The organism is Pseudomonas sp. Sample_20 (assembly GCF_004307585.1).
Lineage (GTDB): Bacteria > Pseudomonadota > Gammaproteobacteria > Pseudomonadales > Pseudomonadaceae > Aquipseudomonas > Aquipseudomonas atacamensis.
The window spans coordinates 1-57,671 of the sequence record NZ_RCOA01000042.1; the positions used below are offsets into that span (position 1 = coordinate 1).

Genomic DNA, 57,671 nt, shown 5'->3' on the forward strand with positions numbered 1-57,671 from the left:
TTTCTGTACGATCAAAGCCATTTCAAAGCCGCCTCTGCCCATGAAGGGCGCCCAATAATCTTTCGAACAGTCGCCGGGCCCGCCACTAGACAGCGGGGCCGGCGAGCCGTCTTATAAAGCCTGCTCGACGAATGGAACGGTCAGCGCCAGCGCGCCATCCAGCGCAGCGGCATCGACACCGCCGCCCTGCGCCATGTCCGGACGACCACCGCCCTTCCCGCCCACTGCCGCAGCAGCCTGTTTCATCAAATCACCGGCTTTGAGTTGGCCAGTCAGGTCCTTGGTTACGCCTGCAACCAGTACGACCTTTTCCTCATGGACACCGCCGAGCAGGATCACTGCGCGGCCGAGTTTGTTTTTCAGCTGATCGACCAGCGCCAGCAGCGCTTTGCCATCCTGACCGTCCAGACGGGCGGCCAACACCTTCACATCCTTGACGTCCACCGCCGAGGCCGACAGATCGTCGCCCGCCGCGCTGGCTGCCTTGGCCTGCAACTGCTCGAGTTGTTTCTCCAGCAGACGGTTGCGCTCCAGTACCGCCGAGAGCTTGTCGATCAGGTTGTCGCGGCTGCCCTTGACCAGGCTGGCCGCTTCCTTGAGTTGTTCTTCCGCCGCGTTCAAGTAGGCCAGCGCCGCAGCACCGGTGACTGCCTCGATACGACGCACGCCCGATGCCACACCGCCTTCGCTGATGATTTTCAGCAGGCCGATGTCGCCGGTACGGTTGGCGTGGATACCGCCGCACAGTTCAACCGAGAAGTCGCCCATGCTCAGCACGCGCACGCTGTCGCCGTACTTCTCGCCGAACAGCGCCATGGCGCCTTTGTTCTTCGCGGTTTCGATGTCGGTTTCTTCGGTTTCAACGGCGGAGTTCTTGCGAATCTCGGCGTTGACGATGTCTTCCAGCTGCTTGATCTGTTCTGGCTTGATCGCTTCGAAGTGGCTGAAGTCGAAACGCAGGCGCTGACTGTCGACCAGCGAACCTTTCTGCTGCACATGCTCACCGAGCACCTGACGCAGCGCGGCGTGCAGCAAGTGAGTGGCCGAGTGGTTCAGCGCGGTGGCGTGACGCACTTCGGCGTCGACGTGGGTTTCCACCGGCGCGCCAATGGTCAGGCTGCCCGAGGCCAGCACGCCGTGGTGCAGGAATGCGCCGCCGGTCTTGGTGGTGTCGCGCACGTCGAAGCGGCTGCTGCCGGCCTGAATGAAACCGCAGTCGCCGATCTGGCCACCGGATTCGGCGTAGAACGGCGTCTGGTTGAGCACGATTACGCCTTCCTGACCTTCGCTCAGCACGTCGACCGACTGGCCATCCTTATAGATGGCAACGATTTTCGCCGAGCCGCTGGTGGCGACGTAACCGGTGAACTCGGTGGCCACGTCGACCTTGACCAGGGTGTTGTAGTCCAGACCGAACGAGCTGGCCGAACGCGCGCGAACACGCTGCGCTTCCATTTCGCGCTCGAAGCCGGCTTCGTCGACGGTCAGGCCGCGTTCGCGGGCGATGTCGGCGGTCAGGTCCATCGGGAAACCGTAGGTGTCGTAGAGTTTGAACACCACGTCGCCTGGCACCACGGTGCCTTTGAGCTCGGCCAGATCCTGCTCGAGGATTTTCAGGCCGTGCTCCAGGGTCTTGGAGAACTGCTCTTCTTCAGCCTTGAGCACGCGCTCGATGTTGCTTTGCTGCTTCTGCAGTTCCGGGAACGCTTCGCCCATTTCGGCGACCAGCGCCGCGACGATCTTGTAGAAGAAGCTGCCGCTGGCGCCGAGCTTGTTGCCGTGACGGCAGGCGCGACGGATGATCCGGCGCAGTACGTAACCGCGACCTTCGTTGGACGGCAGCACGCCATCGGCAATCAGGAAACCGCAGGAACGGATGTGGTCGGAGACGACTTTGAGCGACGACTGATCGCCGTTTTCGCAGCCGATCGCTTCAGCCGAAGCCTTGAGCAGGTTCTTGAACAGGTCGATGTCGTAGTTGGAGTTGACGTGCTGCATCACCGCACTGATCCGCTCCAGGCCCATGCCGGTGTCCACCGACGGCGCAGGCAACGGATGCAACACGCCATCGGCGGTGCGGTTGAACTGCATGAACACGTTGTTCCAGATTTCGATGTAGCGGTCGCCATCTTCTTCCGGCGAGCCCGGCGGGCCGCCCCAGATGTGCTCGCCGTGGTCGTAGAAAATCTCGGTGCACGGGCCGCACGGGCCGGTATCGCCCATGGTCCAAAAGTTGTCGGAGGCGTACGGCGCACCCTTGTTGTCGCCGATGCGGATCATGCGCTCGGCCGGCACGCCGATTTTCTGTGTCCAGATGTCATACGCTTCGTCGTCGGTGGCGTAGACAGTGACCCAGAGCTTTTCCTTCGGCAGCTTCAGCACGCCAGTCAGGAAGGTCCAGGCAAAGGTGATCGCGTCGTGCTTGAAGTAGTCGCCGAAGCTGAAGTTACCGAGCATTTCGAAGAACGTGTGGTGACGCGCGGTATAACCGACGTTTTCCAGGTCACTGTTCTTGCCGCCGGCGCGCACGCATTTCTGGCTGCTGGTGGCACGGGTGTACGCACGTTTTTCCTGGCCCAGGAAGCAGTCCTTGAACTGGTTCATCCCCGCGTTGGTGAACAGCAGGGTTGGGTCGTTGCCCGGAATCAAAGAGCTGGAGGCTACACGGGTGTGGCCTTGCTCTTCGAAGAAGCGAAGGAAGGCTTCACGGATTTCTGCGCTTTTCATTAGGTTCTTCCACGGAGGCTGCGGCCAAAGGCCTGTTCGAAACGTCATGAGACGAAGCGACGGCAAAGGGCCGCATTATATCGGCCCTGCGCGCGGGGTACAGCGTGTTTATACGATAGAAACGGTCAATTGGACGGCTGACGCTGTCACTTGCGTGAAAACTCGACGAATGTCGCGATCACTTGCTCGATTTGCGCGCGGCTGACGTCCATGTGCGTGACCATGCGCAAGCGCGCAGCGGCGCTGAGCCTGATCCCGCGTTCGCCGGCAAAGTCCTTGAGTGCTGCGGCCCTGTCGCCCATTTGCACATAAACCATGTTGGTTTGCACGGGTTCGACGACGAAACCGGCCTCACGCAGACCCTCGGCGAGCAACTGCGCGTTGGCATGGTCATCCGCCAGCCGTTCGACGTGATGATCCAGCGCGTACAGGCCAGCCGCCGCGAGCAACCCGGCCTGACGCATGCCGCCACCGACCATTTTGCGCAAACGCCGCGCTTTGCCGATCAGTTGCTCGGAACCGCACAGCACCGAGCCGACCGGCGCGCCGAGGCCTTTGGACAGGCACACCGACACCGAATCGAAGTGCTGGGTGATCTCCCGGGCATCGACGCCAAGCTTGACCGCCGCGTTGTACAAACGCGCCCCGTCCAGGTGCAATTGCAGGCCATGCTCCTGCGTAAAGCGTCGCGCGCGCGCCAGATATTCCAGCGGCAGCACTTTGCCCTGCATGGTGTTTTCCAGCGCCAGCAAACGCGTGCGTGCGAAATGGAAATCGTCCGGTTTGATCGCGGCGGCGACCTGATCCAGATCCAGCGAACCGTCGGCCTGCACCTCCAGCGGCTGCGGCTGAATCGAGCCGAGCACCGCCGCCCCGCCACCTTCGTACTTATAGGTGTGCGCCTGTTGACCGACGATGTACTCATCGCCACGCTCGCAGTGCGCCATCAGGCCGAGCAGGTTGCTCATGGTCCCGGTCGGCACGAATAGCGCGGCGGCAAAGCCCAGGCGTTTGGCCAGTTCGGCCTCGAGGTGATTGACCGTCGGATCTTCGCCATACACATCGTCACCGGTATCGGCTGCGGTCATCGCATCGAGCATGGCGGGAGTCGGTTGGGTGACGGTGTCGCTGCGAAGATCGATAACGCTCATGAACCTGGCCTCTGGTCAGATGGGGAAAGCCCTTTGTGAAGTGGGATTACTGCGGTCATGGCGCGGATTAATCAAGCCTTGAAGAAGGAAAAATTACCGTCCTCAGGAAAAAGCACAATCCATGTGGGAGCGAGCCTGCTCGCGAAAGAGCAGTAACAGGCAGCATATTCGTTGAATGTGAAGCCGCTTTCGCGAGCAAGCTCGCTCCCACAGGTTCTGTGCAGGACCGAAAAATATGTGTTACAAACTGCGCGCTGCCCGAGATTGGGCGGCACAAACGTTCTCAGGGCGGGGTGCAATTCCCCACCGGCGGTAATTGCGCGCAATGCGCATAGCCCGCGAGCGCTTGGCGTTGCACACGGCTTGAGTCGGGTGCGTCGGCAAGGTCAGCAGACCCGGTGTGATCCCGGGGCCGACGGTCATAGTCCGGATGAAGAGAGAACGGGATCGACGCCAAAGGGCCGTCCGCGTGCATCCGTGCCTGCGTTCGCACCCTTGCATCCCTTTCGATTCATAACGCCCTGTTTTTCACACAAACAGGAGTCAGAACATGCAACCCACCGCTATCGACAGCAAAAGCAAACACCCACAGGGCGAGCGCGTCGCGTTCATCCAGGCCTGCTGGCACAAGGAAATCGTCGACCAGAGCCGTAAAGGCTTCGTCGCTGAAATGCTGGTGCAGGGTTATCAGGAGTCGGACATCGATTTCTTCGAAGTCGGCGGCGCCTTTGAAATGCCGCTGCACGCCAAGCTGTTGGCCAAGTCCGGCCGTTACGCCGGCATCGTCGCCGCCGCCCTGGTGGTGGACGGCGGCATTTACCGTCACGAGTTCGTTGCGCAATCAGTGGTCAGCGGCCTGATGCAGGTGCAGCTGGAAACCGAAGTGCCGGTGTTCTCGGTGTCGCTCACCCCGCACCACTTCCACTCGGGCGAAGAGCATCAGAAGTTCTTCTTCGAACACTTTGTGCACAAGGGTCAGGAAGCAGCGCGGACTTGCGCCGATACGTTGCAGAAGATTCGCGCGTTGCGTCGCACCGAGCCGCGCGCTGTAGCGGTCTGATCCTTACATGATCGTTCCCACGCTCTGCGTGGGAATGCCTCAATGGACGCTCTGCGTCCGCTGTTGGGACGCGGAGCGTCCCGGGCTGCATTCCTTTGCTGCGCGTGGGAACGATCACACGGGATGTGGTGAACTCAGGCGAGGTTTTCGTCAGTGGCCGGGACGATCAGAATGCCGGCGCGCAAGCCATTCTTGACCTTGGGATTGGGGAAAATGATCCGCGCGCCCTGCTCTTCGATCACCCAGCGGGTATTGGCCAGGTCTTCGGCCAGCACATAACCCGGTTCCAGCTCGGAAAAGTTCTCGATGTCCGCCGGCAGGTTCAAGCGGAACGCATCGCTGTGCTTGATGATTTCCCGCGCCACGCTGAACAACTGCAAGCCGTCCAGCCCTGCTTCTGTCTCCGGCTCAGTGCCTTCGATGATCTGCTTCAGACGGGTTTCCAGCAGTGAGACGTTGACGCCATCGTTCTGCCCGAACGGCCGCGCCTTGCCCAGTTCCAGGGTGAAAGCCTCGGCGTCGAGTTTGTCGTAGGTGTACGAACTGAAGACGATGGATGGCTTGTTCTGCAACAGCACTGCTTCCATGCCGGCGGCGCGCAGGCGCGCCAGTTCGCGACGGGAATGCTGGCGCCCTTTCTTCCACGGGTACAAGGCGAACTGTTCGATCTTCGAACCGCGAATCGCGGTGTGCAGGTCGTAGTGCAGACGCTGGCGCTCGGGCTTGCTGAAGAAACTCGCCGCCAGCCGTTCCAGCTCACAGGCGCGCAACGCTTCCGAGCCGCTGCTTTGTTCGTGGCGACCGTTGAACAGTCGATTGACATCCTGCTCGACGAAACGCTCGCCCTTGCGAATCGCTTCCGGGTTGCCGAACAGGAACAGAATGCGTGCGCGCGGCTTGAGATCGCCGCGTGCGATGTCGTGCAGCAGCCGATCAAGCAACTCGATCGGTGCCGTTTCGTTGCCATGGATGCCGGCCGACAGCAGCAGGTCCAGGCCATTGTCGCGCGCTTCCGGGGGCCGGACTTCCAGCGCCCCTTCGCTCAACCAGCGCATGCGCACGCCTTCGACAGTCAGTTGAGTCTTCTCCGCCGGTTCGCGGCCGGCGAGGGTCAGTTCAAGCAGTTTGCCGAGGGCGAGCATAGAGCGGTTTCCTTAGTGGTCGTGGTTGCAATCCGGGCCGTGTACGTGATCCTCGTCAGCGCCGAGGTCAGCCGGTTCCATTTCCAGTTGCAGACTTACCAGATTAGTCGCCAATGGGCGCAGCAGCAGGTTGGCGTACTCTTCGTCACCTTCCTCGACGTCCACGCCGATCAGCAGCTGGCCACGGCCGTCCTGCTGGATCCACAGCTCTTTGCCTTGCCACATGACCGCAACGCGGGTGCACGAGGTTTGCAATTGCGTGCCGTCGGTGTCTTCAAGGATCAGCTGCAGGGAATCGCTCATGTTTTTACTCTCTTGGGGTGACACGCCGCGCGCCGCGTTCAGGCAGCGCGCCGGCGATCAATTGATCTGGAAGGGATAAACCGCGCCCAGTTTAAGGATTTGCGTCAGTTCATCCAGTGCCGTCCGGCATTCAAGCAGCAACTGCGGGTCCGCCAGATCGGTTTCGCTCAGGCGGTCGCGGTAGTGCTTTTCAACCCATGCGGTCAACGAACCGTATAACGGGGCCGTCATGATAACGCCTGGGTTGACTGCCGCCAGTTCGGTTTCATTCAGCGCCACGCGCAGACGCAGACACGCCGGGCCACCGCCGTTCTGCATGCTTTGCTTGAGATCAAAGACCTTCACTTCGCGGATCAGCCCGCCGGAACTGGTCAGGCTTTGCAGATAAGCCCAGACGCGTTCGTTGGCCTGGCATTCCTGCGGCACGATCAGCAGCATCGAGCCATCGGCACGCGAGAGCAACTGGCTGTTGAACAGGTAGGAACGCACCGCGTCATCCACGGTGACCGCCGAACGCGGCACGCAAACGGACTGGAAGTTACCGCCGACCTTGGCCAGTTTGCCTTGCAGCTCGGCAAGCATCTTGTCGGTCTCGAGGAACGCGTCCTCGTGATAGAACAGCACTTCACCGTTGCCCACGGCGATCACGTCGTTGTGGAACACGCCCTGATCGATAACGTTGGGGTTCTGCTGCGCGTAGACCACGCCTTCGTCACGCAGACCGTGCAGACGCGCGACGGCTTGCGAGGCTTCGAGGGTCTGGCGTGCAGGGTATTTCTGCGGCGCCGGGAAACGGTTGTCGAACGCACTGCGGCCGAACACGAAAAACTCGACGCCCGCTTCGCCGTACTCACGGCAGAAACGCGTGTGGTTGGCCGCGCCTTCGTCGCCGAACTGCGCCACTGCCGGCAAAGCGGCGTGATGGGCGAAGTGCTGTTGATTGGCGAACATCGCGCCGAGCACGCGGCTGGTGGTCGGGTGTTCGATGCTGCGGTGGTATTTGCAATTGAGGTTGGCGGCGGTGAAGTGCACACGGCCGTCAGCGGTGTCGGCACTCGGGCTGACCGTGGCGGCGTTGGCCACCCACATGCTCGACGCCGAGCAACTGGCGACCAGCAGCGGCATCGCTTCCTTGGCGGCGCGCTCGATCACCTGCGCGTCAGTGCCGCTGAAGCCCAGACGACGCAGCGCCGCCACATCAGGACGTTCCTGCGGGGCCAGCACGCCTTGCTGAAAGCCCATGTCCATCAGCGCTTTCATTTTTGCCAGACCTTGCAGCGCCGCTTCCTTCGGATTCGAGGATTGCTGACTGTTGCTCTGCGAGGCGACGTTGCCGTAGGACAGACCACCGTAGTTATGGGTCGGCCCCACTAGACCGTCAAAATTGACTTCATAGGATTTCATCAGCGAGGCTCCACGAGAATCTGTTGTTATAGGCTTCAGTAACTATTCTTTAAGACCGCAGTGCGGCCTTCGCGAGCAGGCTCGCTCCCACACTGGAATGCATTTCCCTGTGGGAGCGAGCCTGCTCGCGAATGGGCGCTACGCCATTTTCACGCCGGGTGTCAGCGAGGCAGGCAACACCAGGCTCGGGGTTTCCAGCGACGCCACCGGGTACGCGCAGTAGTCCGCTGCGTAATAGGCGCTGGCGCGGTGGTTGCCCGAGGCGCCGACGCCGCCGAACGGCGCGCTGCTCGCGGCGCCGGTCAGCTGTTTGTTCCAGTTGACGATGCCGGCGCGGCTTTCCAGCCAGAACTGCTGATAACGCGCTTCAGAATCGGAGAGCAAACCGGCGGCCAGTCCATAAGCGGTGTTGTTGGCTTCAGTGATCGCGGCGCCGAAATCGGCATAGCGGATCACTTGCAGCAACGGCCCGAACAGTTCTTCGTCCGGACGCTCGGCCACGGCCGTCACATCGACGATGCCCGGGGTCAGCAAGGCCGACTGCGCTTGTGGCTGAGTCATTTCCAGCAGCGCCACCGCGCCGTTGGCCAGCAGTTGTTCCTGCGCATTCATCAGCGCTTTGGCCGCGCCGAGGGAAATCACCGAGCCCATGAACGGTGCCGGTTGCTGATCGAAGGCACCGACTTCAATGGTCGAACTGACTTCAACCAGTCGCTTGAGCAGGCTGTCGCCCCACGCACCTTGCGGCACCAGCAGACGCCGGGCGCAGGTGCAGCGCTGGCCGGCGGAAATGAACGCCGACTGAATGATGGTGTACACCGCCGCGTCCAGATCAGCGACCTGATCGACCAACAGCGGGTTGTTGCCGCCCATCTCCAGCGCCAGAATCTTGTCCGGACGCCCGGCGAATTGCTGGTGCAGGTGATTGCCGGTGCGGCTCGAACCGGTGAAGAACAGACCGTCGATACCCGGGTTCGCCGCCAGCGCGATACCGGTTTCCCGCGCGCCTTGCAGCAGGTTCAACACGCCTGCCGGCAGACCGGCTTCGATCCAGCACTTGACCGTCAGCTCGGCGACTTTCGGCGTCAGTTCGCTGGGCTTGAACAGCACGCTGTTACCGGCCAGCAGCGCGGGGACGATATGACCGTTAGGCAGGTGACCGGGGAAGTTGTAAGGACCAAACACCGCAACCACGCCGTGGGGCTTGTGGCGCAATACGGCGGTGGCGTCGCCCAGCGGGCCGCTCTTCTCGCCGGTGCGCTCGCGGTAGCTCTGCACCGAAATCGCAATCTTGTTGACCATGCTGGTCACTTCAGTCGCAGCTTCCCACAGCGGTTTGCCGGTTTCTTCGCCGATGGTGCGAGCCAGTTCGTCAGCGTGGTTTTTCAACGCAGCAGCAAAAGCTTCGAGGACGCTGATGCGCTCCTCGAGGGTGCGACGTGCCCACTGAGGAAATGCCTGGCGAGCAGCCTGAACCGCCGATTCGACCTGCGCGGCAGTGGCGCCCTCGCCCGCCCACAGCACTTGTTGGGTCACCGGGTTCAGCGATTGAAAGGCCTCGCCCTGACCGGCCAGCCACTCACCTGCGATGTATAGCGAATTCATTATTTCGACTCCCGTGCAGCGGACAGCGCCACGGCGCGAACCTGATCGCCGGCGCTGAGTTGAAGACGTTTCGCGGTCTGCGGATCGACCACCAGGGTGCCCGCAGCCAGTCGCGCTGGCGCAGCCGTGATGCGGCAATCCTCGCGCTTGCGGTTGTGGATGATGAACGGCGTGGCGTCATCGCCCGGCGTGCCGACGGCCAGCACCAGCGCTTCGCTGTCACGCACCGCTCGGATCTTGCTGGTTTCGCATTCGATGGCCGGGCCGGCGTCGAAGATGTCGACGTAACCCTGATAGCTGAAACCTTCGCTCTTGAGCATGGCCAGTGCCGGCTCGGTATCCGGGTGCACCTGGCCGATGACGTTGCGCGCGTCCGGCGAAAGGAAGCAGGTGTACAGCGGGAATTTCGGCATCAGTTCGGCGATGAACGCCTTGTTGCCGACGCCGGTCAGGTAATCGGCCTGGCTGAATTCCATCTTGAAGAAATGGCGGCCGAGGCTTTCCCAGAACGGCGAGCGCCCGGCGTCATCGGACACACCGCGCATTTCGGCGATGATCTTGTTGCCGAACAGCTCCGGGAACTCAGCGATGAACAGCATGCGCGCCTTGGACAGCATCCGGCCGTTGAGGCCGTTGCGGTAATCGGCGTGCAGGAACAGCGAGCACAGCTCGGAATTACCGGTCAGGTCGTTGGCCAGAAACAGCGTCGGGATTTCGCGGTAGATGTTCAGCTCTTGCGAAGCGCTGACCGTCAGACCGACGCGGAAGTTGTACCAGGGCTCACGCAGGCCGACCGCACCGGCGATGGCGGAAATCCCCACCACGCGGCCGTCATCGTCTTCGAGCACGAACAGATAGTCGGCATCGCCACGCCCGGCTTCGCCGCGAAAGGTCTTCTCGGCCCAGCCGACCCGGTGGGTCAGGCGCTCTTCGTTGGCCGGCAAGGTAGTCAGGCCGGTGCCGGTGCTGCGGGCCAGGTCGATCAGCGCGTATAAATCGCTGCTGCGTACGGGACGAACAATCATGCTATCTCCTCAAACGGGCCGCTCGCGCCACCCGTGAAACTCGCTAAGGCGTTAAACCGCCACCAGGCGCACGCTGGCACCTTCACCGACGCCCAGGGCTTCGGCTGCTTCCATATCCAGCGTCACCGGTTTGCCCGGCGCGTAATCCAGCTCCAGCAACACCGCGCGGTAATCCTGCAACTGCGCGTTGGCTACCAGGTACTGGCGTCCAGCGCCTTTGACCGGTTCGCCGATTTTCACCGGCACCACGCGGCTCTGGGCGATCGAACGGATCCCGGAAACCCGCGCATGCAGTGTCGGGCCGCCGTCGAAGATGTCGATGTAGTGATCAGTCTCGAAACCTTCGCGCATCAGGATGTCGAAAGTGATCTGCGCACGCGGGTGCACCTGGCCCATCGCCTCTTGGGCGGAATCCGGCAGCAGCGGCACGTAGATCGGGTAATGCGGCATCAGCTCGGCGAGGAAGGTGCGGCTTTTCAGCCCGCACAGGCGCTCGGCCTCGGCGTAGTTGAGGTCAAAGAAGTTACGCCCGATCGCATCCCAGAACGGCGAGTCGCCATTCTCGTCGCTGTAACCGACGATCTCGGTCACCACCGAATCGGCAAAACGCTCCGGGTGGCTGGCGACGAACAGCAGACGGCCACGGGAATTGAGCTCGGCCCACGGCGATCCGACCAGCTCGCGCTGCACGTAGAAACTGGTCAGCAAGCTGTTGCCGGTCAGGTCGTGGCACTGCGAAAGCACGTGGATCTTGTTGTGGATCTTCAGCTCGCGGGAGGCGTGGACGAAAGTCTCGTTGCGGAAGCTGTAGAACGGCTCCGAATAACCGGCCGAAGCGACGATGGCCGAGCAGCCGACCAGTTTGCCGGTGCTTGAGTCTTCGAGGACAAAGAAGTAACTCTCTTCACCGTTGAAGCTCACTTCGGCGGCAAACGAAGCTTCGCTCGCGGCGATCTTGTCGCTCAGACGTTCCACGTCATCCGGCAAGGAAGTGACACCAATCGGGCTGTCCGCAGCCAGACGCTGTACCTCGCCCAGGTCAGCCATTTGCGCGGGGCGCATCACCAGCATGGTGTCACTCCTTTCTCTTCAATATTCACAGAAAAAACCGGGCCCACATAAAGATCGATGCAGGAATGGGACTTGTGGCGAGGGGATTTATCCCCGCTGGGGGGCGAAGCACCCCCAAAAATCTGGGGCCGCTGCGCAGCCCATCGGGGATAAATCCCCTCACCACAGGTTCAATCCAACAGGTGAATGTGCCCGGTATCAAAAATTGGTTCGGCGCCGGAAAAACTCCAGGCGCCGAAAAGTCCATCAGGCTTGCGTCAACTTCGCTGCGGCACGTTCGAAGCGGTCGAGACCGGCGTCGATATCGGCGTCTTCCACCACCAGGCTCGGGGCGAAACGGATCACGTCCGGACCTGCCTGGAGAATCATCAGGCCTTCCTGTTCGGCGGCGTTGAAGATGTCCTTGGCCTTGCCTTTCCAGGCGTCGCTCAGCACGCAACCGATCAGCAAACCGAGACCACGCACCTGAGTGAACAGGCCGTATTTCTCGCCGATCTGTTGCAGGCGAGTCTTGAACTTGTCGTGCTTGGCGTTCACGCCGTTCAACACTTCAGGAGTGTTGACAACGTCGATCACCGCTTCGGCGACGGCGCAGGCCAGCGGGTTGCCGCCGTAGGTGGTGCCGTGGGTGCCGACGACCAGATGTTTGGCCAGCGCTTCGGTGGTCATCATTGCCGCGATCGGGAAACCGCCGCCCAGGCTTTTGGCGCTGGTGAGGATGTCGGGGGTCACGCCGTAATGCTGGTAGGCGAACAGCTTGCCGCTGCGGCCCATGCCGGTCTGCACTTCGTCGAACACCAGCAGGGCGTTGTTCGCGTCGCACAGTTCGCGGGCACCTTGCAGGTAAGCCAGCTCGGCCGGCAGTACGCCGCCCTCGCCCTGGATCGGCTCGAGCACGACCGCGCAGGTCTTCTCGGACACCGCGGCTTTCAGTGCGGCCAGATCGTTGTAGGGAACGTGGGTGATGCCAGTGATTTTCGGGCCGAAACCGTCGGAGTACTTCGACTGGCCACCGACGTTGACGGTGAACAGGGTACGGCCGTGGAAGCTGTTCAGCGCGGCGATGATTTCGTATTTCTCGGTGCCGAAACGGTCGAATGCGACGCGACGGGCCAGCTTGAATGCGGCCTCGTTGGCTTCGGCGCCGGAGTTGCAGAAGAACACGCGCTCGGCAAACGTGGCGTCGATCAGCTTGTGCGCCAGACGCAGGGCCGGTTCGTTGGTGAACACGTTGGACACGTGCCACAGCTTGTTCGCCTGTTCGGTCAACGCACCGACCAGCGCCGGATGCGCGTGACCCAGGACGTTGACGGCAATCCCGCCGGCGAAGTCGATCAGCTCGCGGCCGGCCTGATCCCAGACCCGGGAACCGGCGCCACGCACCGGAATGAAAGCGGCAGGCGCGTAGTTGGGAACCATTACCTGGTCGAAATCGGCGCGTTGTACCGCAGCGTGCTCAACGGACATCGGAGTCTCCTGAAGAGGAACACCCGCCTGGAACTGGCGAGCGATGAGGGGATTGTAAGGACAGTTGGGTGCCCGGCCTTGTCGCCAAGCGACAACTTCTTATAGCGCAAACCCCGGATTTTCCCGGGTTTACGGCAATGCGACATATAGCGTCGCAAAGGCGCAGTTTACCGGGCGCGGCCGATTTGCGGCAGGCCGCGCAGGATACCAAGTCAGCCCCCACGGCAGAGACATAAATATCTACCGCACGGTGGTCGCTTGCTGCTGATTTGCTGAGGGTTCTTCCCAACGCCAAGGAATGGCCATGCATTTGTCTGAAGCACCCCCATCAGCAAGCCCGGATGCCGCACATGACGCGCAACATGCGGACGAACATTACCAACCACTGAAAAACGCGATTCCCGCCTGGCTGGGCGACACCTCAGCCACTCGGCGAGAAGCACTGAAAAGCAGCCTCCCGCAACAGCCGGCCGCGCTCAAGAACGCGCCAGCCGAACAGCACGCGCTGATGAAAAGCCTTGGGGCGGCGCATATCAGCGCCCAGAGCCGGGTCGATAAAAGCCTGGAGCACTTGCAGGACGCTGCGGCCTTCGCCGAGCCCCTGCTCAAGGCCGAGCTGAAAAGCTGCTTCGATCTGGAACTGGATGTCAGAAACACCTACGTGCGCCTGTACATTCCCGCCACCACCCCGTGGTTTCCGATCCGCACCGGCGCCCGAGCCTGGTCCGCGTCACTGCTTGAGGCTGCGCTGCATAACTTCGAAGACAGGGAAACCGAAGACAACGCCTTCGAAGCCGAGTCGACATTCACCAGCGCCCCCTCGGCCACAGGACAGTTTGAAACCCTGCCCGAGATCAAGGCGAAACTGAGCATTTCCGCTTTCACAAAACTGTGCCGTCGACTGGATATCGGCGCGAAATACAAAGCCAGTCTGGAAGACAATCTGGGCTATTCCGATCCGATGGTCGCGTCGGTCTTGCGCGGCAAAATCGACGCCAGCCAGAAGGCCGCGATGAAGTCTGCCCTGCAATGGGCGCGGATGAACCGCGATGTCTCGGAAAACGCGTTACGCACGATCGAGGCCATGCTCGACGGCGTGAAAGGCCTGCATGTGCATGGCGCGCCGCTGCTGTGTCATGACATGACGATGCTTTGCGCACCGCTGACCGGCATCGTGGTATTCGCCCCGGACCTGTACATGACGCGCAATGCCGCGCGCGTCGTCGCCTACGTCCCGGATGACCCCGAACATCCGTTCAAGGAGTACGCCTCGCCGTTGGAAATGGTTGTGGAACTGACGCGCCAGTTGCGCTCCAGGGACTATCAGCAATTCTTCAGCCGCTTCGTCAACCACGACCAGCGCGGTTTCTTCTTCAGCACCCTCAACAGCCGGCTGAGTGAAATCCGCTGGCATCCGCACGAACCCGGCGACCCGCTGCCGGCGTGGCGCGAAGCCCCGGTGGAGCGGCCCGATCTGCAGACTGCGCTGACGCCGTTTTACGACGATGTCTGGCAACACCTGTACCAGGCAAAGCTGAACAAGATTTTCAATGACGCCCGAACCATTGCCGTACCGACTGCCCTGGTTGATCAAAGGGCGCGCTGGGCATTCTGGGATTCGCTGGTCAACATCCTCTCTTCCATCGCCCAGACCGCCGCGATGATCGTCGCGCCCTTCGTGCCGGTGCTCGGTGAAGCGATGATGGCGTACATGGCCTATCAGATGCTCGATGAAGTATTCGAAGGCATTGTCGAGTGGGCGCAGGGGCGCACGACCGAAGCGGTCGAACACCTGATGGGGACCGTGGAATCGATGATCCAGTTGGGCATGTTCGCCGTCGGCGGTGCGATTGGCGCGGCCGAGTTTCGCAAGGTATTGCCCAAGGAAATCGTAGCGTTCATCGACCGCTTCAAACCGGTACAACTGGCCAATGGTGACACCCGCTATTGGCAACCGGATCTCGAACGCTACAAACATCCGCAGCGCCCGACTGCCGATTCGCAACCCGATGCGCTGGGTCTGCATACCCATGAAGACAAGCGCCTGCTGCCCCTGGAGGACGCGCACTTTGCAGTCACGGAAAGTCAGGTGCCAGGGCAGTACCGCATCGAACATCCGAGTCGCCCCGACGCATACCAGCCGGTGCTGCGCCACAACGGCGAAGGTGCCTGGCACACTGAACTCGAGCAACCGCTGGAGTGGGATGGCGCAACCGCGCTGCGCCGTATCGGCCCTGCGGTCGAGAGCTTGTCCGCGAGCGAGCGCGAAACCGTCCTGCAGATCAGCGGAACCAGCGAAGACGCGCTGCGCAAAATGCATGTCGAGCAGGAAAAGGTCCCGCCGCTGCTGGCCGACAGTATCCAGCGCTTCAAGCTTGATCAGCAGTTGCAACGCTTCATCGACCAGCTCGACAGCGATGACGCCGAAGTTTTTTTGCGCGCCGACCCGGCCATGCAACTGCAGGTGCTCAGCGAATACGGTCGCTGGCCAGGCGACAAATGCCTGCGTCTGCTTGATCGCCAAGGCCAGCAACTGTGGCAATCGTCTGCCGACACAACCCTGCCCGTGACCGAACTGCGCCAGGGCGAACTGATCGGTGGCGACGTGCTCAAAACCCTGCTCCAAACCCTCGACGAGACGCAGATCAAAGCCTTGCTGGACGAGCCCTTCGCAGGACCGACGCCGTCCATCGAGGTCCGCAGCCAGAACCTGCGCAAGCAAGTGGCTGACCTCGCCAGACGCAACACAAGCGCGCTGTTCGAGTCGCGCTATCAAACCCTTCAGCACCTCGACGACCCGCTGGCGGCACGACTCAAGACTCACCCTCCACAATTGCCGGCCAGCATTACCCGCGAACTGCTCGATACCGCGACCGGCAGCGAACTGCTGCAGATCAGCGAAGGACAATTGCCCGCGCGCCAACAGGCGCTCATGCAGATGGCCAGTGACGAGGTGCGCGTCACCCGCGCGTATGAAGGCCTTGAGCTGGCCTCGGTGAGCAACCCCGACTCTGACTCTCTGGCGCTGCACAGCCTCAAACTGCTGCCGGGCTGGAGTGGCGATGTGCGCATCGAGATCCGTGACGGGCGCTACGAGGGCGCATTACTGGACACCATCGGCCGTGACGATGCGCCTGCACACAAGGTGCTGGTTCGCCGCGACGATGGCCAATATCAACCTTATGACGATCGTGGGCAGCAGCTGCACTCACTCACTGATTTCTATTCCAGCCTGTTGTACGCATTGCCCGACAGCGAGCGCCAGAGCCTGGACCTGCGCATTGGTCAGAATCAGGCGCTGAAGGCGGCCATTCGCGAACGTACGCTCGCGCGCCACGAGTGGCGTGAAATGATTGTCGATACGCCGTCACGAGCGCCGACTGTCGACACCCTGCGCCTGCTCGGTACCGACGGTTACGCCCATGCTCCGCGTCCGCCGCGTCCCGCTTACCAGCCGCACACCCTCGAAGAAGACATCCGCGTGCTCTATCCACGCATGTCCAATCATGAGATGCGCTTTCTCGCCGAAAGCATGCGCAGGAGTCCAGCAGGCCCGCGCGCAGAGATGCTTCGCTTGCAAAATGACTACTTGCAATTGCAGAACGAGCTGCATGTCTGGGCCAACAATCCGCCCGCCTTGCATCCCGAAACCGGCACGGCGCTGACGCCGCTGGAGAAGCGCGCCGAACTCCAGAATCGCAGGCTGCTCAGGGAGCAATTGCTCAAAGCCTGGAGGCGGGAGCACGTCACGGGTATCAGTCAACAGGGCTTCGCCTCCGGATACGCCTTGCGCCTTACACCGGCGGTGATGGGCGACTTGCCGGTGTTGTCAGCGGACTTCAGCCATATCACCTCGCTCGCCATTGATGGCAGCCCGATGACCACATCTGTCGACAGCTTTCTGCAGTCCTTCAGTCAATTGCAGAATATTGATGCGCGCAACCTCAATCTGCCCAGCCTGCCGCAAGCACTGACTTCAATGCCCTCGCTGCGCGAACTGCGTTTACGCGATTGCCGAGTGAGCCTGACAACGGTCACAGAGTCGGTGCTGGCTTCCTTGCCACAACTTACCCTGCTCGATCTGCAAGGCAACGCGCTGGGCTTGCCGCCGGACCTGCACGCGATGCCTTCGTTGCGCTACGTCAATCTGTCGGACACCGGCATTCATACGGTGCCCGACGATCTGCTGGATCATCCGCGATTGATCTCGGCGCAATTCGATCGCAACCGCATCACGCGGATACCGGAAAAGTTCTTCAACCTGGCCAGCTCCCTCAGCGACGGTTACACCTTTGCAGACAACCCGTTGACCGCGGCCTCTCGGGAACGGGTCAAAGTGTTTTACGAGCACACCGGCAAGCACTTCGGGGTCCGGCCTGTGCAGGAGGATCTGCAGCGCACCATCGCCTTGTTCCCTTCCCTTGACACCGAAGGCGCGACACGGGTTTTGTACCGATTGCCCGGGCCATTGGCCGAGTGCGGTGCACAGTTGTCACGCTGGGAAAATGAGCTCGGCGTTCTGAATCTCGAACTCAGCCAATGGATCAACCAGGCCGCCGTGACTGCCTCCGAATCGGGAGAACGTCTGCCGCTCGAGACGCAGACCCGCGAACTGGATGCCAGGCGAGACTTTGCGCAACAGATCGAACAATTCTGGCGCAGCCCGCCCACGTACCCGCGCCTTGAAGAACTCAGGGCAACGGCGGCCTTCAGTGGCGATATGCCGATACTCAGCACCGGTCTGGAGCGCGTTACCCGGTTGAACCTCGTTGGCAACGCCAATGTCACCGCCGCCCTGCGCTTCGTGGAGTGCTTGCCCAACCTTGCCAAGCTGAAAATGAGCGGCTTCGAACTGGAACCGCTGGCGCTTGGCGAAGCAAAACTGCCTCGGCTGACCGATCTGGAGCTGAAGAATTGTGGCGTGGTCATGACCCCGGAAAACCAGGCTGCGCTGCTGTCACTCACCGCCCTGGACACGCTGGACCTGAGCAACAATCCGCTGGGAACGTTCCCCGACCTGAACCTGTTGCCGGAGTTGTTCCATCTCGACCTGTCCAACTGCGGGTTGACCGACGTTCCCGAAGGACTGAGCAGCCATCCGGGGTTACGAATCGCAGCCCTCTCGGGCAACCGCATCACGCAATTGCCGGAGGCGCTGTTCGACCTCCCCGCCGAGCGCAGTGACGGCATTGACCTTGCCGACAATCCGCTATCGGCAGCAACGCGCGATCAGATCAAAAACTACTTCCGCATCCATCGAAACGACTTTGACGTCCTGGCGCCCGAGCAGGATGTCAGCCTCGCCCGGCAGCTGTTTCCCGGTTTGAACAAGCAGGAGGCCAGCGAGATGATCTACGACTTGCCCGGCAATCTGGGCGACAGCCGCAAACAGCTCCTTGGCTGGAAAGCGGAGCAGCAACAGATGCGCGATGACCTGACCCGCTGGGCCTCGGCAATTCCGTCCGCGCACCCGGTCACAGGCCAGGCCTTGAGCGTAAGCGAGCATCTGGCGCAACGATCCGCACGCTCGGACTTCAAGCAATTGCTGGAGGATTTCTGGAGCGAAAGATCGATGGGAAGCGGCAAGCGCAGCGCATTGTTTGCGGCAGACCTGAAGTTCCTCGGCGAAATGCCGCGCCTGAGTGTCAACTTCGATCACGTGACCAGCCTCAAGCTCACCGGCAACGTGACAACCGCCGGACTGGAGCCGTTCGCTGCCTTGTTCCCGAATCTTCAGACGCTGAAATTGAAAGCCTTCACCCTCTATGACATACCCTCATTCGTCGGCCGCCTGCAGTATCTCAAAGAGCTCAAACTGAATGACTGCGCGCTGACACTGACACCTGCCGGACAGCAAGTACTCGGCACTCTGTCCGAGTTGCGGCTGCTCGATCTGAGCCACAACCCACTGTCAAACGCGCCCGATCTGACAACCCTGCCCAAGGTAACCAACTTTTTACTTGGCCATACCGACCTGACGAGCGTGCCGAAGGGCATCGCCGAGCATCCGCTGCTGCGAGAGCTCTCGCTTGCCAATAACCAGATTACCGAGCTGCCGGACGCTATCTTCAGCCTGAAGCCCGATAAGGCCGACGGCATCTATCTGAACGACAACCCTCTGTCGATAAATGCCCGCGAGCGCGTCAAGTTCTACTACGCGGCACACGGGCGCAACTTCCGCATCAAGCCGCCATCGGCTGACATTGCCATGGCGCAGAGACTGTTCCCACGCCTTGGGGAAAACGCTGCGATCAACATGATTTATCGCCTGCCCGGGACATTACAGACCGGCACGGCGCAACTGATCAGGTGGGAGGGCGAAATCGCCCGCATGATTGGTGATCTCAACGCATGGAGTGAGCGTCTGCCAGTCAACAATCCATCGACAGAACGGCCATGGACTGCGCAGGAAAAAGCCGCAGAACTCGCCGAGAGACAAAAATTCAGCGAAAGCCTCGAACAACTGTGGCGCGGCAGGCGCACCGACAATTCAGCACTACGGTTCAACACCTTCAATGCCAATGCGGCATTTACCGGTGAGTTACCGCAATTGGCCACCGACTTCAGTCACATCACCCATCTCAATCTGCAGGGCAATCCGGCACTGAAGGTTTCCGACGGTTTTCTCACAAGCTTCAGCGGATTGCAGGGCCTGGAACTGCAGGATTTTTCCCTGGGCCGGATGCCGCAAGCGCTGCAAAGCCTGCCGTCGCTGGAAACGCTGATGCTGAGCAAGTGCCAGATCACACTGGATCCTGAAGGACAAGCGGTCTTGTCCACGCTGACCCGCTTGAAATCTCTGGACTTGTATAGCAATCCGCTGCAGGTCACGCCCGATGTGTCGGCACTGCAGAACCTGACGTTCATCGATCTGACCAGCACCGGAATCGATAGCGTTCCTGCCGGCCTGGAACAGCTGCCGCAGCTGGAAGTTGCGTTGCTGAGCGACAACAACATCATCGAAGTGCCGACGGAGCTGACGCGTTATTCCGGTCGCGGCATTGAACTGGGCGCCAACCCGTTGTCGGTTGCTTCCAGAGAACGTGTCAAAGCCGCTTTCCAGGCCAAAGCCGACAATTTCGGTGTCTGGGTCCAACAGGACGACATCGATCTGGCGCAAAGCCTTTACCCATCGCTGTCCGGCTTCGATGCCAACGATCTGGTCTACAAGCTGGCGGGTACGCTGGCCGATGGACGCCTTGAGCTGATGCGCCGCAAAACCGGCCTCACGAGCCTGCTCGAACGCCTGGATAGCTGGGCAAACGAGATCCCCAACGATCCTGGCACGCAGATGCCGCTGGCGAACGACGTGGCAGCCAGGGAGAAACTCAATCGCCAACATTTCAGGCGAGATCTGGAAACCGACCTGCGCCGGGCGCCCACGTACATCATGGACCCAAGAGTTACCTGCGACATTTCGTTCACCGGCGAGCTGCCGGCGCTGGCCGCAAGCTTCGACCATATCGAAGAGTTGCGACTGACAAGCGGAGCGTCCGCCCCGCCCAGGGTCGATCAATTGTTGGCGCTTTTTCCCAAACTCAAAAGCATCACCATCCGCAAATATCCGTTGCGCGAGGTTCCCCCCAGAATCTTCGGAATGGACAGATTGCACAGCCTGTATCTGCCTGGCTGTGAAATCACGCTGACTGCGCAGACCGCAGAAGCCTTCAGAACGCTGAGAAACCTGAGATCCGTGGACCTGAGCGACAATCCGCTCAACATTACTCCGGATCTGAGTCATTTCCCGCAGATGACCGATGTGCGTCTGGGCAATTGCGCCTTGAGCAAGGTGCCCGACGGTCTGTTCGAACTGCCTCGATTGAGGTACGCGGACTTGTCCGGGAACGCGATCACCGAGTTGCCGGGCGAGTTTTCTTTACAGCCCGGCGACGTGCTGACCGAATACGACTTCAGCGACAACCCGCTGACTGCCGAAAGTTTGCAGCGCCTGCAGCGGTATGAGGCGGCGTATCAATTGCGCCTGCTGGAGCAGCAGTCGAGCAACGACACCGCGTATCAGACGATTGAGGATTTCCATGACTTCTCCGGCGGCATCGAAACCGATTGAGGGTCGATCCGCGCTCAGCCACGCTCCGGCGGCACTGACGACAATTCGAAAGGGCTGCTGCTGCGTCGCTGGTTGCGATCTTCGCGCGGCGTGGCACCGAAGAAATTGCGATAGGCGCTGGAGAAATGCGGCCCCGAGGAGAAGCCACACGAGAGGCCGATCTGGATGATCGACTTGCTGGTCTGCATCAACATCTGCCGGGCCTTGTTCAGGCGCAATTCCAGGTAGTACTGGCTGGGCACGCGGTTGAGGTATTGCTTGAAGATCCGCTCCAGTTGCCGACGGGACACGCACACATGCTGGGCGATTTCGTCGGTGGTCAGCGGCTCTTCGATGTTGGCTTCCATCAGCAACACCGCCTGGGTGAGCTTCGGATGGCTGGAGCCGAGGCGATTCTGCAACGGAATGCGCTGACGCTCACCGCCCTCGCGGATGCGCTCGACCACCAGTTCTTCCGACACCGCACCGGCCAGTTCCGCACCGTGATCGCGGGCCAGCACCGCCAGCAACAGGTCGAGCACCGACATGCCACCGCAAGCAGTCAGGCGATCGCGGTCCCAGTCGAACAGATGGCTGGTGGCGATGACTTTCGGGAAGCGCTCAGCGAAATCGTCCTGCCAGCGCCAGTGCACGGCGGCGCGATAACCGTCGAGCAAACCGAGCTGCGCCAGCGGATAGACACCGGCCGACAGACCACCGATCACGCAACCGGCACGCACCAGTTGCTTGAGCGCACTGCTCAGCGCCGGCGCGAGCGTGGTCGGTGGCTCGTCGGCGAGCAGGAACAGTTTCTGGAAATTCTCGAGCTTGCCGGCCCAGGGTTCGCCGGGCAATTGCCAGGCCCCTTCGCTCTGCGGCTCGGCCTGCAAGAACGACAGTTCGTAAACCACGTCCGGGTGCACCCGCTGCGCAACACGCAAGGCCTCCTCCGCCAGCGCCAGCGTCAACGCTTTAGTGCTGGGCCAAATCAGGAAACCAATTCGATGGGCAGTCATGGGCGGGCAATCCGAAACGAACAACGGTGATGAAGGCATGGGCCAATGCTAGCCCAGAGATGAATACAAATCCTGAGTCCGACACAGATCCATGTAGGAGCTGCCGAAGGCTGCGATCTTTTGATTTTTGAAAAACAAGATCAAAAGATCGCAGCCTCGTTGCACTCGGCAGCTCCTACAGGGGATCTGGGTCAGGCTTCAGGTCGCGAAGCATGACCTAATCTGGTGCACAACGGCAGCCCTGATTTATTTCAGGCTGCCCGACAGGAACTGCTGCAAGCGCTCCGACTGCGGGTTGACCAGCACTTCGCGCGGGTTGCCGCTTTCTTCGACGACGCCTTTGTGCAGGAACACCAACTGGTTCGACACTTCACGGGCGAAGCCCATTTCGTGGGTCACCACGACCATGGTGCGGCCTTCCTGCGCCAGCGCCTGCATGACTTTCAACACGTCGCCGACCAGTTCCGGGTCGAGGGCCGAGGTCGGTTCGTCGAACAGCATCACTTCCGGTTCCATCGCCAGCGCCCGGGCAATCGCCACACGCTGCTGTTCGCCACCGGACATGTGCCCCGGGAACGCGTCTTTACGATGGGCCACGCCAACCTTGTTCAGGTAGTACTCGGCTTTTTCCCGGGCTTCGTACTTGGGTACGCCGAGCACGTGCACCGGCGCTTCCATGATGTTTTCAATCGCGGTCATGTGCGACCACAGGTTGAAATGCTGGAACACCATCGACAGGCGCGAACGCATGCGTTGCAGCTGCTTCGGATCAGCGGCTTTCAGCGCGCCGTCCTTGTTCGCCACCAGTTTCAGCTCTTCGTTGTTGAGCAGAATCTTGCCGGCGTGCGGCTGCTCGAGCAGGTTGATGCAACGCAGGAAAGTACTTTTGCCGGAGCCACTGGAGCCGATGATGCTGATCACATCGCCGGCGGCGGCTTTCAGGGACACGCCCTTGAGCACTTCGTGACTGCCATAGCGTTTATGCAGGTCTTGGACTTCAAGTTTGTACATGCGGTCGGTTCTCACAAAAACAGTCAGTCAGTCGTTGAGCAAGCGCCCGTGACGCAGCGCTTCGCGCCCCGCCACCTTGGCCAGCCAGAAACCGGGTTGGGCATAGCGCAGCCGTTCAATGGCAAACAGCACCCCGGACGTACCAGCACATACCGTGCTGACCCGATCGGACACAGGGTCGATCACTTGAAAAATCTCATCGCCCGCCTCGACCCGTTCGCCGGGCCTGCGGGAAAAACTCACCACACCGGGGTGTGGCGCAAACAGCAATTCGGTGCCTTCGAACGGCATGCCTTCGCACGGTTCGAAGGCCGGGTCTGGCCACTCGCCGGTGATCAGGCCTTGCTCGGCAAGGAACGCCAGAATGCCTTCAGCATAAGCCTCGGCTTCGACACGGCCAGTGTCGGCCTGCCCGCCCAGCTCGATGGTCGTCGCCAGACACGCCAGCGGAATCTGTGCATCGGGAAACTGCCGCGACAGGCGCAGCCACGGCAACGAGCAGGCTTCATCGAACGAGCTGCCGCCGGAATCTTCCGCGAGCAAACCAACCTTGACGTTCAGGTGCGCCGACAGCGAACGCCACTGCGGCCAGTGCTGCGGCAGCGCGTACATGTGCAGCGCGGCTTCGGCATCGCAGTGCAGATCGAGAACCACATCGGCGGTGCAGGCGTGGCTGAGCAGCACACGCTGCATGCCCTGCAACTGGCTGCTCGCTTCAGGCAAGCCGGCCAAGTGGTCGGCCATTGCCTGGCGGATCAGGCGCACGTTGGCATGGGGATCATCACCGAGCTTGTCGCCCAGTGCCGCCGCGACCGGCGCGCTGAGCTCGACGAAATCACGGTTGAAATTCTTGCCGCTGCCCGCCTCGAAACGGCCCTGGAAATTGCCTTGCAGCAATTGCCCTAGACCGATCGGATTGGCCACCGGCACCAGCTCGATCACGCCGTTGAGCAAGCCTTGGGCTTCGAGCTCGCCGAGGCGCTTTTTCAGCTCCCAGGCGGTGCGCATGCCCGGCAGTTCATCGGCGTGCAGGCTGGCCTGGATGTAGGCCTTGCGCTCGCCGCTACCAAAACGGAAAACCGAAACCTTGCGCTCGCTGCCCAGGTGGCTCCACGGCAATACGTGATCAATGCGTTGCATATCAGTGCTTCCGTGGCGCGAGGTAGCTCAACCAGCGACGCTCGGCCAGCTTGAACAGCTTGACCAGAATGAAGGTCAGGCACAGGTAGAACACGCCAGCGGTGATGTACGCCTCGAACGGCAGGTAGAACTGCGCATTGACGGTACGTGCCGCGCCAGTGATGTCGATCAGGGTCACGATCGACGCCAGACTGGTGGTCTGCAGCATCATGATCACTTCGTTGCTGTACTGCGGCAGCGCGCGGCGCAGGGCCGACGGCAGCAGAATGCGCTTGTACAGTTTGAAGCGCGACATGCCCATGGCCTTGGCCGCTTCGATCTCACCGTTCGGCGTGGCCTTCAGGCTGCCGGCGATGATTTCTGCGGTGTAGGCGCTGGTGTTCACGGCAAAAGCCAGGCAGGCGCAGAACGTTGCGCTGGACAGCCACGGCCACAGGAAGCTTTCGCGTACTGCTTCGAACTGGGCCAGACCGTAGTAGATCAGGAACAGCTGCACCAGCATCGGCGTGCCGCGAATCACGTAGGTGTACAGCCACGCGGCGCCGTTGACGAACGGGTTTTTCGAGACGCGCATCAGCCCCAGCGGCAACGCCGCGAGCAAACCGAAGAACAGCGACAGCGCGAGCAGTTTGAGGGTGGTCAGCAGGCCGCTGAAGTACAGCGGCAGTGCCTCCCAGATGACGTTGTAGTCGAAGATCATAGATCAGCCGCCCTTACGCCTACCGAGTAGCGCTTCTCAAGGTGACGCAATGCCAGCAACGAAACACTGGTGATCACCAGGTACATCGCCGCCACTGCGAGGAAGAAGGTGAAAGGCTCGCGCGTGGCATCCGCCGCCTGCTTGGCCTTGAACATCATGTCTTGCAGACCGACCACGGAAATCAGCGCGGTGGCCTTGGTCAGTACCAGCCAGTTGTTGGTGAAGCCGGGAATCGCCAGACGAATCATCTGCGGCACCATCACCCGGAAGAACACCTGAAAACTGCTCATGCCGTACGCCATGCCTGCTTCGGCCTGGCCCTTGGGGATCGCCATGAACGCGCCACGGAAGGTTTCCGAGAGGTACGCACCGAAGATGAAACCGAGGGTGCCGATACCGGCGGCCAGCGGGTTCAGGTCGATGTAGTCGTCATAGCCGAGCATTGGCGCGACGCGGTTGAGCAAGTCCTGACCGCCGTAGAAGATCAGCAGGATCAGCACCAGATCGGGAATGCCGCGGATCACCGTCGAATACAGGTCGCCCAGCCACGCCAGCCAGCGCACCGGCGACAGGCGCAACGCGACACCGATCAGCCCGAGAACGATGGCCAGAGCCATGGACGACAAGGCGAGCTGAAGCGTCAGCCATGCGCCATCGAGGATGACAGCCCCGTAGCCTTTCAACATGATTCAGGTCCTCGAAAGTTGGGATGAAAAAATGGCGCAAACCGCAGAGATTCTGTTGCTTGCGCCATTTCGGACTTGTCGCAGAGACGTCTTACTTGCCGTAGATGTCGAAGGCGAAGTACTTGTCCTGGATTGCTTTGTATTTGCCGTTTTCGCGGATGGCCGCGATGGCAGTGTTGATCTTGTCTTTCAGGGCGTCGCCCTTGCGCACTGCGATACCTACGCCGTCGCCGAAGTATTTGACGTCGGTGAAGGCCGGGCCAACGAATGCGAAGCCTTTGCCGGCGTCGGTTTTCAGGAAACCATCGTCCAGCAGGGTGGCGTCAGCCACGGTACCGTCGAGGCGACCGGCAGCCACGTCGAGGTAGATTTCGTTCTGCGAGCCGTACGGCTTGATCTCGGCGCCCAATGGAGCCAGAACTTCGCGGGCGAAACGCTCGTGGATCGAGCCACGCTGTACGCCGATGTTCTTGCCTTTCAGCTCAGCCAGACCTTCGCTGACCTGAGTACCGGCCTTCATGACCAGACGCGCCGGGGTGTTGTAGTACTTGTTGGTGAAGTCGACCGACTTCTTGCGATCTTCGGTGATCGACATCGACGACAGGATCGCGTCGATCTTGCGCACTTTGAGAGCCGGGATCAGACCGTCGAACTCTTGCTCGACCCACACGCACTTGACCTTCATCTCTTCGCACAGCGCGTTGCCGATGTCGTAGTCGAAACCGACGATGCTGCCGTCCGGTGCTTTCGAAGCGAATGGAGGGTAAGCCGCTTCGATGCCGATCTTCACAGGTTTTTCGTCAGCGACGGCATTCAGCGACAGCACGGACAGTGCCAGGGCGCCAAGCAGCACAAGTTTCTTCATCTTGGGACTCCATCGGTAAAGGGCAAAAACGGCAGAGTGAGCGACAGCCCAATATGCGAATGGGTGAATCGGAAATCGGTTGCGCATCGGCGGAAATTTCCCGTTGAAACCGCAGGCGATTTCAACGTCAGCCACGATGAGCGAGTGATCGGCATTCTAACGACAGGCCCGAAGCCGATATTTCTTCAATGCGACAACTAATTACAGATGCACCGAGAAAGCGGTTTGAGCTCATTGACAGCCCTGCAATTTCATGCAAGAGCGAAAGACAGTGAACCGATACATATTGCAAGTTGCGGGCCCATTATTCGCAAACCCTTCTAATCCGGCAAGCGCAGCGTTATGTCTTATTTTTCCGCGGGGCTTTGGAGGCTCTAAAACGGCGCACCGCGTTTCCCTTCGCCCCGGTTTGGCGCGGGCGGTTACACATTGGGTTGTGGCGGGTAACAGCGGGAAAGGTCTGACGGTGCAGATCGATAATTATTGGTTGGGGTGTTGCGGCTTCCTACAGGTGAATACTGCGGTGTCTGACAGATCGCCTTCGCGAGCAGGCTCGCTCCCACATTTGAAATGCGCCCGTTTCCTTGTGGGAGCGAGCCTGCTCGCGAAGAGGCCAGCCCGATCGACACAAATCCACCAGACACAAAAAAGCCCCATCCGGCATCACCGGACAGGGCTCCTATGCTTCTAACGCTTAAGCAACATTCATGGTCTTGTGCGTATCAATCAAATGCTGCACCACACCCGGATCCGCCAGGGTCGAGATATCGCCCAAGCCATCGTATTCCGCCGTGGCAATCTTGCGCAGGATGCGGCGCATGATCTTGCCCGAACGGGTCTTCGGCAGCCCCGGTGCCCACTGGATCACATCCGGCGAAGCAATCGGGCCGATCTCCTTGCGCACCCAGTTCTTCAGCTCCAGGCGCAACTGCTCGGTCGGCTCCTCGCCGTTCTTCAAGGTCACATAGACATAGATGCCCTGCCCCTTGATGTCATGCGGCACACCCACCACCGCAGCTTCGGCCACCTTCGGATGCGCGACCATCGCGCTTTCGATCTCGGCGGTGCCCATGCGGTGGCCGGAGACGTTGAGCACGTCGTCCACGCGCCCGGTGATCCAGTAGTAACCGTCGGCATCGCGACGCGCGCCGTCACCGGTGAAGTACATGCCACGGAAGGTCTTGAAGTAGGTATCGACGAAACGATCGTGATCGCCGTACAGCGTACGCGCCTGGCCTGGCCACGAATCGAGAATCACCAGATTGCCCTCGGCCTCGCCCTCGATGATGTTGCCGAGGTTGTCGACCAGCGCCGGCACCACCCCGAAGAACGGACGCGCCGCCGAACCCGGCTTCAGCGCGTGAGCACCCGGCAGCGGGCTCATCATGTTGCCGCCAGTCTCGGTCTGCCACCAGGTATCGACGATCGGGCAACGCGACTTGCCGACATTCTTGTAGTACCAGTCCCAGGCTTCCGGGTTGATCGGCTCACCGACCGAGCCGAGCAGGCGCAGGCTGCTGCCATCGGCGCCTTCCACGGCAGCCTGACCCGAGGCCATCATCGCGCGGATCGCGGTCGGCGCGGTGTAGAGGATGTTGACCTTGTGCTTGTCGATGATCTTCGCCACCCGGGTGATATCCGGGTAGTTCGGCACACCTTCGAACAGCACGGTGGTCGCGCCGTTGGCCAGCGGGCCGTAGACGATGTAACTGTGGCCGGTAACCCAGCCGACGTCGGCGGTGCACCAGTAGATTTCGCCCGGACGGTAGTCGAACACCCGCTCGTGGGTCATCGCCGCATACAGCAGATAACCGCCGGTGGTGTGCTGCACGCCCTTCGGCTTGCCGGTCGAGCCGGAGGTATAAAGGATGAACAACGCTTCTTCGGCGCCCATCTCTTTCGGTGCGCAAACGGTGCCCGCGACCTTCATCAGGTCTTCGTACCAGATGTCGCGATGCTGGTTCCACTTGATGTCGCCACCGGTGCGCTTGCACACGATGACCTTCTGGATGCTGCTGGTTTCCGGGTTGGTCAGGGCGTCGTCAACGTTGGCCTTGAGGGAAATCTTCTTGCCGGCACGGATGCCTTCGTCAGCGGTGATCACCACTTTCGAGCGGCAATCGATGATGCGACCGGCCAGGGCTTCCGGCGAGAAACCGCCGAACACCACCGAGTGAATCGCGCCGATCCGGGTGCAGGCCAGCATGGCGACCACGGCTTCGGGAATCATCGGCATGTAAATGGTCACCACGTCGCCACGGTGCACGTCCTGACCACGCAGGGCGTTGGCCAGTTTGCACACTTGCTCGTGCAGTTCGCGGTAGGTGATGTTGCGGCTTTCGGAAGGATCGTCGCCTTCCCAGATGATCGCGACTTGATCGCCGCGCTCGGCCAGATGACGGTCGAGGCAGTTGTAGGAAACGTTCAGGGTGCCGTCGGCAAACCACTTGATGTCGACATGGTGATCGTCGAACGACGTCTGCTTCACCGTGGTGAAAGGCTTGATCCAGTCCAGACGCTTGGCTTGCTCGCGCCAGAAGCCGTCAGGGTTGACGACCGACTGCTGGTACATGGCTTTGTAGGTCGCCTCGTCAGTCAGCGTGTTTGCCAGAACCTCGGGACGAACGGGATACAGAGAAGCCGCACTCATCTTTCCTACCTCGGTGTAATAGTTGTTTTTGTATGACCCCGTTGTAGCCGGGTGGGCCCCATAGAACCATTCGACGATGGTAGTAACAAGCCCCTACAAAATGTCCGCATTCCATGTGGGAGCTGGCTTGCCAGCGATGCAGTCAACGCGATCCGTCAGGCAAACCCCATCCGGCCAGACACCAAGACCTCAATCGATTGTTACCAAATCTATCAAAAGTGTTTATCAAAACCGCCCCTGTTTACCGACACCCCGCCGCCCTAAAATTCACCTCGCCAACAAGGCAACCGCGATTAACAACGTTACAGCCCCCACGAAGGCCGTTAATCCAGCTCTCCAAGTAACGCATCAACTACTCAAGCTCCACACGCAACCCTAAAAAGGTTGCGTGACCCCACTCGACCTCAAAAAGGTGAATTAGAAATGAAAGCTTTATTGGTTCTGGCCCTCAGCAGTCTGTGCGCAACCGCCATGGCAGACGAGGTCCCGACTGATGTCGCACAGCAACAACCGGTCATCGAGGAATACACTTACTCCACGCATCTGGACATCGCCAAAGTTGTATCGATGAGCGACGTTCCGAATGTCTGCGAAGTAGTACCGGCAAAAATGGAATACGACGACTCCAAAGGCCAACGCCACATCCTGCGCTACAGCATCATGGGCAACGGCTGCACGAACTGAATCAGACTGCACCGAATCGGATCGCTCAGCGCTACATTGAGGGTCGATTCCAGCCCGGCTTCGGTCGGGCTCAGTTGTGTCTGGAGCCGTGAAAAACGCTTGCAAAACACTAGATATAGTGAAAAACCCGCTTTTCTGGCTATTTTTTAAACAAAAAACCACCTGCCAAAAAATTAACGAAAAAAAATCTGCTCGGGTCGATTCCGCGCAAAGCCCTGTAATCCCTCGGTCGGACCGAAATCCACCCCCTCCTCGGCCTCGCCATGAGCCGATTCGCCGCACCACGTCGGTAAAAATTTCCCTATAATGCCGCCCTATACGGGTCAGCAATATTCCCTTACAGGGAGCAAAAGCCATTCTGAAGCCCCGCAACAGTGCCCGACGCTGATTGCGCCCATCAGAGGCTCTCGGAACCCGTCAAAATTTCTGTTTATTTGCCTGCGTGCAGCGCTGCAAAAAACGACATCCAACGCGGCTTGTTTGGCCGTGTGAAAAACCAACCCTTCAGGTTTCACACGGGCACAAGCCCTCACGCAGGAGACGACACGTCATGCTGAGCTGGGACGAATTCGATAAAGAAGACAGTGAAGTCGCAACCGTGAAAGGCGCCAACGCCGGCCACGCAAGCGAAGCCAACATGGACCGCCTCGACAACGCCGGCGGCGCCGCAGCGCTGGAAGCCCGCGCCGTCACCGCCGACGACTCAGCCGCCGTGGCCCGCGCCAAGGCTGCACTGAACTCCCTCGACGTCGCCGAAGGCCTCGCCGAACTCGAAGGCGCCTCCGCCCGTGTCGCCGTTGACGAAAAACGCATGATCAACTGCCGCGCCGACCTCAACCAACTCGTACCTTTCAAGTACGACTGGGCCTGGCAGAAGTATCTGGACGGTTGCGCAAACCACTGGATGCCGCAAGAAGTCAACATGACCGCCGACATCGCCCTCTGGAAAAACCCGGAAGGCCTGACCGACGACGAGCGCCGCATCGTCATGCGCAACCTCGGCTTCTTCTCCACCGCCGACTCCCTGGTTGCCAACAACCTAGTCCTGGCCGTGTACCGCCTGATCACCAACCCGGAATGCCGCCAGTACATCCTGCGCCAGGCTTTCGAAGAAGCGATCCACACCCACGCCTACCAGTACTGCATCGAATCGCTGGCCATGGATGAAGGCGAAATCTTCAACATGTACCACGAGATCCCATCGGTCGCGAAAAAAGCCGCCTGGGGCCTGAAGTACACCCGTTCGATCTCCGATCCGAAGTTCGAAACCGGCACCCCGGAAACCGACAAAGAGTTGCTGCGCAACCTGATCGCCTACTACTGCGTTCTGGAAGGCATCTTCTTCTACTGCGGCTTCACCCAGATCCTCTCCATGGGCCGCCGCAACAAAATGACCGGCGTCGCCGAGCAGTTCCAATACATCCTGCGCGACGAATCCATGCACCTGAACTTCGGCATCGACGTGATCAACCAGATCAAAATCGAAAACCCACACCTGTGGGATGCTGAAATGAAGGAAGAAGCGACCCAGATGATCCTGCAGGGTACGCAGCTGGAGATCGAATACGCCCGCGACACCATGCCTCGCGGCGTACTGGGCATGAACGCGGCGATGATGGAGGATTATCTGAAGTTCATCGCTAACCGTCGTTTGTCGCAGATTGGTTTGAAAGAGGAATATCCAGGGACGACTAACCCGTTCCCTTGGATGAGCGAGATTATGGACTTGAAGAAAGAGAAGAATTTCTTTGAGACGCGCGTGATCGAATACCAAACTGGTGGTGCTCTGAGCTGGGACTAATAGTCTCGCTTGGCATGATTTGACGATTGCTGCCTGAGTCGACAAGTCGAGAAAGCAAAAAGCCCCGATTTTGTCGGGGCTTTTTTATGCATGAACAATTACTTTTTAATGGGTCATTGGTATTTTTTACACACAATCCCATATACCACAGAGGCTATCTTACTAGCCAGTAATGGTGGCACAGCATTCCCAACCTGATGAAACTGATGAGTTCGATTTCCCTGAAAGAAATAATTATCAGGGAATGTTTGAAGTCGAGCGGCTTCTCTCACCGTCAGACTACGGCACTGTTTTGGATCATAGTGAATAAAGTAGTGGCCATCCTTGGAAATATGACTGGTAATTGTGGTCGCTGGAAGCTGTTCAAGCTGAACCCTAAAGCGATCACTGAACTTACCGCTTTCCCAGTTTTTATGAGCAGGTGCAAGACCCGAAAGAGTGAATTGTTGATGCCCTTTTGGAGACGTTTTGTAAGCACGAGCATACACACTGGCGAACATGTAGCGACGCAGATCAGAAGGCATATGCCCTCTTGCATCATGATTTAGCCAATAATCCAGTTTTTCATCGCGATACCACCGATCCAAGCTCTCATCCTTCGTTTTTCCATCCCCCTTGCGGCGGCGAACACGAAGAGCCCCGACCTCTAGAGATGCAGAAAGAAGAGCCTCGCGCGCAATCTTCATTTCGGAGCTAAGCTTTGGCTCCAACCTACTATCGACCTCAGATATGAGACCATCGAGATGGTTAGCTACTTCTTTATACCAAGCCTCGCCATTATCTACCTGCTTGGTCAGGCGACTTCGCAACTGAGGCAGGTTATCGAGAACTTGTTTTGTACTTACACGATCAATGGCCTTCGGAATACTCTCATATTCTTCAATACATCCTTGGTCATCCAAGGCGATACCCAAAAGTATTACTCGATGCCTTGCCTGAGGAATTCCATATTCCTCCGATTTAATAATAAACCCTCTAGGATCTACCTTGCTCACGTCCTCACCTGGACCAAAGGACTGCCCCGTCACAAGAGAGCAAATACGATATTTTATGCCCGGACTTGAATCTCCCAAAGCCTTATTAGGATCAGTCAGATCCTGCAGAATTTGAGCGAAAATGCTCTCGCCGGCGATCTTGGAAGATAGAATTCCTTTAACGTTTTCCATCACGAAAACAGCTGGTTTTCTTTCCTTGATGATTCGCAAATATTCTTTATACAAAAAATGGCGATGGTCATTTTCAGCACTGTAATCAGCCTTACCCTGGTTGCGCGACCGCCCAACAATTGAATAGGCTTGGCACGGTGGCCCACCTATCAAAACCCAAGGCCGATCTTCGAGTCGTCTGTCTAGAATACTATCAAGCTCTGCATCACCTTCTTCGGAACCCAAAGTGATGCATCTAGCCTCCTCTTCAGCCTCTAGCCACTGAGACTCACTCAAATCGCTATACGGCTTCTGACTTTTGCCATTACAAAAGTTGTAATAGTCGCTCAGCCGGTCAGGATTTTTTTGCTTGAGCAGTCTATAAAAGGCTCTCAACTTGAGCGTTTCGCGAGCAATAGGGTTCATTTCGGCCGAGACTAGAATCTCAAACCGGGCGCCACCTCCCGACGAGGCAAACCCCTCGCCGAGACCTCCAGGGCCAGCGAAGAGATCAACAATTTGAATTGGCTTCGAAAGCTCAGTATCACATTCGACGGCGGTGTCTCGACCTAACGGCAAATTCATCTGGTGCTCATTCATGGACATAGTCAGTAAAGAAGTCAGGTCTCGGATGATGGCCGGCATTCGCGGCAGTAATACATCTCCCGAATTGAAGGTACGGAAGCTGCTGCATCGGCATGGCTTCAGGTATCGACTGCACCCTCGAGAGCTTCCTGGTCGGCCAGACGTGGTGCTTCCACGTTACAAGCTCTGCATTTTCATTCAAGGCTGCTTCTGGCACAGACATCAAGGTTGTAGATATGCCACAACTCCTCGGACGCGCGAAGATTTCTGGCGATTGAAATTCGACCAAAATGTGAAACGAGACGCCAGAACCAGAGCCGAACTGCTCGAGCAGGATTGGCGTGTTTTCGAGCTTTGGGAGTGTGGCATCCGCGGGCCCGAAGCAGAAATGAATTGGCTTCTGAAAGCCGTGCCGGATTGTAATCAAAAATACCTCTCTTGGCCTAACTTTACTGTGTCAGAAAACTAGGACCCAGTGACCGGTCGCCGAGCCCACTATTTGGCCACTGGCCTGACTATCAGCCTCTAGCTACTGGCTATTCAAAATATGATGGGACATTGAGCAAGAAAATGGCAAAGTAATGCCACACATTGCACGTGGTCTGGACGCAGAATGGAAACACCAAGCTCAGCGAGCCAGAGACGAAATTTTCTAGGGATAGCAAGTAAGGATTGCTTCGATGACAAATCCACAGGTTGAAACCTTCGCTCGTCAGATTCGCGAGAAGCTTCCCACACATGATTCCCCCCAGCAGGCAGCTGAGGCTCTGAAAAGGGATCTCACCAGTATTGGTTTTTCCTTTACATCTGAGATGGACCAAAATCTTGTCATCGCACTTGAGCAAGTAATCGCGTCGTTGGAGGACGTAGAGATTTTACGTCGCAGCTCTCTCATCAAGAAAAGGGATCCTTGGTATAAGGGGCCTGGCTCAAGGGATGTTCATTGGCCAGCGCTGAAGGGCTACCTCACAAACAGCAAGGGGTGGGATGAAAACACGATTGCATCTATCGATGAGAGCTCCTCAGAAGTAGTATCGCTACTTGCAAATCCGAATAACGAAGGTTTTCGCCATCGTGGTTTGGTTGTAGGCTACGTCCAGTCTGGCAAGACAGCAAACATGACCGCCGTTATCGCCAAAGCGGTAGACGCAGGATATAACTTGATCGTGTTACTGGGGGGGGTGACAAACAAGTTACGTGCTCAGACCCAGCGACGCATAGAGAATGACATCGTCAATCGCCACCGCCATTTTTGGCAGTTGTACACCACCGAGCAGAATGACGGGGATTACACGTACCCCGCGAACGGCTCGTTTACGATGCCGGTTCCCGGGCGAGCTCAACTAGTTGTGATGAAAAAAATTACTTCACGACTAGAGACGTTCCGCAAGACGATTATTGACGACAAGGGCAAACCAAAGACCCCCTTGGCAATTCTTAGACAGCTCAAGGTACTTCTGATTGACGACGAGTGCGATCAAGCGTCGGTCAACTCGTCTAACAATGATTACGATATGACGCGGATCAATGCCGAAATCCGCAAAATCATAAGAGCGCTTCCCGCTGTATCTTACGTAGGTTATACGGCTACACCATTCGCTAACGTTTTTATTGATCCGTACCCACTGAATCCAAACGACCTAGACGACCTCTATCCGGAGGACTTCATTACCACGCTGCCTCGTACCGATGGTTATTTTGGCGCGAGGGAAGTATTCGGATACGCCCCCGCCAACCCAGATGGTCCTGAGTCTCCCGAAGAAGCTGGCAGAAACATGATTCGCCACGTGCCGGATGAAGAACTCAACTTGCTGCAACCGGCCCGCACCATTGAGAAGGACTCTTTCTACCCGCAGATGACAGAGGAACTGCAAAAGGCAGTGCTCTGGTTCCTTCTCAGCTGTGCTATTCGAAGGGCGCGCGGACAACAAGATCAGCACATGACTATGCTGGTACACACATCTCCTTACATCATCCAACATGAAAGGATGGCGAAGCTCATCGAGAACTGGATCAAAGAAAACCTTGATGAATTGACCAGCGATTCTGGTGAGCTCCAAAACACGCTAGAACACGTATTTAATGAGGAGACGACACAAGTCCCGCTGGAATATTACGGAATCAACTCCTTGGCCGATCTGCGCCCTCACCTTAAGAAAACCTTAGACGTATTAGAATACGCTATTGAGAACGGTGAAAGCTTTGAAAGACTGGATTACACTCAAGAGCCCAAGACTTACATAGTGGTAGGGGGGACAGTGCTGGCTCGAGGGCTGACACTTGAAGGCCTATCTGTATCATTCTTCCTACGCACATCCATGCAGTACGACACTCTACTTCAGATGGGCCGCTGGTTCGGATATAGAAAGGGATACGAGGATTTGCCACGTCTCTGGACAACTGCTGAACTCGCTTCCAACTTCCGTGCACTAGCGCGCATTGAAGAAGAGATTCGCGACGACATCAGCAATTACCGCAAACATGGCGTCACTCCCAAGGAATTCGCCGTTCGGGTTCGTGCTATCCCAGGAATGGCAATTACTGCGGCATCCAAGATGCGGCACGCCTATCGCAGCAACATTAGCTTCGAGGGTCGACATGTGCAGACTATTCGCTTTGATCACCAGAGCATTACCAAAGTAGCTAGCAATTGGGAAGCTGCGGTTCAATTCGTTGATGAAGTTGCCACTAAATATTCTTTCCAAACTCAGGCCGGAGCTAAGCGTCACCTTGCAAGAAATGTAAAACTCCAAGAAGTACGTAAGTTCTTGGTGGCTTATGACATATGTGAGCACCATATGGATCTCAAAAAGGATCTTCTTCTTGGCTACATTGACCAAGCTGCAGATAGCCTACAAGAGTGGAACGTTGGCATCATCACCCCGACCGGAGACCAAACGGCTGAAAATCCTCTTGGCATGCTTGGCTATGTGAATGCTGCTTGTCGCTCGCAGTTGAAGGATAACGAAAGGGGATATGCTGACATCAAAGCATTAATGTCCAAAAGCGACATTCTTATTGATGCCATGGACATTGAGACAGTTAAAAGTAAAGGCACTTGGGCAGATATCAAAAATGGACGCCCGCAAGTCCCACTCATCTTACTGTACGTGATCGACGGTAATTCAAAGGCACAGTCGACATCTCGTAAGGACTTGGATGCCGTTGGAGATCTGATCGGTCTTGGTATAGTTTTTCCTGGAGCACCGGATCAAGCGGGCGACTATTTTTCAGTGGAGTTGGACGCCCCTGTACCTGAGCAAATTGCGTCGGAAGAAGAATTGCTCGCGGAAGCTCTCGATGGTGCGGTTGATGACTAAAAGAGCGATCGAACGCTGGAAACGACTCACGGCGACCGGCTCTGGCGACGGGATAATTGAAGTTCCCAGTATCGATTCGGGTATCGCGACGGGCTTCGGCACGGCGCGATACGCGATCGGAGCACAGGGACAGCCTCGACTTCTGGTGCCAATCGGTGGACATGCCCCCACCAGTGAACTCATCTCAACGTCAAAGCTCCTAGTAACAACCTCGAGCTACAAGGTATCCAACAAGGGTACGTTGTTTATCGACATCATGTGCTTGGACCGAGGTCTAGATTTGGTGTTTGCTGAACTGGCAGAAGACATTCTTCGCCGGATCAAGGAGGGATTCTCCCCGGTCAAGGCAGTAATTGCGTCTATCGATGATTTCCGGGAACTGCTGAGAGAAAGGGCTCATGAAGAAATCCTCGGAAGTAAAATTCAGGGGTTGGTAGGCGAGCTTGAAGTGATGCGGCGTCTAGTCACTCTCAATCAGACAGCAGCAGAAACATGGACGGGACCTTTTGAACTCCGTCATGATTTTCGCCAAGGCATGCATGCTCTCGAGGTGAAGACCTCTGGGCGATCCGATTCAACACGAGTGTTCATTCATGGTATTGACCAACTGGACCCGCCAGTAGGAGGAACACTTCACCTTGCACATGTTCGTCTGGAGCAAGTCGAAAACGGTCAACTTTCGATAGGATCGGTCTTTGACAGTCTGCTGAAATCCGGCGCTGACAGAAAAACGCTCGAAAAGGGATTAGAAGCCCTAGGATGCTTGAATCCTCATGCAAAAGAGTGGAATCGTCTCTCCTTTTGCCTAGAAGGTATTAAGATCTACAGTGTTTCCGAAGGCTTTCCAAGAATTACTGGCTCCAGTTTCGCTGGCGAACTCTTGCCGGCAGGCGTCTTGGCCTTGGAGTACCAAATCGACCTGAGCCATGCGAAGGACTTCGAACTTCCCACGGACGATTACAAAATTGCATTTAAAAGGATTGCTGGATGACCCGACTAGAGCTTTTTAGCGAGCCCTTTTCGAAGACAGGAAACATCGCAGCAGACGGCTTCAGACGGCTGCTGGGCTGCCCTGCTCAGGATCTGTTGCAGACAGTGCTTCGTGAAGCTATTCAGAACAGCATCGACGCTGCCTTGCCAGGATTGGGCCCGGCGTTGACGATTAGACTCCGTACACTGACATCTGAACAGTGCGTGACATTAAGGGACGTTGTACTAGCAGACCTCCCCCCAGGTGATCACACCCGGACTGAGATAGAAGCTTCAATTGGGACGGTCGGCCTCAAAGTGCTGGAAATCTGTGACTTCCATTCAACCGGACTCAGCGGGCCAACGTCGGGAGATGTCGCTTCAGATGGACGAGAAGCGCTCAACTTCGTGAACTTTCTACGTAACGTTGGAGTTGCTCGTGATACATATCACGGCGGGGGTACCTACGGTTACGGCAAAACATCTCTGTATGCAATGAGTGCGTGCTCGACGATTTTCGTAGATAGCCAAACATCTTGCGAAGGTAAACCCGTACGGAGATTCATGGGTTGCCACTTGGGTTCGGCGTACGATTCCGATACAGCCGATAATAAGCGCAGAAGATTTACGGGGAGGCACTGGTGGGGCATCAGCGATGGCGACGGTGGCATCGATCCATTGATTGGCCCCCACGCTGCCGAACTGGCAGCGTCTCTGGGGATGCCTGAACGAAAGCTAAACGATACGGGTACCTCAATCCTTATCCTTGACCCTTATATTGAAGAGGGAGAGGGCGGCAGGTCGATCAACCATTACATACAAGAAACGATTCTATGGAACTTCTGGCCAAGGCTCACGCTGTCAACTCCGGAAGATAAAAAGCTCACCATTCGGATAGAAATCGAGGAGCGCGAAGTACCGTTGCCAGTGCCGGACTACTTCCCTCCGTTTGATCTGTTCGCGTCAGCCATGAAAGCTTATAGAGATAATGCTGCTGATGTGCAGATTGTTAGAAGTGAGCGCCCTAAAAAGGATTTGGGCAGGCTGATCATCAAAAAGGGGCTTTGCGCGGATCGCTTGGGCTTGGCGCTGGATGACAACTCCGGGATACCTGAACAAGCCTGCCACATCGCCTTGATGCGACCAGTAGAACTGGTTGTGAAATATATCGAGGGTACTCCCTTTGCTGATTCACGCTTTGAGTGGGCGGGAGTTTTTATATGTTCGGATGAGGATGAAGTGGAATCTGCATTTGCAATGTCCGAGCCACCGGCTCATGACGATTGGATTCCTGACAATCTTCCTGATCGTAATGCGAAAACATTTGTCCGGGTAGCTCTCAAGCGGATCGAACAAACCGCCAGCAATTTCGCAGTTCCAGTTATTTCAGTCGCAAGCGGTACCAAGGACCGTGGTCCTTCGCTTGCTGGAACTGCGAGCCGTCTGGGACGCTTACTTGATTCAGTTTCGGGAAAAGGTCCGGGCAGACCTAGGCCTAGCCCCCGCCCACCGCATGTAAAGCAGGAACTCGCAATTTCACCTGCGCGGTTTATACGTCTCGAAATCGACAATCAGAATCGACGTTGCGCCGTTTTTGAAGCAGACCTGCAGAACGATGGGGCAAATCCCATGCTTGAAGTATCTGCTAAGTCTCATCTGGTTGCAGACGGTGCTGTAGCTGATGGCGAAGATTTACCAACTGGATTTGAAACCCAAGTGATTGGGATGTCGTTTAATGTCATCGAGGATTTCACTCTTGGGCCAATCATAAAGGTAGGTACTGAGAGCGGCACCATCAGCATCACGGTTCTGAGCCCGCCAGAAGCAGCCGTAGGTGTCCGACTTCGCTTTGTGGATGACGGTAGAGAATGAGCCGAATAGCCCTCCCGTTCCTCACCCTTCCCGATGAGCTGGTCAACTTCAGCGGATGGATGATCGGGCCTCCGGGCGAGCCTTTATCCCCGGCATCCGATATCTTGGAAAACTGGGACTATGAACAAGACATTCAAGTCAATGTTCATGTCGATCTAGATTTCAATGAAGCAGCGAATTTATTGGGAATAGATGCTGCCGACCTAAACTTGGCGGTAGTGCTTTCAGCAGGCACTGGTACCGGTAGCTTACCTAGGCGAGTAGATCGCTTGGCGACCGCGATAATAGATATCGAGAGACAAGCGGCTACGCTCGAGGCAATTATTCCGGGATGCACCCTCTCAGGGCAGCTTCAGCTCAGTCTCAGGATCGTTCTTGATGCCCCAGTTGACTCCGGTAGCCCATTATCTCCGAAGCTGCGCGGCGCACGCCTCTGGCAGTATCATAAAAATATTCTTATTGAAGACGGTGGCGACTCTAGGTTCCCTATTGAGCTTGCCAGCTTTTCCGAGAGTTTTAAGGCTAGGCCAGAGCAATACGCTCCCTGGCTTGTAGACTGGAGCCCGACAACCTTGGACGCAGACTTCAGTGGCAACGTGAGGCTGTATGTCAACTCTGATATCGAATGCGTGTGCACTAGATTCGTCGAAGGTGACGCGCTTACGCTCCAAGCAATGGTGGCTGATGTGATGACACAACTTATTGAAACCGCCCTAGACGCTGAGAATGAAGCCGAACTTCATCGGTATGAGGAAGGTTCGATAGGTTATCAAGCGAGAGCATGGATGGAAATGTCATTTCCTGGACAAAATCTTGAGAAAATCCGACAGATGCGTAACTTCGCACCTGGGAAATTTAAGGCCTTAATACTCGCAACAGCAGACTTCAGAGAAGGTATTTGATGCGTGTAGCACTTTTGCCCCGTTTGAAAGCTCACGGTGTCGCCACAATTCTTGAAAAACTTAAGAGTGAGACCCCGTCCCCCAAAGACAGTATTGATCAGCTGAAAGAATATTCGGCTTTGAAAACTAGCGCCCCTAGTGGTGGGACAAGAGCTGATACAGTCGCTATTGAAATAGCAGCCGAGCTTAGGAGAATTGCTCAGAGAGCGGGCTTCCCCACTTCCAATAACCAAGCGGCTCGAGCACAGTTCGACCAAGACGCAGCTCTTTATCTTGGCCAGTTAAAGGAATTACAAACAGGTGAAGCATTGCGTGATGACGTATGGGCGTTCATTACGACGGTTTTGGCCCCAGATATAGTCGTATGGCGTTTCACGGATAAAAACCGCGATCGAACTGCACGGTTTGCAGGAGGTGTCCGCAACTCGTTTCAACGACTTTGGGTGCGAGGTACGATTCTAGACAGAGGCGAGAGTCATGCGCATCGCTGGGAGTTAATAAAGCAACTAACAGAGGATGCAATGGTTCAGATTTTCGAGCGTGCATCAATAGGCGGAAATCCTCCTTTAGCCATCGCGATCGCTGAGGGCTGGCTAAGCACTGCAGGTAAGATCGGTCGAAGCCCAATGGAAGGTGTAATGCGTTCTGCAACTAAAATTCTTCGAGTAAAGAATCAGATTATTGATCTTGGATATCTGACTCCCGAAGAGCTAAAGGAATTAGTCTTAAATACGTTCGAAACTGCGACACACACGTTTATTAAAACTGTGGAACCTAAACATGGAGCTTGAAATTTTCGGTATTCGCGCTAAGTGAAACGCAACGAATTCGCTGATTGATGCTTTCTTCAAAGCGGCCTGCTACTACTCCCTTTTAGCTACAGGCCTTGGTTGGTCGAAACTGATCGAATTCCCCGAAAAGCATCTGATTAAGATGCTTCAGGCCTACATAATTCAAACAAAATATGTTGAACGATTTTGAAGGGTTGACCATGCCTTGTTGAGCCACTAGGCTCTCAATTCGGCGCCTAAGAAACGCCCCTAACCAGAGCGGTTCTCCGCACCCGACAGTCATGCGGTTTTTTTTCGTCTGCGGTTTCTCTACGCCTGCGAAAAATCCCGTTATGTCGGGAGTGGGCGAATACAAGACCCGAGAGGGGAATATGTCCGGCCCGTCTCTGGTGGGTTTCTTAGCTCCCGACACCCTAACGAATGCCCTAAGAAAGCAGCCAGAGGTAAATGGAAATGCCTGGATATCAAACCTTCATGATGAGGGTGAATCGCTGTACCCGTAGAACGACCTCGCCGCTTCCGACACCGGAGGCCCGCAATGTCTGAGCCACTATTACCGACTCGATTTACTCGCAACAAAACCCACCTGCACGCCCTTCTGGTCGAGAACCAGGCATGGTTCTGCGTCCATCAGCTGGGCCGGTTGATGGGCAAACATCTTGATGAACGTCAGTTGCGCATACTCGACGCTGATCAGCGGCAGACGATGTGCCTGAAGACCTATGGCGAAGCTGAGGACCACATGATGGTCAGTGAGTCGGGTGTGTATGCACTGCTGATCTATCACTACTGTCCTGAGTATCGGCACCTTCGTGAGTGGCTGACGCATCAGGTTGTGCCTGCTCTGCGTGATGCTCGTCCGGCTCGCTCAGTTGAGCGCCCGACGTTGAGTGTTTTGAGTTGGCCGCAAATGTCGCTCAGTACGTTGCACTGGCAGGACGAGCCGTGGATTCGGTTGCGGGATATGCCTTGTTTGTTGGCAGATAATTCGTCCAATCGCCATGAGTCTTGGTGGCGTAAGGCTTCGCGATTGTTGCGCGGAGGCTGATGATTTCAGAGTCCGCTGTTTGATTTTCAAGCAGCGGATTTTTTGTGGCCAAAAGTCCTTGGGGCAGCTTCGCTGCCCAACGGGGATAAATCCCCTCACCACAATTCAATGTGTTGCTGCCAGGTGGGTGTCTGGATTCTAAATTGAGTTGATGCCACCAATCTCCAGAACGGCTCCCACAAATCCCGCATCATCCTGAAAACAATCAGTGCAACCCGCGCCGCCTCCCGCTATTAATACCCCTCCCCACTCAAGGATCCGAGCCCCACCATGAAATTCGATCTCGCCTACTGCCTCAGCCTCGACGACAAGTTGTCGATCTATGACGTTCGCGATCTCAATTTCGATGAAACGGTGGCGTTTGACTCTGCGAAGGAACACTTCCAGTGCCCCAACGATGCCTGTCGTGCGGCGTTCGAGGCTTCCAACGAGTTGGGTACGTTCAACGCGAAGAATGTAAATTACGTGCGCACGCCGCACTTCAAGAATCTGCCCACTACGCAGCATGTGGCGGGTTGTCCGTATGTGAGTTTGAAGGCGTCGGCGTCTGGCGTTGAGACGGCGGATGGCGAGGTGGATGACGGGCGTGAGGAACACTTCCCATCAGAGTTGTTGCTGACCCGGCGTGAGTATGTGCGCAAGCCTGCCGCGCCAGCGGGGGCGGCGGATGTGTTGCGCGATGACTCGGTGCGGGCGGCGGCGGACAGTGGTAAAGAGTCGGTGGGTCGTGAGTCGGCGCCGGATAAGACCAGTGTGTTTGCGCATCCGGTGGAGTGTTTTGTTTCCAACTTCGCCGACAAGGATTTACTCAAGCGGATGCCGTTGAAGGTCGGCGAGCATACGGCGCCGTACAGTTCGTTCTTCAAGAAGATCGAATATCTGACGGACAACAAGGGGCTGATCTACTGGGGGCGGATCAAGAAGATCGAGGACTTCCACAGCGCCAGTTTTCGTATCGATTTCGAGGACAAGGTCTGGTTCAAGAAGCCCGAAGACAGCAAGAAGAAGCCGTATCCGGTCAGCGTTTATCTGAACAAAAAGCTCCTCGACAACTACCGCAAGCGCAAGGCGTTTCTGGAAGAGATCAAGCACGCTGTGGATAGCGACAAGGCGTTGTTCTGTTTCTTCTATGGCGTAACGCCGGAGTTGAAGCAGGTGCCCGGCAAGAAGAACCCCGAGAAGCCTTTCGAGGTCTTCAATGCCAATATCGAGAACCTGGATCACTTCATTATTCGTGAAGCGCCGGGGTTGGAGTGATGGCTAGCCTTGGGGCAGTTGCAGTTTTACGGCGCCAGGGTGTTGTTTGACTAGGGAGTACGGCAGGATCGACCAGTCAGGTCTATCGCAAGAGCGTTGCACGCGAGCGAAGTACGCGCCGAGGTACAAGCCCTTCTCGGTGAAGTACCAAGGTGAAGTCCCCCAGATGCTTTCGTCCTGGAAGTTGCAGTCGTCATCTCCCGTCGGTGTCTTCATTTCTGTGGGGTACAGGGCCGTGAATTGTTTGATCACCCACGGCACCAACTCTTTGCTTACGTACTGATAGCGCGCGTTACTTTCGTCCTTGCTCAGAGGTTCGTCGCCCAAGCTGTCGCGTTCGGCATGTAAAAGTGGTTTGCCCTCACCGACCCACAGCACATCTTCGAGGGACAGCGGGTGGCCGGTTTTGACGTCAACGTTGAGCGGTGAATCGCCGAAGTCTGGATGCGCGCCGCCGCAGTAATAGCTGGTCGAGATGTTCAGGCTGACCACGGCTGGCGAGATCATTTTCGGTTGCACCTGTTGCATAAATTCGACGTTTTCGCCGCCCTGCAGCTGGCAGCCGTGGTAACTGATGACTTCATTCCAGAGGCGTCCAAGCAACTGCTGGTTAACCCGTTGCTGATCATCTTTCGACAATCCGGACTCCACGCTGAACAGGGAAATCTTTGTCTCAGGCTCTGTCCACCATTGCAGGTCGTAGCCCATGAAGTTTTCTTTCTTCGCCGATTTCAGTTTGAGTCCCTGCAGGCGCAAATACTCGTAAGGCTCGCTGTAGGGCAAAGCGGCAATAAACGGCAAAGTTGATGAGGTGGGGGCGGTAAGTCTGGCCTCGATGAGTTTCACTGGCAGCTTCTTGCCCTGCGGACTTTTCCATTCGCCCTGCCAGCCGCTGCCGGTTTCTTCAAGTTCCAACGTTGACAGCGGCTTGTCGTCACCATAGCGATTATTGCCCTCGGTCAAGGTCAGCGTGCTGTTCTGCAACGCGCCACTGAGCGGCAAATCACGATGGTATTTTTCGTAGAAGTACCGACCGGTTACTTCGTCCTGCTGCGTGATATTGAGCTCTACGACGATCGGCATTTTGCCCAACGTGCCGGTGAACACGCGTCGGCCATCATCGGCGTGGACACTTGGAATCAGCGAGAACAGCACAGCAGCGCATGGCGCCAGGCGCATCAGTCCCTTGAGCATTGATCGTTCCTTGAAAGAATCAGAGGTCGCGCCGGCATTTGAGGGCCGGCGCGGATAAATTCGCGGCGATTATGGCGGGGTTGTGGTCGGGAATCGAGGGGCTGCGCATGAAAGTAAACGCGACATCAAGGCAGTTGCAGTGCAACCCCGCCCGGATGTTGTTTGACGATTGTGTACGGCAGAACGCTCCAGTCGACGAATCCGCAGACCGCCGCGACGTGGGGAAATGATGGCTCGAGCTTGATGCCCAGTTCCGTGAAGTGCCAACCGGGAAATTGCCAGGGATAACTCTCGTCGTAGTTGCAGTCGTTTTCGCCTTCGGGGGTAACGGTCATTTCACTGGAGTAGAGTTTCAGCAGCTGCGCGACCAGCCAGGGTGCCAGTTCCTCACTGCGGTAGTTAGACCAGGAATCAGACGAGCCGGACGCCTCCCCGCCGAAGTCGCCCTCTCGTTGGAAATGCAATGGCTTGCCCTGCCCCACCCACAAAACATCATCAAGGGTCAGGAGTCTGCCTGTTTTAGTGTCGAAGTTGAGCGCATCCTGGCTTTGATCCGGATAGGCACCGCCGCAGAAATAATCTGATGAAATTAGAACACTCATCACTGTTGACGACATCCACAGTGGTTGGCTCGACTGCGCGTAACTGCCTGAACATCCATAAGACGACAATACCTCGCTCCACAAACGCGCCATCAATTGTTGGTTGATGCGTCGACGCTCTTCAAGGGAATAACCCGAGACCACTTCAAACAGAGAAGTGCCTGTCTTCGGCTCGCTCCACCACTGCAGCGTGTAGCCCATGAAGGTGTCGATGTTGCCTTTTTTGAGTGTGACGCCCTGCAGCCGCAGGTATTCATAAGGGTACTTGTCGTGAAGTGTGGTGAAGAAGGGCAAGGCATCATCCGCTACATCGGGGATGACGGCTGGCTGTAACTTGATCTTCAGGCTTTTCCCAGTGGTGCTCGTCCACTCGCCATACCAACCATCAGTTGTCGGCCGCAGACGCAAGGTCGGGCGTGGGTCGTCCATCCGCGAGCCTTCTTCCAGCACAAGCGTTTCCCCGTCCAGAGCACCGTCGAGTGGTAGATCCTTGCGGTACTTCTTGTAAAAGTAACGTCCCTCTCCGGTACGAGGATTTATTTCGAGGACGATAGACGATTTACCCAACGTGCCGGTGAACAACTGCGCGCCGGTCTCGGCCCAAGTTGCCGTCGAGACAAAAGAACCCGTTAGAAGAAAAACAGCAAAAAGACGTAACAGTCCTCGGTACATCACTTCATCCTTGAATAAGCGAGCAACTGCCCGCGAAAGTAGCTGCGGATTATGGCGAGCTTGCGCGCTGGAATCGAGCGCCGTCGCGCTCAGCTCAAGCACATGCTGATCATCACCACCATAAGTAAACCGATGTACACGCGCGCATGCAGCCGATCCGGTATCCGCCCAATCCATTGCGCAGCCAATCTGATCCCCAGCAACGAACCAACCGTCAGCAGCGCAAACGCCAGCACATCGACATACCCGATATACCAGGCACCCAAATCAGACTCAGTGAAACCGGCCAGCGCCATGTACGTCAACGTCCCCGCCAACGCTACCGGGACGCTGAGCGGATTGGCCGTGGAGGTCGCTTTCGACATGCTCAGCCCGCAGCGGCGCAGCAGCGGCACGGTCATGACGCTTCCTCCTACACCTAGGAAGGTCGCGATGGCGCCGATGCCTGCGCCGCCGGCGGATGTTTCCGTCATGGTCAGTCGCCGTGGGAATGTGGTTTGGGACTGTGTGAGAAATCCTCGGCGCAGCAGGCAACCGACGATGGTCACGCCCAGGTAGGCGATGAAGGCGTAGCGGATCACTTGACCGCTGACCCACATCGCAGCGATGGCGCCGACGACCGCGCCTACGCCGATAAACCCGCCCAATGGCCAGAGGTATTCTCGGAGCAGATTGCCAGCGCGTTGGTGTTTGCGTGTGGCGATCAGGGCGTTGACGACCATCACGCAGGTCGAGGTGGCCACGGCGATGTGCATGGCCGATTGCGCGATGGGGTCGTCGGCTGCATGGCTGGCGGTGAGCATGCGATAGAGCAGCGGCACGATGACGAAGCCGCCGCCGAAACCGAAGAGCACGGCGCTGATGCCGGTGAGGCAACCGAACAGCGTAAGCAGGAGGTAGAACATGGTGGGCGTCCAGGATCGGGGGAGCCCAGGACATTAGAGCGTGATTCACTGGCCGGCTTCAGTAGTTGGGCCAATAATGTTCGCGTTTACGCCAATCGCTGGAACACGCCTGATGCGCAATATTTCGATCAATCAGCTCGATGACACGCCTCGCCCGGTCGTGGCCATCGGTACCGATTATTCCCACGGCCGCCTACTCCCGTTTCATACGCATCGCCGTGGGCAATTACTTTACGGCGCCACCGGCGTGATGCAAGTCAGCACTCGGAACGGTAATTGGGTGGTGCCGCCGCAACGCGCGGTGTGGATTCCGCCGGGCGTGGCCCATGAGGTGTTGATGCTCGGGGTGAGCACGCGCAGTGTGTATATCGAACCGGGCAAGGTGGATCTGGGGCCAGACTGCCAAGTGCTCAATGTGTCGCCGCTGCTGCGGCATTTGCTGATGGAAGCGGTGGACGTGCCACTGATGTACGACCAGGCCGGACGCGACGGTGTGCTGATCAACTTGCTCTTGCATGAACTGGCACGCAGCGCGCCCCTTGCCCTACACATTCCATACCCGCCGAAGGAAAGCTCCTCAGTCTGTGTCAGACCTTTCTGAACATGCCCAACACCCATCAATCCCCGCAGGATTGGGCCGATCAGTTACACATAAGCTTGCGTACCTTTAACAGATTGTTTCGGCAGCAGACCGGGCTCAGCTTTCGTCAGTGGCGCCAGCAGGCGTGCGTCGTGCAGGCGTTGGCACGGTTGGCGGCGGGGGAAGCGGTGACGCGGATTGCCCTGGACTTCGGCTACGAGAGCCCGGCGGCGTTTTCGACGATGTTTCGGCGAGTGCTGGGACAGGCACCGTCCGTCTGGTTGGAGCCGACGAACTAGGCAAACTCGAAAAATGCATTTGATCCCGGCCGAAAACAACTGTACAAAAACACAGTACATTTTCAATCAGCACTTTTGAGCCCGGAGCACACCATGGCCTCTCTTGCGATGAACCACGTCCTCGAACGCATTGCCCTTTTCCAGTTCACCCCGACCCACTGCGTCCAGGCCCGCGCCATGCTGGGCTGGAGCATTGAACAACTGTCGCGCGAGGCCGAGGTGGCGGTGGCAGATATCCAGCGTTTCGAAGCTCAGCAGGACGTGGCGGACGCCGCGAGACTGGCACTGGCTTATCGGTTTGAAGCGCAGGGGTTGGTGTTCTTCCCGGGGTTTGCACCGGGGCGCAGTGTCAGGGCGCAGGCTATGGCGGGGGAATCGGTGGGGCGTGGGGATTTTGCGATGGCCGAATAAGGAGCGCTAAGGATGGACATCGAAAGAAGCACGGGCAACGTCTACGCAGATTTGGGACTGCAGGGTGCAGATGAAATGCTGATCAAATCGGGATATGCGACAAAAATGGCCGCGTTGATCAAGACTGCCAACCTGAACGAATCTGAAGCGGCGCAAATGACTGGCATCACCTTGGAAACACTAAGTCAGATACTTCGTGGAAAATTCAGGGATTTGTCAGTCGCTACGATGGAGGATTACCACCGGCGAATGAAGGAAATAGGAATCTGATTCATCCGGTTCGCACCGAGGCGAACCGGATGAAATCGTCAGGCGTTCTGCACTAGCGCCTCCCCCTCCTCTTCAACCGCCATCCACCACGCACTCCCCCGTTGTGGATGCGCAATGTTGAACGCCTCCCCCATTCGCGGTGTGGTAATCGCAATACTGCGTTCCCATGCAAGGGCGAGGATGCGGTCGAAGGGTTCGTGCCAGGCGTGCATGGCCAGGTCGAAGGTGCCGTTGTGGATCGGGAAGAGCCAGCGGCCCTTGAGGTCGATGTGGGCTTGCAGGGTTTCTTCCGGTTGCATGTGCACGTGGGGCCATTCGACGTTGTAGGCGCCGGTTTCCATCAGGGTCAGGTCGAACGGGCCGTATTGTTCGCCGATGCGTTTGAAGCCGTCGAAGTAACCGCTGTCGCCGCTGAAGAAGATTCGTGTGTCGGCATCGATCATGACCCATGACGCCCACAGCGTGCTGTTGCCGTCGAACAGGCCACGGCCGGAGAAGTGCTGCGATGGGGTGGCGATGAAGCGGATACCGGCGATTTCGGTGCCCTGCCACCAGTCGTACTGGCGCACCTTGCTGGCGTCGATGCCCCATTTGATCAGGGTGTCGCCCACGCCCAGCGGAGTCAGGAAGTAAGTGGTTTTGGCGGCGAGTTTGAGCACCGCTTCGTAGTCGAGATGGTCGTAATGATTGTGCGAGAGGATCACTGCTTCGATCGGCGGCAGTTCGTCGATGCTGATCGGTGGTTGGTGGAAGCGTTTCGGACCCGCCCATTGCACCGGCGAGGCGCGCTCGGCGAAGACCGGATCGGTGATCCAGAATTTGTCGCGCATCTTTAGCAACAGCGTCGAGTGCCCCAAGCGGTAAACGCTGTGATTGGGCGCTGCGAGCAGATCTTCACGGGTCAGCGGTTGCACAGGAATGGCGGCGCTCGGACGGGTGTCGCGCGGTTTGTGGAAAATCATGTTCCACATGATCCGCAGCATTTTGCGTACCCCTTCGCGCTGCACCGGCGCATGATTGCGAAACAGCCCTTGATCCTGTCGAGAGGCTTCAGGCGTGGGAGTGTTATCCGGGAGAGAGACTGGATTGGCCATGACTGAACGACTCCGAAAAACCGTGTGCTGCACGGTGTTCCACGGGAAATGAAAATGGCCAAGCTGCACGCAAAGGCCAAACGCTCTGGTTTGTAAAGTGCGAGGATTAACGCAACATTACACTGAGCGGTGTAGTTTCTAGGTTGCATCAAAGCCGGCGCCAAGTAAACTGCCGAGTGTAATTTCCTTCCTTCTCTGCCGAAGTCCGCTCATGACCGCTCCACAACGCCTCACCGACCGCAAACGCGAAGCCATCATCCAGGCGGCGATCGCCGAATTCCGTGCCCACGGGTTCGAAATCACCAGCATGGACAAGATCGCCGCCACGGCCGGCGTGTCGAAGCGAACGGTGTACAACCACTTCCCGAGCAAGGAAGAGCTGTTCGCCGAGATCCTTAATCAGTTGTGGGCGCGGATCATTGCCGAGCCATCGGTGAGCTACGACCGCGAGCAACCGCTGCATGAGCAGCTGCGCCTGATGCTGCGAGAAAAAGTGCAGATGATGGCCGACGAGAATTTTCTCACCCTCGCCCGGGTGGCGATTGCCGCAACCATTCATTCCCCTGAACGTGCGCAGAACATGATTGAGCGCATGGGCGAGCGCGAGGAAGGACTGACTGTCTGGATACGCGCGGCGCAAGCCGACGGACGGCTCAAACCGGTGGATCCAGAATTTGCCGCGCATCAAGTACAAGGTTTGCTCAAGGCATTCGCATTCTGGCCGCAGATCTCGCTGGGTCGCGCGGCCCTTGATCCAGACGCGCAGAATGCAGTTGCCGAGTCGGCGCTGGAGATGTTCCTGGCACTGTATCAGCGGTGAATCACTGGCGCGGCGAGCCGCGTACAACTAATTTCGCAAAAAGTTATACAAACTCGTGAAAAATTCCTTTCTTGTACAACTTTATTAAGTTTTGTATAAGTAGCCATCTGCCAGTAACGGAACGCTGGCATTGAGCAGTCACCACCGAATGCCGTCTGTGCATTTCGGTCTGCCGGCGCAGGAATAGGGACTGAATCCTTTTGATTTTCCCCACTTCCCGAGTATCGCAAGCATGTTTTTCAATCGCCAGAAAGCCGCCCTCGCTGAACTGCAACACACCGTTTTTGACCAAGCTGCGATGCTCGAAGCGATCAACCGTTCGATGGCGGTGATCGAATTCGATCTTGATGGCGTGGTGTTGCGTGCCAATGACAATTTCCTCAAGACCATGGGTTACACGGCTGCCCAGGCGATCGGCCAGCCGCACCGGCATTTCTGCACACCAGAGTTCGGGCGCAGTGCCCAATACACTGAGCTGTGGTCGCGCCTGAAAAACGGTCAGTTCCAGTCCGGCACCTTTGAACGGGTCGACAGCAAAGGCCAGCCGATCTGGCTCGAGGCCAGTTACAACCCGATCAAGGATGCGTCGGGACGGGTGATCAAAGTGGTCAAGTACGCGATGGATGTCACCGCCAAGGTGCAGCAGGAGAACGAGGCCAACGCCAAGCTGCAGGCGATCGATCGCGCGATGGCGGTGATCGAGTTCGATCTCGACGGCAACATTCTTACCGCCAACCAGAATTTTCTCACGCGCATGGGTTACAGCCTCGCAGAGCTCAAGGGCCAGCATCACCGCCTGTTCTGCACCCCGGCGCTGGTCAACAGCGGCGCCTATCAGGATTTCTGGCGGCGCCTGAATCAGGGCGAGTTCTTCCACGGACAGTTCGAGCGCGTGGATAAGCGCGGTCAGATCGTCTGGCTGGAGGCCAACTACAACCCCGTCTATGACGCTTCGGGGCGCTTGTACAAAGTCGTGAAATTCGCGTCTGACGTTACCGCTCGTGTCGAGCAACACGAGCAAGACGCACGCAGTGCCAGCACCGCTTATCACATCTCGGTAGCGACGCGAAAAGTCGCCGAGCAAGGTACGCAGGTGATTCAACAGGCTGCCAGCGAAATGCGCGAAATCGCCGAGGACATCAGCCAGTCCTCAACGCTGATCGCACAACTGGGTGACCGCTCCGAGCAGATCACCGCCATCGTCAACACCATCCGCGCGATCGCCGATCAGACCAACCTGCTCGCCCTCAACGCCGCCATCGAAGCCGCGCGCGCCGGTGAACAGGGCCGCGGCTTTGCCGTGGTGGCCGATGAAGTACGGCAACTGGCGGCGCGCACCAGCGGCTCCACCGCCGAGATCTCCACCATGATCAGCCTGATCCAGAGCGAAACACGGCAGGCGATCAAAAGCATGCAAGGCACCCGCGACCGCGCCGCAGAAGGCGTGGAACTGGCCAATCAGGCCGGCACGGTGATTCTGCAGATTCGCGATGGCGCCAGTGAGGCGGTGGATGCGGTGAGCATGTTTGCCAATGAGCGGGTGCCGAATTGAGGCTTGTGCAGGGTCGATAGAACGAGTCGCAACCTTCGTGGGCAGTCCGCGAAGGTCGGCCGCCACAACGCAGAGCTATAGTGACGACACGTCCCAAGCCCCGCCGAGTGCCCCATGAATAACGAAAAACCTGGAATGTCCAACGCCCCCATCGATCACCTGCGCTTCCACCGCCCCCACGCCCATCTGAATACGACCTTCGGCAACGACGCCTTCGCCCTGCGCGCCGAAGCCTTTGCGCGGTTCTTCGGCACGCCGCTGTTCCTTGGAGCGCAAACCTTGATCGTTGCGGTATGGATCAGCCTCAACGTATGGGGCGTGACTCAATTCGACGTCTACCCGTTCATCCTGCTGAACCTGGCCTTCAGCCTGCAAGCGGCCTACGCCGCGCCATTGATCCTGCTTGCACAAACCCGTCAGGCCGCGCGCGACAAAGCGCAGGCCGACGCCGATGCGCAGCACCGCGAAGCTCTGGCATTGGCCAATACCGAACGTCAGGCTGAGGCGGCGAAGAATTCCGCACAATTGCTGGCGTTGCTGGAACAAAACACCCGCCTTACCGAAATGACGAAAACCCTCACCGAGCGCATCGAAGGACTGACCAGCGAGTTGCACGCTCACGTGTGCCAGAACTAAGGCCGCCTTCGCGAGCAGGCTCGCTCCCACATTGGATCTGTGGCGTTCACAAAATCCCTGTGGGAGCGAGCCTGCTCGCGAAGAGGCCCGCAACCACACAGCAAAACCTCAACCGCGCACCAGACTCCGCACCGCAACAATCTCCGGCACTTCAACCTTGCTCATGTAAACCCGCAACGGCTCGGTGATGTTGATGCGGTCGTCGATGTGTTGATCGAGCAGCAGCTGAATCAATTCGCGCTTGAGCGTCATGGTGGTGTCCGACAGCGGTGCCCAGACGAATTCACTGGCGGGGATGATGCCGTCGTCGGCCACGTCCATGCCGAATGAATCTTCGCTGAAGCGCACGATGTACTGGCCGGTCTTGCGGTTGAGGCCGACGAAGCCTTTGAGATCGTCGGCAGCCTGGCAGATGAGTTGGGAGGTGATGCGCATGGTAAACCTCACGAAAGATGATCGATGGTTTACACGCAGGGCAATGTAGCGGCGCGCCCTCTGCCGGGGCGTCAGCCGAGGGCAAGCGTACTGCAAACAGCGCCACAAAAGTGCAGGAAATTTCCGTTTTGCTCGGTTTATGTCGGTCTGGCGATAGCCCTGCGGCGCGTCAATTGTTAAAAGGTACGTCTCGAAAAAAACCTGCGAAAGGAACTCGACCATGCCTGCCACTTTTACCCGAAGCGCTCTGGTGCTGAGTCTGTTGTTCGGCCTCGGTCAGGCGCATGCCGCCAGCCACCCGGAGCCCAAGGCAATCGCTGCCGCCCATGGCATTCCGCATCCTGCGGTGATCGCCCACCGTGGCGCGTCGTTCGATGCCCCGGAGTCCACCGCTGCGGCCTACAAACTGGCCCGTGACCTCGGCGCCGATTACCTGGAAATGGATTTGCAGCGCAGCAAGGACGGCGTGCTCTTCGCCCTGCACGACGACAACCTGCAACGCACCACCGACGTCGCCAGCAAATTCCCCGAGCGCAAGGACAGCCCGGCCACCGCGTTCACCATGGCCGAACTGAAAACCCTCGATGCCGGCAGCTGGTTCAACAGCAAATATCCTGACCGCGCACGCCCCTCCTACGCCGGGCTGAAGATTCTTACCCTCGATGAAATCATCGACATCGCCCGCGCCAACCCGCAGCACAAGCCGGGCCTGTACATCGAAACCAAAGAGCCGCAGCTGTTTCCCGGCATCGAACATGACCTCAAGGAAAAACTGCAGGATCGCGGCTGGCTGAGCCCGGCCGGTTCGAAACTGGCGAAAAGTGCGCTGGGCGTCGGTCAGGGCAAAGGCAAGGTGATCCTGCAGACCTTCGACAAAAACAGCCTGCAATTGCTGGAAAAGGAAATGCCGCAAGTGCCGAAGATTCTGCTGTTGTGGGTCGGCGAAGGCAGCATCGAGCCTAAATCCGCCGTGACGTTTGCCGCGTCCGGCGAGAAAGACAAAAACGTTTTCTACGGCAAGCAGGAACCGAAGTCGGAAGCGGAATTCAAGCAATGGGTCGACTACGCCAAGGCCCAGGGCGCGATCGGCACCGGCCCTTCGGCGAAGCTGACCCATGGTGGTGATCAGAGCTATTCCGATCTGGTGCAACCGTGGATGAATCAGTACACCCACGATCAGGGCATGCTGGTACATGTTTATACAGTCGACGAGGCGGTGGACTACGAGAAAGTCATGGCGGCGGGTGTCGACGGCATCTTTACCAACCGAGCCAGTGAACTGTTGAAGTTTTACAAGCGTCCGGCTGTTGGCAGTGTTGATGAGGTTCTGAAGAAGAACGGTTTCTAAGTTGTTATCGAGTCGCCTGCTTCGCGAGCAGGCTCGCTCCGACAAAGAGCAGTTTTATCGCGAAGCAGAGATTTAAGGGTGAGTTAAGTTGCGCTGGTTAATCTGAACCCACTTACACAGATCAACCACTTCAACGCACTGCCAAGGAATGAACCGATGAAAACTTTGACTGCCCTGTTTACCGCCGCTGCCCTGACCCTCACCGCCGGCCTGGCTCAGGCTGATGTTCGCATCGACCAGATCCCGCAACTGGTCAAGGACGGCAAGATCAAGTCGCTGGAATCGATGAACGCCGAAGCACTGAAACTGCACCCGGGCGCAACGATTACCGATACCGACCTGGATAACCACTTCAATGGTTACGAGTATGAAGTTGAACTTAAGACTGCTGACGGCAAAGAGTTCGACGTGGACTTTGATGCCACCACCGGTAAAGTGCTGAGCGACAAGCAAGACACTTGATAGACCGCTGTTAAAGAGCCGCACGATTGAAAAATCGTGCGGCTTTTTCATGCCTGCCGTAAATCATGTGGGAGCGAGCCTGCTCGCGAAAGCGGAGTGGCCGCGACATCAATGTTGACTGTTCCACACCATCGCGAGCAGGCGAAGACCGACTAAAGTTGCAGAACGCTTGACCTCGCAATCAAGCACTCAACCGCGCCGTCACCTCATTCAACTGCCCCGACAACCCATGCAAATTCTGACTGGCACTTTCGGTGCGCTGCACGTTGTCCAGGTTGGTGCTGGCAATCGCGGTGATTTCAGTCAGGTTACGCGAGATATCCTCGGCCACCGACGTCTGCTCTTCTGCCGCCGTGGCGATCTGCCGGTTCATGTCGCGAATCGCCTCCACCGCCAAGGTGATGCGCTCCAGCATCGCGCCGGCCTGGGTCACCTGTTCGACGCTTTCATCACTGCGCGCCTGGCCGCTCTCGATAGCCTGCGCGGCATCGACAGCGCCGGTCTGCACGTTCTGAATAATCTGGTTGATCTCGATGATCGACTCCGCCGTGCGCTGAGCGAGGTTGCGCACCTCATCGGCGACGACGGCAAAACCACGCCCGGCCTCGCCCGCCCGCGCCGCTTCGATGGCCGCGTTGAGCGCCAGCAGGTTGGTCTGTTCGGCGATGCCACGAATCACTTCCAGCACCTTGCCGATACGACCGCTGTCGGTTTCCAGGCGACGAATCACCGTGGCGGTGTTGGCGATTTCGCCGCGCATCTGCGTGATCGAGTGAATGGTGGTCTGCATGACCTTTTCACCCTGCTGCGCCGACTGATCGGCATCGTCGGCAGCACGCGCGGCATCGGCGGCATGACGGGCGACTTCCTGGGCGGTGGCGGACATTTCATTCATCGCCGTGGCCACTTGATCAGTGCGGTTGAATTGCTCGCTGGTGCCGCCGGCCATGGTCGTGGCAATGGCGTTCAACTCGCCGCTGGCGCTGTCCAGATCACCGGCGCTGCGTTGCAAGCGAGTGAAGGTGTCCGCCAGAAAATCGCGCAGAGTGTTCGCTGCGGCGGCGAGGTTGCCCAGTTCATCGCGACGCTCGCTGACAACACGTTCGGCCAACTGGCCACGGCTCAAGCGGGTGACGTAATCGATGAGGTTGCGGATCGGCTCGATCAGGTTGCGGCTGACCAGCCACAGGCTCAGCAGACCAATCAACAAGCCTGACGCGAGCATCACCAACAGCCCCAGCCACACGGTGCGCTCAGCGCTGGCACTGATCAACGCCGATTGCGAGGTGCCCTGCTCGCGCAGCTCGGCGACCAGTGCGCTCATCTGCTCGCTGGTGGCGCGATCAACGCCTTTGACCGCTGCGTCGCCGGCGCTCGGATCACCACCGGCAACGACGTAGGCATCGCGGCCTTTCTGGTAGGCCGTGCCCAACTGGCGATGCTCCTCGCGCAAACGTTCGATGCGGGATTTGAGATTGGCCTCGATGCCTTTCTGGCCGGCCAGTTCGCCGAGAATATTCTGCACGTCGCGCTGACGCTCTTCAAACTGGCTCCAGTATTTCGCCAGATCCGCCGGTTGCTTGCCGCGCAGCAGGACGTTTTTCCATTCCTGCACCTGCACTTTGAATTGCAGGTTGGCTTCATCGATCAATTGCGAAGTGTGCAGCGGGCCGGCGATCAACTGGCTATAGCTTTGCACGCCGTTGGAGAGGAAATGAAAGCAGGCCAGCGCGATCAACAATATTGCCAGCAGACTGCCGCTCAGCAGGGCGAGAATTTGCGTTCTCAGGGATTTTTGCAGCATTGCAAGGTACTCGAAGCAGGGATGAGGCACGCCCGAGCGGACGTGAAAAATGGCCGGACTTCCCTGTCGACGTACCATGGCCAAGGGCCGATGGCGCGCAACCTAACTCACCTGAGATCGGCGCGCCAGAGGGCTTCTTGAGAATCTTCCGACAGTCGGTAACGCGTTGATTTGCAGTCACTTTACTGTCACAAAACGGTCATGCTGGCTTGCGATGATGCCGCTCAGGTGAACCTGAAAATCCCCCACCAGACACCCTCCTCGCAGTGAGCCGCCATGAACCACAGCCTCGATATCAGCCATCGTGCCCCGGACCTGTTTGGCTTGCTCTACGGCTTTCGCTTTGTACCCGGTGAGCGCGGGCGCGAGATCGATTCGGCGACGGCTTTGCGCTGTTTGCAGGACGACGGCGACAGCGAAGAATTTCTCTGGCTGCACCTGAACCTGGCCCACGCCGCGTGCGAGCGCTGGATGAAAAGTCATCTGCAATTACCCGAGGAGTTTTTCGAAGCGCTGCACGAAGGTTCGCGATCGACGCGCATCGAGCATGTCGATTCGGCGCTGCTGGCGGTGGTCAACGATGTGGTGTTCAACCTCAGCAGCATGGTCTCCTCCGACGTGTCGACGCTGTGGGTCTGCGTGCGCAGCAAACTGATCGTCAGCGCGCGCCTGCAACCGCTGCACTCGGTGGACAAGTTGCGCTCGTCGGTGAAGGCCGGCGAATGCTTTCGCTCGCCCTCGGAACTGCTCGTGCATTTGCTGCGCGATCAGGGCGAAGTGCTGACGCAGATCGTGCGCAAGACCAGTCTGAGTGTCGATCAGGTCGAAGACGAACTGCTCTCCTCGCGCCTGTCGACCAACCGCGCCGAACTTGGCGCCAACCGTCGCGTGCTGGTGCGTCTGCAACGGCTGCTGGCGCTGGAGCCGGGTTCGCTGCTGCGCCTGCTCAATCGTCCGCCGCCGTGGTTGCAGAAGGAGGACGTCAAGGAGTTGCGCAAATCCACCGAGGAGTTTGCGCTGATCATCAACGACCTCACGGCCCTCGGCGAACGCATCAAACTGTTGCAGGAAGAAATCGCCGCCAACCTCAACGAACAGAGCAACCGTACGCTGTTCACCCTGACGGTGGTGACGGTGCTGGCC

Annotated in this window: 43 protein-coding genes, 1 pseudogene and 1 riboswitch (1 of these 45 running past the window's edge); of the genes and pseudogenes, 21 read left to right on the forward strand and 23 right to left on the reverse strand. The window is 58.0% G+C overall.

The window, feature by feature from the left end:
• Nucleotides 1-111 precede the first annotated feature (111 nt).
• Together alaS and ltaE are read right to left on the reverse strand one after the other, a co-directional pair.
• Entirely contained in the window at nt 112-2,727 is a 2,616-nt protein-coding gene (gene alaS / locus D8U70_RS10340) for an alanine--tRNA ligase (protein WP_130928833.1), read from the reverse strand.
• A 146-nt stretch (nt 2,728-2,873) separates the two neighbouring features.
• A complete protein-coding gene (gene ltaE, locus D8U70_RS10345) occupies nt 2,874-3,878 on the reverse strand; it encodes a low-specificity L-threonine aldolase (RefSeq protein WP_130928834.1) in 1,005 nt (334 codons plus the stop codon).
• Between the two features lie 275 nt (nt 3,879-4,153).
• A riboswitch (FMN riboswitch) is annotated at nt 4,154-4,325 on the forward strand.
• Between the two features lie 103 nt (nt 4,326-4,428).
• Here ltaE and D8U70_RS10350 point away from each other — a divergent pair.
• Entirely contained in the window at nt 4,429-4,938 is a 510-nt protein-coding gene (locus D8U70_RS10350) for a 6,7-dimethyl-8-ribityllumazine synthase (protein ID WP_016773593.1), read from the forward strand.
• Nucleotides 4,939-5,072: 134 nt separating this feature from the next.
• Here D8U70_RS10350 and astE read toward each other — a convergent pair whose 3' ends face one another.
• The 7 genes from astE to D8U70_RS10390 all read right to left on the reverse strand — a co-directional run bounded on the left by astE (nt 5,073) and on the right by D8U70_RS10390 (nt 12,955).
• Nucleotides 5,073-6,080: a succinylglutamate desuccinylase gene (astE, locus tag D8U70_RS10360; protein ID WP_130928836.1), complete on the reverse strand. Its 1,008-nt coding sequence runs from the start codon at nt 6,078-6,080 to the stop codon at nt 5,073-5,075.
• 12 nt (nt 6,081-6,092) lie between these two features.
• Nucleotides 6,093-6,383 carry a hypothetical protein gene (locus D8U70_RS10365; protein WP_016773591.1) on the reverse strand — a complete coding sequence of 97 codons (291 nt, stop codon included), beginning with the start codon at nt 6,381-6,383 and terminating at the stop codon, nt 6,093-6,095.
• 57 nt (nt 6,384-6,440) lie between these two features.
• Entirely contained in the window at nt 6,441-7,787 is a 1,347-nt protein-coding gene (astB, locus tag D8U70_RS10370; RefSeq protein WP_071173304.1) for an N-succinylarginine dihydrolase, read from the reverse strand.
• Between the two features lie 138 nt (nt 7,788-7,925).
• Entirely contained in the window at nt 7,926-9,395 is a 1,470-nt protein-coding gene (gene astD / locus D8U70_RS10375) for a succinylglutamate-semialdehyde dehydrogenase (RefSeq protein WP_177433960.1), read from the reverse strand.
• On the reverse strand, nt 9,392-10,417 hold the full coding sequence (astA, locus tag D8U70_RS10380) for an arginine N-succinyltransferase (RefSeq protein ID WP_130928838.1): 1,026 nt from the start codon (nt 10,415-10,417) through the stop codon (nt 9,392-9,394). The genes astD and astA overlap by 4 nt, the downstream gene beginning before the upstream one ends.
• Before the next feature lie 51 nt (nt 10,418-10,468).
• A complete protein-coding gene (gene aruF / locus D8U70_RS10385; protein WP_024014015.1) occupies nt 10,469-11,488 on the reverse strand; it encodes an arginine/ornithine succinyltransferase subunit alpha in 1,020 nt (339 codons plus the stop codon).
• A gap of 246 nt (nt 11,489-11,734) precedes the next feature.
• On the reverse strand, nt 11,735-12,955 hold the full coding sequence (locus D8U70_RS10390) for an aspartate aminotransferase family protein (RefSeq protein ID WP_122602132.1): 1,221 nt from the start codon (nt 12,953-12,955) through the stop codon (nt 11,735-11,737).
• 304 nt (nt 12,956-13,259) lie between these two features.
• On the opposite strand from D8U70_RS10390, the gene D8U70_RS10395 reads away from it, so the two are divergent.
• Nucleotides 13,260-21,023, forward strand: coding sequence for a DUF6543 domain-containing protein (locus D8U70_RS10395; protein WP_130928839.1), 7,764 nt, complete (start codon nt 13,260-13,262; stop codon nt 21,021-21,023).
• Nucleotides 21,024-21,037: 14 nt separating this feature from the next.
• Here the strand turns inward: D8U70_RS10395 and argR are convergent, their stop codons facing one another.
• The 7 genes from argR to acs all read right to left on the reverse strand — a co-directional run bounded on the left by argR (nt 21,038) and on the right by acs (nt 29,070).
• Nucleotides 21,038-22,018 (reverse strand): transcriptional regulator ArgR, encoded by a 981-nt coding sequence (gene argR / locus D8U70_RS10400; RefSeq protein WP_024014018.1) that lies wholly within the window; start codon nt 22,016-22,018, stop codon nt 21,038-21,040.
• Between the two features lie 246 nt (nt 22,019-22,264).
• Complete coding sequence (locus tag D8U70_RS10405; RefSeq protein ID WP_007912705.1) at nt 22,265-23,029, reverse strand: ATP-binding cassette domain-containing protein; 765 nt, start codon at nt 23,027-23,029, stop codon at nt 22,265-22,267.
• 27 nt (nt 23,030-23,056) lie between these two features.
• On the reverse strand, nt 23,057-24,169 hold the full coding sequence (locus tag D8U70_RS10410) for a succinylglutamate desuccinylase/aspartoacylase family protein (RefSeq protein ID WP_130928840.1): 1,113 nt from the start codon (nt 24,167-24,169) through the stop codon (nt 23,057-23,059).
• A gap of 1 nt (nt 24,170) precedes the next feature.
• Nucleotides 24,171-24,869 carry an ABC transporter permease gene (locus D8U70_RS10415; RefSeq protein ID WP_024014019.1) on the reverse strand — a complete coding sequence of 233 codons (699 nt, stop codon included), beginning with the start codon at nt 24,867-24,869 and terminating at the stop codon, nt 24,171-24,173.
• Entirely contained in the window at nt 24,866-25,555 is a 690-nt protein-coding gene (locus D8U70_RS10420) for an ABC transporter permease (RefSeq protein ID WP_016773583.1), read from the reverse strand. Before D8U70_RS10420 ends, D8U70_RS10415 begins: the two co-directional genes overlap by 4 nt.
• Before the next feature lie 91 nt (nt 25,556-25,646).
• The gene (locus tag D8U70_RS10425; protein WP_024014020.1) at nt 25,647-26,420 is read right to left on the reverse strand and encodes an ABC transporter substrate-binding protein; all 774 of its coding nucleotides are present in this window, start codon (nt 26,418-26,420) and stop codon (nt 25,647-25,649) included.
• Nucleotides 26,421-27,114: 694 nt separating this feature from the next.
• Complete coding sequence (gene acs, locus D8U70_RS10435; RefSeq protein ID WP_016773581.1) at nt 27,115-29,070, reverse strand: acetate--CoA ligase; 1,956 nt, start codon at nt 29,068-29,070, stop codon at nt 27,115-27,117.
• A 423-nt stretch (nt 29,071-29,493) separates the two neighbouring features.
• Between acs and D8U70_RS10440 the strand changes: the two genes are divergently transcribed.
• Entirely contained in the window at nt 29,494-29,754 is a 261-nt protein-coding gene (locus tag D8U70_RS10440) for a DUF2790 domain-containing protein (RefSeq protein WP_024014021.1), read from the forward strand.
• A gap of 550 nt (nt 29,755-30,304) precedes the next feature.
• Nucleotides 30,305-31,555, forward strand: a complete 1,251-nt coding sequence (locus tag D8U70_RS10445) for a ribonucleotide-diphosphate reductase subunit beta (protein ID WP_016773579.1) — start codon at nt 30,305-30,307, stop codon at nt 31,553-31,555.
• A gap of 113 nt (nt 31,556-31,668) precedes the next feature.
• On the opposite strand, the gene D8U70_RS10450 is transcribed toward D8U70_RS10445, so the two are convergent.
• Nucleotides 31,669-33,285: a DNA cytosine methyltransferase gene (locus D8U70_RS10450; protein WP_130928842.1), complete on the reverse strand. Its 1,617-nt coding sequence runs from the start codon at nt 33,283-33,285 to the stop codon at nt 31,669-31,671.
• Between the two features lie 13 nt (nt 33,286-33,298).
• On the opposite strand from D8U70_RS10450, the gene D8U70_RS10455 reads away from it, so the two are divergent.
• The 8 genes from D8U70_RS10455 (at nt 33,299) to D8U70_RS10490 (ending at nt 43,444) form a co-directional block, all read left to right on the forward strand.
• Nucleotides 33,299-33,754 (forward strand): very short patch repair endonuclease, encoded by a 456-nt coding sequence (locus D8U70_RS10455; RefSeq protein WP_130928843.1) that lies wholly within the window; start codon nt 33,299-33,301, stop codon nt 33,752-33,754.
• A gap of 211 nt (nt 33,755-33,965) precedes the next feature.
• A complete protein-coding gene (locus D8U70_RS10460) occupies nt 33,966-36,605 on the forward strand; it encodes a Z1 domain-containing protein (protein ID WP_130928844.1) in 2,640 nt (879 codons plus the stop codon).
• Nucleotides 36,598-37,596: a PD-(D/E)XK motif protein gene (locus D8U70_RS10465; protein ID WP_206663047.1), complete on the forward strand. Its 999-nt coding sequence runs from the start codon at nt 36,598-36,600 to the stop codon at nt 37,594-37,596. The genes D8U70_RS10460 and D8U70_RS10465 overlap by 8 nt, the downstream gene beginning before the upstream one ends.
• A complete protein-coding gene (locus tag D8U70_RS10470; RefSeq protein ID WP_130928846.1) occupies nt 37,593-39,446 on the forward strand; it encodes a hypothetical protein in 1,854 nt (617 codons plus the stop codon). The genes D8U70_RS10465 and D8U70_RS10470 overlap by 4 nt, the downstream gene beginning before the upstream one ends.
• A complete protein-coding gene (locus D8U70_RS10475) occupies nt 39,443-40,348 on the forward strand; it encodes a hypothetical protein (RefSeq protein ID WP_130928847.1) in 906 nt (301 codons plus the stop codon). The genes D8U70_RS10470 and D8U70_RS10475 overlap by 4 nt, the downstream gene beginning before the upstream one ends.
• Entirely contained in the window at nt 40,348-41,139 is a 792-nt protein-coding gene (locus tag D8U70_RS10480) for a DUF6339 family protein (protein ID WP_130928848.1), read from the forward strand. The genes D8U70_RS10475 and D8U70_RS10480 overlap by 1 nt, the downstream gene beginning before the upstream one ends.
• A 538-nt stretch (nt 41,140-41,677) precedes the next feature.
• Nucleotides 41,678-42,187: a Bro-N domain-containing protein gene (locus D8U70_RS10485; RefSeq protein ID WP_130928849.1), complete on the forward strand. Its 510-nt coding sequence runs from the start codon at nt 41,678-41,680 to the stop codon at nt 42,185-42,187.
• 270 nt (nt 42,188-42,457) lie between these two features.
• Nucleotides 42,458-43,444: a hypothetical protein gene (locus tag D8U70_RS10490; protein WP_130928850.1), complete on the forward strand. Its 987-nt coding sequence runs from the start codon at nt 42,458-42,460 to the stop codon at nt 43,442-43,444.
• A 3-nt stretch (nt 43,445-43,447) separates the two neighbouring features.
• On the opposite strand, the gene D8U70_RS10495 is transcribed toward D8U70_RS10490, so the two are convergent.
• From D8U70_RS10495 to D8U70_RS10505, 3 genes are all read right to left on the reverse strand, one after another.
• Entirely contained in the window at nt 43,448-44,638 is a 1,191-nt protein-coding gene (locus D8U70_RS10495) for a hypothetical protein (RefSeq protein ID WP_130928851.1), read from the reverse strand.
• Between the two features lie 125 nt (nt 44,639-44,763).
• Nucleotides 44,764-46,014 (reverse strand): hypothetical protein, encoded by a 1,251-nt coding sequence (locus tag D8U70_RS10500; RefSeq protein ID WP_241664650.1) that lies wholly within the window; start codon nt 46,012-46,014, stop codon nt 44,764-44,766.
• Nucleotides 46,002-46,817: a sulfite exporter TauE/SafE family protein gene (locus D8U70_RS10505; RefSeq protein WP_130928852.1), complete on the reverse strand. Its 816-nt coding sequence runs from the start codon at nt 46,815-46,817 to the stop codon at nt 46,002-46,004. The genes D8U70_RS10500 and D8U70_RS10505 overlap by 13 nt, the downstream gene beginning before the upstream one ends.
• Nucleotides 46,818-46,929: 112 nt before the next feature.
• On the opposite strand from D8U70_RS10505, the pseudogene D8U70_RS10510 reads away from it, so the two are divergent.
• The 3 genes and pseudogenes from D8U70_RS10510 (at nt 46,930) to D8U70_RS10520 (ending at nt 48,377) form a co-directional block, all read left to right on the forward strand.
• Nucleotides 46,930-47,696: pseudogene (locus D8U70_RS10510) on the forward strand (helix-turn-helix transcriptional regulator).
• Nucleotides 47,697-47,789: 93 nt separating this feature from the next.
• Nucleotides 47,790-48,107: an XRE family transcriptional regulator gene (locus D8U70_RS10515; RefSeq protein WP_122507662.1), complete on the forward strand. Its 318-nt coding sequence runs from the start codon at nt 47,790-47,792 to the stop codon at nt 48,105-48,107.
• A 12-nt stretch (nt 48,108-48,119) separates the two neighbouring features.
• Nucleotides 48,120-48,377, forward strand: a complete 258-nt coding sequence (locus D8U70_RS10520) for an XRE family transcriptional regulator (RefSeq protein ID WP_122704235.1) — start codon at nt 48,120-48,122, stop codon at nt 48,375-48,377.
• A 38-nt stretch (nt 48,378-48,415) separates the two neighbouring features.
• Here D8U70_RS10520 and D8U70_RS10525 read toward each other — a convergent pair whose 3' ends face one another.
• On the reverse strand, nt 48,416-49,471 hold the full coding sequence (locus D8U70_RS10525) for an MBL fold metallo-hydrolase (RefSeq protein ID WP_130928853.1): 1,056 nt from the start codon (nt 49,469-49,471) through the stop codon (nt 48,416-48,418).
• Nucleotides 49,472-49,682: 211 nt separating this feature from the next.
• Between D8U70_RS10525 and D8U70_RS10530 the strand changes: the two genes are divergently transcribed.
• The 3 genes from D8U70_RS10530 (at nt 49,683) to D8U70_RS10540 (ending at nt 52,479) form a co-directional block, all read left to right on the forward strand.
• Complete coding sequence (locus D8U70_RS10530; RefSeq protein ID WP_016773570.1) at nt 49,683-50,291, forward strand: TetR/AcrR family transcriptional regulator; 609 nt, start codon at nt 49,683-49,685, stop codon at nt 50,289-50,291.
• Between the two features lie 232 nt (nt 50,292-50,523).
• Entirely contained in the window at nt 50,524-51,843 is a 1,320-nt protein-coding gene (locus D8U70_RS10535) for a PAS domain-containing methyl-accepting chemotaxis protein (RefSeq protein WP_122704239.1), read from the forward strand.
• Between the two features lie 135 nt (nt 51,844-51,978).
• Nucleotides 51,979-52,479 carry a DUF1003 domain-containing protein gene (locus D8U70_RS10540; RefSeq protein ID WP_240996758.1) on the forward strand — a complete coding sequence of 167 codons (501 nt, stop codon included), beginning with the start codon at nt 51,979-51,981 and terminating at the stop codon, nt 52,477-52,479.
• A gap of 108 nt (nt 52,480-52,587) precedes the next feature.
• Here D8U70_RS10540 and D8U70_RS10545 read toward each other — a convergent pair whose 3' ends face one another.
• Nucleotides 52,588-52,914, reverse strand: coding sequence for a DUF2025 family protein (locus tag D8U70_RS10545; RefSeq protein WP_095181510.1), 327 nt, complete (start codon nt 52,912-52,914; stop codon nt 52,588-52,590).
• A gap of 220 nt (nt 52,915-53,134) precedes the next feature.
• On the opposite strand from D8U70_RS10545, the gene D8U70_RS10550 reads away from it, so the two are divergent.
• A complete protein-coding gene (locus D8U70_RS10550) occupies nt 53,135-54,262 on the forward strand; it encodes a glycerophosphodiester phosphodiesterase (RefSeq protein WP_024014034.1) in 1,128 nt (375 codons plus the stop codon).
• Nucleotides 54,263-54,418: 156 nt separating this feature from the next.
• Nucleotides 54,419-54,724 carry a PepSY domain-containing protein gene (locus D8U70_RS10555; protein WP_016773566.1) on the forward strand — a complete coding sequence of 102 codons (306 nt, stop codon included), beginning with the start codon at nt 54,419-54,421 and terminating at the stop codon, nt 54,722-54,724.
• Between the two features lie 181 nt (nt 54,725-54,905).
• Here D8U70_RS10555 and D8U70_RS10560 read toward each other — a convergent pair whose 3' ends face one another.
• Nucleotides 54,906-56,528 carry a methyl-accepting chemotaxis protein gene (locus tag D8U70_RS10560; protein ID WP_130928855.1) on the reverse strand — a complete coding sequence of 541 codons (1,623 nt, stop codon included), beginning with the start codon at nt 56,526-56,528 and terminating at the stop codon, nt 54,906-54,908.
• A gap of 276 nt (nt 56,529-56,804) precedes the next feature.
• Between D8U70_RS10560 and D8U70_RS10565 the strand changes: the two genes are divergently transcribed.
• Nucleotides 56,805-57,671, forward strand: partial view of a transporter gene (locus D8U70_RS10565; protein WP_130928856.1) — the 5' portion only. It continues 156 nt past the right edge of the window; the window shows 867 of its 1,023 coding nt (coding positions 1-867); its start codon is at nt 56,805-56,807; its stop codon lies beyond the right edge, outside the window.

Bases quoted from the DNA above. Each gene is read 5' to 3' on its own strand.
- D8U70_RS10420 (WP_016773583.1), bottom strand. From the start codon at position 25,555: ATGTTGAAAGGCTACGGGGCTGTCATCCTCGATGGCGCATGGCTGACG.
- D8U70_RS10555 (WP_016773566.1), top strand. From the start codon at position 54,419: ATGAAAACTTTGACTGCCCTGTTTACCGCCGCTGCCCTGACCCTCACC.
- D8U70_RS10550 (WP_024014034.1), top strand. From the start codon at position 53,135: ATGCCTGCCACTTTTACCCGAAGCGCTCTGGTGCTGAGTCTGTTGTTC.
- astA (WP_130928838.1), bottom strand. From the start codon at position 10,417: ATGATTGTTCGTCCCGTACGCAGCAGCGATTTATACGCGCTGATCGAC.
- D8U70_RS10455 (WP_130928843.1), top strand. From the start codon at position 33,299: ATGGACATAGTCAGTAAAGAAGTCAGGTCTCGGATGATGGCCGGCATT.
- D8U70_RS10365 (WP_016773591.1), bottom strand. From the start codon at position 6,383: ATGAGCGATTCCCTGCAGCTGATCCTTGAAGACACCGACGGCACGCAA.
- D8U70_RS10350 (WP_016773593.1), top strand. From the start codon at position 4,429: ATGCAACCCACCGCTATCGACAGCAAAAGCAAACACCCACAGGGCGAG.
- D8U70_RS10535 (WP_122704239.1), top strand. From the start codon at position 50,524: ATGTTTTTCAATCGCCAGAAAGCCGCCCTCGCTGAACTGCAACACACC.
- D8U70_RS10450 (WP_130928842.1), bottom strand. From the start codon at position 33,285: ATGAATTTGCCGTTAGGTCGAGACACCGCCGTCGAATGTGATACTGAG.
- D8U70_RS10425 (WP_024014020.1), bottom strand. From the start codon at position 26,420: ATGAAGAAACTTGTGCTGCTTGGCGCCCTGGCACTGTCCGTGCTGTCG.
- D8U70_RS10445 (WP_016773579.1), top strand. From the start codon at position 30,305: ATGCTGAGCTGGGACGAATTCGATAAAGAAGACAGTGAAGTCGCAACC.
- acs (WP_016773581.1), bottom strand. From the start codon at position 29,070: ATGAGTGCGGCTTCTCTGTATCCCGTTCGTCCCGAGGTTCTGGCAAAC.
- D8U70_RS10490 (WP_130928850.1), top strand. From the start codon at position 42,458: ATGAAATTCGATCTCGCCTACTGCCTCAGCCTCGACGACAAGTTGTCG.
- D8U70_RS10560 (WP_130928855.1), bottom strand. From the start codon at position 56,528: ATGCTGCAAAAATCCCTGAGAACGCAAATTCTCGCCCTGCTGAGCGGC.
- D8U70_RS10515 (WP_122507662.1), top strand. From the start codon at position 47,790: ATGGCCTCTCTTGCGATGAACCACGTCCTCGAACGCATTGCCCTTTTC.
- astE (WP_130928836.1), bottom strand. From the start codon at position 6,080: ATGCTCGCCCTCGGCAAACTGCTTGAACTGACCCTCGCCGGCCGCGAA.
- astB (WP_071173304.1), bottom strand. From the start codon at position 7,787: ATGAAATCCTATGAAGTCAATTTTGACGGTCTAGTGGGGCCGACCCAT.
- D8U70_RS10390 (WP_122602132.1), bottom strand. From the start codon at position 12,955: ATGTCCGTTGAGCACGCTGCGGTACAACGCGCCGATTTCGACCAGGTA.
- D8U70_RS10545 (WP_095181510.1), bottom strand. From the start codon at position 52,914: ATGCGCATCACCTCCCAACTCATCTGCCAGGCTGCCGACGATCTCAAA.
- D8U70_RS10470 (WP_130928846.1), top strand. From the start codon at position 37,593: ATGACCCGACTAGAGCTTTTTAGCGAGCCCTTTTCGAAGACAGGAAAC.
- aruF (WP_024014015.1), bottom strand. From the start codon at position 11,488: ATGCTGGTGATGCGCCCCGCGCAAATGGCTGACCTGGGCGAGGTACAG.
- argR (WP_024014018.1), bottom strand. From the start codon at position 22,018: ATGACTGCCCATCGAATTGGTTTCCTGATTTGGCCCAGCACTAAAGCG.
- D8U70_RS10495 (WP_130928851.1), bottom strand. From the start codon at position 44,638: ATGCTCAAGGGACTGATGCGCCTGGCGCCATGCGCTGCTGTGCTGTTC.
- D8U70_RS10405 (WP_007912705.1), bottom strand. From the start codon at position 23,029: ATGTACAAACTTGAAGTCCAAGACCTGCATAAACGCTATGGCAGTCAC.
- D8U70_RS10460 (WP_130928844.1), top strand. From the start codon at position 33,966: ATGACAAATCCACAGGTTGAAACCTTCGCTCGTCAGATTCGCGAGAAG.
- D8U70_RS10410 (WP_130928840.1), bottom strand. From the start codon at position 24,169: ATGCAACGCATTGATCACGTATTGCCGTGGAGCCACCTGGGCAGCGAG.
- D8U70_RS10520 (WP_122704235.1), top strand. From the start codon at position 48,120: ATGGACATCGAAAGAAGCACGGGCAACGTCTACGCAGATTTGGGACTG.
- D8U70_RS10395 (WP_130928839.1), top strand. From the start codon at position 13,260: ATGCATTTGTCTGAAGCACCCCCATCAGCAAGCCCGGATGCCGCACAT.
- D8U70_RS10485 (WP_130928849.1), top strand. From the start codon at position 41,678: ATGTCTGAGCCACTATTACCGACTCGATTTACTCGCAACAAAACCCAC.
- D8U70_RS10505 (WP_130928852.1), bottom strand. From the start codon at position 46,817: ATGTTCTACCTCCTGCTTACGCTGTTCGGTTGCCTCACCGGCATCAGC.
- D8U70_RS10530 (WP_016773570.1), top strand. From the start codon at position 49,683: ATGACCGCTCCACAACGCCTCACCGACCGCAAACGCGAAGCCATCATC.
- D8U70_RS10440 (WP_024014021.1), top strand. From the start codon at position 29,494: ATGAAAGCTTTATTGGTTCTGGCCCTCAGCAGTCTGTGCGCAACCGCC.
- D8U70_RS10540 (WP_240996758.1), top strand. From the start codon at position 51,979: ATGTCCAACGCCCCCATCGATCACCTGCGCTTCCACCGCCCCCACGCC.
- ltaE (WP_130928834.1), bottom strand. From the start codon at position 3,878: ATGAGCGTTATCGATCTTCGCAGCGACACCGTCACCCAACCGACTCCC.
- D8U70_RS10480 (WP_130928848.1), top strand. From the start codon at position 40,348: ATGCGTGTAGCACTTTTGCCCCGTTTGAAAGCTCACGGTGTCGCCACA.
- D8U70_RS10525 (WP_130928853.1), bottom strand. From the start codon at position 49,471: ATGGCCAATCCAGTCTCTCTCCCGGATAACACTCCCACGCCTGAAGCC.
- alaS (WP_130928833.1), bottom strand. From the start codon at position 2,727: ATGAAAAGCGCAGAAATCCGTGAAGCCTTCCTTCGCTTCTTCGAAGAG.
- D8U70_RS10475 (WP_130928847.1), top strand. From the start codon at position 39,443: ATGAGCCGAATAGCCCTCCCGTTCCTCACCCTTCCCGATGAGCTGGTC.
- D8U70_RS10465 (WP_206663047.1), top strand. From the start codon at position 36,598: ATGACTAAAAGAGCGATCGAACGCTGGAAACGACTCACGGCGACCGGC.
- D8U70_RS10415 (WP_024014019.1), bottom strand. From the start codon at position 24,869: ATGATCTTCGACTACAACGTCATCTGGGAGGCACTGCCGCTGTACTTC.